This is a genomic window from Streptomyces sp. NPDC091377 (assembly GCF_044757045.1).
GTDB lineage: Bacteria > Actinomycetota > Actinomycetes > Streptomycetales > Streptomycetaceae > Streptomyces.
The window spans coordinates 1-57,671 of record NZ_JBIVUE010000013.1 but is presented as its reverse complement, the minus strand read 5'-3'; the positions used below and the strand labels follow the sequence as shown (position 1 = coordinate 57,671).

The window sequence follows — 57,671 nt, the reverse complement described above, 5'->3', positions numbered from 1 at the left end:
GGATCAGCAGTCCGATCGCGCCCGCGAACTCCAGCAGGCCGGTGGCGGTGACCGCGAGGTCGGGCCGGGGCAGGGCCGGGGGCACCATGCCGATGAGTTCGGCCCGGAGCCGGGGCTGAAAGTGGGCGAACGCGGTGAGAAGAAACATCAGCGCGAGACCGACGCGCAGCGACGTCTGCCAGTTGTCGAGTGCGTCCACTCCGGCGAGTCCGGCCAGCCGGGCGGCTCCGAAGCCGACGATCAGGGCGATCAGGGGTTCCATACGACGCTCCGTCGCGGAAGTTGTAGTGGACCCGGACCTGCCTCACGGAGGCCGGGAGCCCACCCCTGCGAGGGCGGGGGCACCCGGAAGGGGATGGCTTCGCGGGCGTTGCCGCACGGTCGCACGGGCTACTGGGGCATCAATGGTTGCCGGGCGAACCGGGCGTGCAGAAACACGGCGGCAGTGGCCGCAGCAACGGCCACGACCAGGATGGTCAGCGCGAGCCCGGTGGCACCGTCCGGGGAAGTGAAGGGCTGCCCGCGATGGGCCTGCCAGGTGAGAATCCCCGTCAGGCCGAGACAGCCGGCCGCTGCGATCCAGATCAGGACGGTCCGGTGCCGGAGCCCCAGCATCCGGGGGCCGAGGGTGAGGAGCAGCCCCAGCAGGGCGAGGAACTGGAGGGAGTGGACGCCGACGAAGTGCGGGATACGCCAGTCGCCGCCGACGGTGCTGAAGTTGGTGACGGGCCACCCGGGCCCGCCGTCGGGCGGTCCCACGGTGTGTGCCCCGATGTCCGGCATCCCGTACCCCCGGTCCGCGGCGGCCTCCTGCGCGGGCGTGGACTGGACCATCAGGTGGACGACGACCATGCTGAGGGTGGTCACGGTCATCCCCAGTCGAAGGGACCAGGCCAGCGCGGGCGGCTCGACCCGCCCCCGCAGGACCAGGAACACGGTCACCAGCCCGATCACCAGCAGCACCAGCGAGGCCACCAGCATGGGAACGATCCTGGTGACGCTGACGAGCGTACTGAAGTTGAAGTGACTCGTCGTCCCCTCAGCCGCCGCCCAGGAACCCCCCACCCCCTCCACGGCCACGCACACCACCACCGTCCAGGACATCACCGTCACCAGACGGCCGTGCCCCCGGACGAAAGACATCAACCAGATGAGCGTGACGCCGAACAGCCCGAAAGAGAAAGCGAACCGGGCGGGCTTCGCCCACGCGGGCTGCCCGGTGATCACCCGCGGATCGACCAACAACCCCACCAGAGCACCCATCAGGAACAGCCCCGCGACCACCACCGTCGCGCTCATCGGCCCATTGACCACCCACACACTGCGTTGCGGGTTCCGCGCCCCTGAATCCTCCATCGCAGTTCCCATCCCTCTCGGCACCGAGACCGCCGCCGATGCTCCTGGCAGCACCACGCCACAGCACACCCACTCGGCCGATCGATCACCCGACCGTCCGCGAACCTCCACCCACCCGGCCCACCGACCAGACGGGTGGAGGCCGCGGCTGGAAGGGCGGTCGCGCTGTCGTCCTCCCGGAGGCGAATCGGACAAGGAGAACGGCTTCTCCGGTGAACCCGGAGGGGACGGGGCACGGTCCAGAGCCCGGGACCGCCATCCCCCCCGGGGCAGATTCAGGGCTGACAGGAACAGGGCGCGGCCCGCCGCGTTCGGCCCGCTCACCTCACCGTTGGCCGAGAGACCCGAGGAAATCACCCTGCCCCCGCCAGGTCGGCTACGCCCATGCCAGCCGCGGCCCCGCCTTTCAGTCCACGGCAAGATCCGCCGGGCGATGCAGGGCCGGGGAGCACACGGCGAAGGCCGGCTTGGCGACGGCACCACCACCCACGCCGGCTTCGCGCCCATGACCGCCCTTGACGACTTCCGGCAGGTGGCCGCGTCCCTCACTGGCGACACCAGCGACGCGTATCACTCCGGCCGGCAGATCCGCAGGACAACCAGCGCCCTTCGACTTCTCTCGCACGGCAACGTGAACGACCGACAGACCACTGATCGCGCAATGAGGCTCCAACGACCGTGGTGGCGACCCGGGCTCGTCGCGCTGAGCGACCACGTGGGGCTCCGGAGCCGGAGTTCACAGATCTGGTTGGTGCACAGGCCCGTCTCCGACGTCGGAGACTGAGTCTGCGATGGCCGACCCCGCCCCTCCACGATGCAGGCGGCCAGGGCGGTGGCAGCGCGCACTGATGCGAGTACGCACGTCTCTCCGATGTGTCGGTGGAGCCGACCGCCCCCGGTCGGTCATACACAACACGTCGTCAGCGAGGTCGACCCGGAGAGCCCGGACGCGGCTGCTCGCAGGATCCTGAGGGCCGGGGCCCGGAAGTCCGGCTGCCCGCCTCCTCGTTGGCGGTGCGCGGACCCGCGGCGTAGGTCAGTCGAACCGATGAGCATCGGCGGTAGAGGCTCCCACCGGCCCCCTCTCGCATCCAGAAGCAGATTCTCATCGGTACCGGGTCAGGGTGCGGATGCCGTAGAGGGCGCCCGCGATTGTCTGGATGATGGCTCGGCGAATGCCGGGATGGGCTTCTTCGATCCGTTCCAGCGCCAGGTGCATGAGCTTCTCCTCGTTCCGCAGGACGGCTTCGATGCCGGGTGAAGGGTCTCGGTGCGGGTTCCAGTCCGGGGCCTGAACGATCCTGGCGGCGTTGGTGCAGCGTTTTCCGTCGGAGGTCTGGCGTGACTTCCACGTCAGGATCAGGTCGACGCAGAGCGCGAAGTACTTGACGCAGTGTTCGAGAGCATTCTGGACGGGGTCGCTGTAGAACTGATCGGTGTCGAACTGTGCGTCCTGGCCGAGCAGGTCCAGAAGCACGGTCAGGTCCGCTCCGATCTCGAACCTGCGGATGTCCAGGTAGTCCTCGATCGCGGGTGGGCGGCCCGTGGCCTCGATGTCGATGATCTGCTGCACGCCGTGGACGTACTTCGCGAACTCCTCCGCGAACACGCTCCGCTGCTCAGGGCGGACCATCCGGTCGACGGAGTCCACGAAGGGGGCGAACCGCTCGTCGTCGGAGCCGTTGCCCCGGATCACTTGGAGTAGTTCCGCCAGGATGTACCGCGCCTGTCCGGGGTCGGTGAAGCTGTCCACCAGGTCATCGAGAATCGCCCAATAGACCATGAAGTCCGAGATCCCCGTCGCGTGAGTCGTCGGCACATCGGGAGCCATCGCGGCCCACAGCGCGCCGGCCTCGGCGGTGTAACCGCGTTCGTGGGGGTCGTACACGGGACTGGTCATCGGTTCGGACGTCGCGAACCGTGACAGCCATTCGGACACCGGGAACCGAGACAGCCACGCTTCGGTGTCCGCGATGATCTGTTCGTGGTCGGGGTGGAGGGTGACCGGCCATGGCCAGCCGATGACGGTGCCCGTCGGGCCGTCGAACTGGATGGGGTACCTCTGGGTTTTCACGGATCACCTCGTACTTCGTCCTCGGGCTTGTGCATGGTCCGCAGGGTGGGGTCTTACGGATCACCTCTACCTCTGTCTTCCGATGGCGGTCTGTCGGCGAGGTGGCGCGGGGCATCGGCGGCCAGGGCGGAGGTGTGCTGCGGTGAGAGTCGGAGTGGTCACGACCTGTCCTCCATCGATGCTGCTTCCGTGTGCTGGGGGCGGAACCGGTCGGCCCAGCGGCGGAACGCACCGATGGGGCCGTCGCCTCGTGCGAGACGGGGCGGGGGGTGCGAAACGGCGGTGGTTCCAGACGTCGGCGTCCTGGTGGAGGAACATGAAGAACAGCGATCTCTGGGGACCTGCCGGTCGTACGGCGTGCCGGTGCAGGTCCCGTCGGTGTCGAAGGTGAAGTGGTGCAAGGGGCACCGCAGTTCCTTCCCTCGGACCCTCGGACCCTCCCGCCCCCCAGATGTGCCCCCAGGTGGGGGCAGTAGGGACGGGTCGCGCGCACGGTGCCCTTGCGTGTCCGGTACGGGACGACGTCCTGGCCCGCGAGTTGCCGGGTGATCACCTGTCCGCGGCGGACCTCCTGGCTGAAGGCCGGGCAGAACCAGCCCACGGGGTACGGCAACTGCGGCGGACAGGCGTCAGCGGCGCTGGCCCCCGGGATACCCTGGTACCGAGACGGCCTCTTCGACATCGACAGACCTCCATGGCCCGAAGGTGACACGGCTCCCATGGAGAGAGGTCCCAGTGCGGCAATGGATCCCACCAGCTTGGTACGTCCTCCCAGGCGCCGCGGACCCGCACGGCCCGGCGCGCGGTTCCAGCACCACCGCCGGCCGCCTCTGGCCAGTACACGCCTATGCGGACGGTCCCGGAAGGGGGATGGCCCATTCAATGCGTGCACGCGTTGAACGCTTGACTGATGGTGAACAGCCGCAGGTCCGTACTTGCTCTGATGCTCACCACCTGCTGTGGTGATACAGGTCGTTCCTCCACCCCGCCACATCTTGTGCACGACTTCGCAAGCGTTCAACGCGTGAACGGCTCAGTTCTGGCCACGGGGTTCCGTCCGGCTGCCCGAGGCGGGTAATACGGAAGGGTCCGTCAGTACGTTCGGGTCCGTCAGGCCGCCCGGCCCGATACCACGGTGCCGCGGCTTCTGAGCGCGCTGACACGTAGGCGAGTGCCCTGCCCCCTGTGCGGATTCCTGGGGTGCGGACTGCCCGGCCGCGGTGTGGCCCGGCCGGGCGAAGAACAGCGAGGTGGTGCCATGGCGCCCGATCTTCCTGACCTATCCGATTCCTACTCCCGTCCGAAGCTGCCGAATCCTCAGGCGTCACGTCAGCTGCCGAATCCTCAGGCGTTGAGTCAGCTACCGAATCTTCAGACATTACGTCGTCTACCGGCCGGGGATCTGGTGTCCCTGGCCGAGGACATCCGTGCCTTCCTCGTCGAGCGTGTGTGCGCGGTGGGCGGGCATCTGGGCCCGAACCTCGGGGCGGTGGAACTGACCCTGGCGCTGCACCGGGTGTTCGACTCGCCCCGGGACACGCTCGTGTTCGACATCGGGCATCAGGCGTATGTGCACAAGCTCCTCACGGGCCGAGCCGGTCGTTTCGGGTCGTTGCGCGCAGCGGAGGGCCTGTCCGGGTACCCGTCCCGGTCGGAGTCGCCGCACGATCTGGTGGAGAACTCCCACTCCTCCACCGCTCTCGCCTACGCGGACGGGCTGGCCAAAGCCCGCCGGCTCACGTCCGACTCCGACCGGGCAGTGGTCGCCGTCATCGGGGACGGCGCTCTGACCGGCGGTATGGCCTGGGAGGGGCTCAACAACCTCGGTGCCGCCCCCGAGCGGCCGGTGATCGTCGTCGTCAACGACAACGGCCGCTCCTACGCACCCACCACGGGAGCCCTCGCCGCCCACCTGAGTGAGCTGCGGCGGGCCGGCGCGACACCGCCCCGCCGGAACTTCTTCACCGAGCTGGGGTTCGACTATCTCGGCCCGGTCGACGGCCACGATGTCGGTGCGGTCGAGGAAGCGTTGCGCCGGGCGCGGGCGTTGGGCCGTCCGGCGGTGGTCCACGCCGTGACGGTCAAGGGCAAGGGGTACGGCCTGGCGGAAGCGGACGAGGCGGACCGGCTGCACGCGGTCGGTGCGGTGGACCCGGCCACCGGCCGTCCTGCCGCGCCCACCTCACCAGCCGGGTCACCCGTGACGTCCGGACGTTCGTGGACGAGTGCGTTCGGCGCCGAACTCGCGACGCTGGCCGCCGACCGCGACGACGTCGTCGCCGTCACCGCCTCGATGCTGCGGCCGACCGGCCTGCATCCCATGCGGGAGAAGTTCCCGGAGCGGGTCTTCGACGTCGGGATCGCCGAACAGCACGCCGTCACCTCGGCGGCCGGTCTGGCGATGGGCGGCTTCCACCCTGTCGTGGCCATCTACGCGACCTTCCTGAACCGGGCGTTCGACCAGGTCCTGATGGATGTGGCGCTGCACCGGCTGCCGGTGACGTTCGTCCTGGACCGGGCCGGGATCACCGGGCCGGACGGGCCGAGTCATCACGGCATGTGGGATCTGAGCGTGCTGTCCGCCGTGCCGGGGCTGCGGATCGCCGCACCGCGCGACGCGCATCAGCTGGGTGAGCAGTTGCGCGAGGCCGTGGCCTGCCAGGACGGGCCTACGGTTCTACGGCTGCCCAAAGCCACCGCGGGCCCGGCGATTCCCGAACAGGCGCGGATGGACGGCATCGACATCCTGCACCGCACCCGATCCGGCCCGCTCGATGTCCTGATCGTCCCGGCAGGTCCGCTGGCCACGGCGGCCCTGGACGCCGTCGCCCTCCTGGAGGATCACGGACTGGGCGTCACGGTCGCCGACCCCCGCTGGATCCTGCCCGTGCCCGCGAGCCTGCCCGCCCTCGCGGCCCGCCACCGCCTGGTCGTGACCGCCGAGGACGGGCTGCGTACCGGTGGCATGGGCACCGCCCTGGCCCAGGCGTGCCGGGACACGGCCGTCACCACCCCCGTACTCACCCTCGGCCTGCCCACCGCCTTCGTCCCGCAGGGCCCGCGCGGCGCGCTGCTCGCCCGGTCCGGACTGGACGGACCGGGCATCGCCGCAGCCGTACACGCGGCCATGGCCGGCGCGAAGGACGCGGTGACGGCGGCGACACATCAAGCGACGCACGCATCGGCGAGTCCAGCGACGAACGCAGTGATGTCTTCCGGAGGCCGTGATGGCGATATCTGACCTGGGGCTGCCCGCGGTACCGGCGGCTGCGGCACGCCGCCGTACCCGCCCGCTGCGTGTGGGCACCGTGCCCGTGGGCGGCGGCGCACCGGTCTCCGTACAGACCATGACGACCACCCTCACCGCGGACGTCGACGCCACCCTCCAGCAGATCGCCGAGGTCACCGCCGCGGGCTGCGACATGGTGCGGGTCGCCGTACCGTCACAGGACGACGCCGACGCCCTTCCGGCGATCGTGCGGCGGTCGAAACTGCCGGTGATCGCCGACATCCACTTCCAGCCCCGGTACGTGTTCGCGGCCATCGACGCGGGCTGTGCCGCGGTACGGGTGAACCCCGGCAACATCCGCGCCTTCGACGACCGGGTGGGCGAGATCGCCAAGGCCGCCGCCGCGGCGGGGGTGCCCATCCGGATCGGGGTCAACGCAGGTTCCCTCGACCCGCGGCTCCTGGCCAAGCACGGCCAGGCGACCCCGCACGCACTGGTGGAGTCCGCGCTGTGGGAGTGCTCCCTTTTCGAGGAACACGGCTTCCAGGACCTGAAGATCGCCGTCAAGCACCACGACCCGGGCACGATGATCGCCGCGAACCGGCTCCTCGCCGACGCCTGCGACTATCCCCTCCACCTCGGCGTCACCGAGGCCGGACCCGCCTTCCAGGGCGCCATCAAGTCCGCGGTCGCCTTCGGGATCCTGCTGGGCGAGGGCATCGGGGACACCATCCGGGTCTCCCTGTCCGCGCCGCCTGTCGAACAGGTCAAGGCGGGCTGCCACATCCTGTCCTCCCTCGGCCTGCGCCCCAGGAAGCTGGAGATCGTCTCGTGCCCCGGCTGCGGCCGACTCCAGGTCGACATCCACGCGCTGGCCGCCCGCGTGGAGGCGGCCTTCGACGGCTTCCCGCACCCCCTGCGGATCGCGGTGATGGGCTGCGTCGTCAACGGCCCCGGCGAGGCACGCGAAGCCGACCTCGGCGTCTCCTGCGGCAACGGCAAGGGCCGGATCTTCCGCCGGGGCCAGACCATCCGCACCGTCCCCGAGCACCGGATCGTCGAGGCACTCCTCGACGAAGCCCTCCGCCTCGGCGACCCACCCACACCCCAAGCCCCACCCACACCCCAAGCCCCACCCACACCCCAAGCCCCACCCACACCCCAGGACCTACTCGCACCCCAGAACCTATCCACCCCCCAGGATCTACCCACACCCCAAGACCTATCCACCCCCCAGGACCTACCCGCACCAGCAGGGGAACCCTCATGACCGCAGGCACCACTGCCCCGACCGAACCGCTGTCCTTCGACCGCGACCAGGTCCGCGCCGAGATCGACGGAACACTCGACAGCTTCCTCACCCTCAAGGCCCGCACCGCGGCGGGCCAGCGCATGCCCGCGGAAGTGACCAGGGTCCTGCGGGACTTCCTGACCTCCGGCGGGAAACGGATCCGGCCCCTGCTCTGCCTGACCGGCTGGCACACCGCGGGCGGACAGGGACACCACCCGCGCCCGCTCGTCCAGGCCGCCGCATCACTGGAGATGTTCCACGCCTTCTGCCTGGTCCACGACGACGTCATCGACCAGTCCCACACCCGTCGCGGCCTCCCCACGGTCCACCGCGCCCTCGCCGCGTACCACCACCACGGCCGTGCTCTCTCCGCCGCCGACCGGCTCGGCACCAGCGCCGCGATCCTCGTCGGCGACCTCGCCCTGGCCTGGTCCGACGAACTCCTGCACACCGCGGGCCTGACTGACCGCCAACTCACCGACGTACTGCCCCTGTTCGACGCCATGCGCACCGAGGTCATGTACGGCCAGTACCTCGACGTCATCGCCACCGCGACCGCCACCACACCCGCCACCACACAGTCCACCCTCAACGGCGGCGATTCCGCCCAGAGCGACCCTGTCGGCCGGGCGCTGGCGATCTGCCGCTACAAGACCGCCAAGTACACCGTCGAACGCCCCCTGCACATCGGCGCCGCCCTCGCCGGCGCGGGCCCCTCCACCCTGACCGCCCTGACCGCCTACGCCCTCCCCCTGGGCGAAGCCTTCCAGCTCCGCGACGACCTCCTGGGCGTCTACGGCGATCCCGCGCGCACCGGGAAACCCGCACTGGACGACCTGCGGGAGGGCAAGGCCACCGTCCTGGTCGCCCTCGCGCTGCGCCATGCCTCCCCACCCCAGGCAGAGCAACTCCACACCCTGCTCGGCCGCCGCGACCTGACCGAGGAGCAGGCCGACACCGCCCGCGGCATCATCACCGCGACCGGCGCCGTCCAGCGGGTCGAGGCCATGATCACCGAGCGGTACGAACAGGCCCTGCGGCACCTGGGGGCCGCTCCACTGGAACCCGCGTCCGCCCATCTGCTGCGGGAGTTCGCCGACAGCGCCGTCCGCAGGTCCGCATGAACACCCCGGGCCGGCGCAAACGCGTCCTGCTCGCCGCCCCTCGCGGCTGGTGCGCGGGTGTGCAACGGGCGGTCGACACGGTGGAGCGGGCACTGGAGCGGTACGGCGCCCCCGTCTACGTACGCCACGAGATCGTCCACAACGCCCATGTCGTCCGGGCCCTGGAGAACAAGGGCGCGGTCTTCGTCGAACGGACGGACCAAGTACCCGAGGGCGCCCTCGTCGTCTTCTCCGCGCACGGAGTCGCACCGGCCGTCCACGCGGAGGCCGCGGAACGGAACCTCACCACCATCGACGCGACCTGCCCCCTGGTCACCAAGGTCCACAAGGAGGCCGTCCGCTTCGCGAGCGAGGAGTACGACATCCTCCTCATCGGCCATGAGGGCCACGAGGAGGTCATCGGCACCACCGGCGAGGCCCCCGACCACATCACCGTCGTCGACGGCCCCGACGACGTCGCCACCATCCACGTACGGGACGAGTCCAAGGTCGTATGGCTCTCCCAGACCACACTGTCCGTGGACGAGACGATGAGAACCGTCGACGCCCTCAAAGCCCGCTTCCCCCACCTGCTCTCACCGCCCAGCGACGACATCTGCTACGCCACGCAGAACCGCCAGACAGCGGTCCGCGCCCTCGCCCAACAGGCCGAACTCATCCTGGTCGTCGGTTCCGCGAACTCCTCCAATTCCGCCCGCATGGTCGAGGTCGCCCTTGACGAAGGCGCCCCCGCCGCCCACCTCGTGGACAGCGCCGCCGACATCGACCCGGCCTGGCTGGCGGATGTCTCCACCGTCGGCCTGACCTCCGGCGCCTCCGCGCCCGACACCCTGGTCGACGGCGTGCTCGCTCTGCTCGCCGAACACGGATACCAGCACGTCGAAACCGTCACGACCGCCGAGGAGTCCCTCACCTTCGCCCTCCCCAGAGAACTCCACCACGACCCGCGCGTCAGGCAGTACGGGTGCCTGTGAGGCCGCGGTACACCGAGCCGCCGCCGTGGACACCACCGAGATAAGCCCACCTGACTTCGTCGCCCATGCCCGCGTCCTTCCCTGACCCGAATCGGCCTGGGCGATGCCTGGGCGGTGACGGTGGCCCGGCCAGAGGCCGGGCGGCGAGGGAGCCGCCGAATGCTCCCGGTTTCCTGGAGGAGACGGAGGAGCGGGACCGTATCCCGGCGTACGGCCATCTGCACACAGCGGACTACCGCGAGCACGATCCGGCAGAGGGGCCGAGAGCGTCATCAGACCTTTGCAGCCAGTTGCAAAAGCTTCCCGCACTCCTGCCGCATCGCCAGTATCGAGGCAGCGCGGCGCGGCGCGATACAGGCAACCCCGATGGCTCGCCCGCGCGCGCTGATCCACGAACACCGTGGGCCGTGGCCTCGGAACCTTGTTCCGGACCGATGGGAGCCTCGCTGTCTGCTGCGCCCGCGGTCAGGCTGTCTGGTTCGCCGGCTCGTGCGGCCATCCCGCGTTCTGTCTGGTCGTTGGGGACGGCGGCAACGCAGTCACCCAGGACGGCGACCAAGCCGTCGGGGCACGAACACTCGACTCTGAAGGAAGAGGAACCTTGCGAAACACCTCTCGGGTCCTGCTGACCGCCGTCACGGCGACCATTGCCCTCCTGCTCACCACGGCCATCGCTTCGGCGAGTGAGTACCCTGTCCATGCCGAGGGCCACGAGCGCGGCTTCGGCGGAGCCGACGCCGACGGTCTGCGGGTGTATGCCTGTGACACCTTCGGCGACAACTGGGGCGTACGCACCCACTACACCTACCGGAACAGCACCGGCGGCGTCGCCACCCGCACCGTCAGTGACGCGAACGGCGTGACCGCCGGCTGCGGCGAACAGAACATGGCCGCTTCCGCGCCCGCGCTCAGCTACCAGGTCTGCACCGGCAAGGCCGGCGCCGACACCGTCTGCGGACTCTGGACCCGCCTCTGAGCACTCCACAACCACGCGCCGACGCCGGCCCGTTGGCTGAAAGCGTGTGTCACTACCGTGCTCCCCTGATTCACCACAGCACTCCGGCCGGGAGCGGGCTCCCTTGGCCTCTCCGCGTGATCTGCTGGCTGGGCTGACTGCACAGTGGCGCCGAGAAGGTGGGACTGCCCGGCGGCAGGGGGGCTTGCCTGCCGGTGATCAGAGTCCGTACGAACGGCTCCCGGCCGGGCCGTCGACGGGCCGGATCGTGGGCCGTGCGCGCCATCGAGATCATGGAGCAAGGAGCAAGGAGCAAGGAGCAAGGAGCAAGGAGCAAGGAGCAAGGAGCACGGGGATGCTGCGCTTCCACCTCACGACCGAAGACCTTCTGCGCGTACGCCTGGCGGCCCGGCCACACCCCATATGGGAGATCTCCTTCAGCCTGCAACTGCTCCAGACCCGTGAAGCCGTCCTGCTGTTCGATCCCTGGCGCCGGACAGTCCGCCGTGCTCTCGCCCGTGAGGGACTGACCCAGGCGATCACCGAACTCGCCCGTCTGTATCCGCCCGCGGACTACTGGCCGGACTTCCTCGTTCCCGGAGTCGGCCTCGCGGACGTGGAGTCCGGCCTGGACCTGGTGATGGCCACACCACGCTCCGAACTCAGACGCGAGCTGACGCTGATGGCCCACTACCACGGCGCTCTGCCGCCCTGGACGCGCAGCATGGCGGAAGGGGACATCACCACGCTCAAGCGCCTCGGCGAGCTGCTCCGCCGATACCACCGGATCGCCGTCGCTCCCTACACCGGACAACTCCAGAGCGCGTTCAGGAGCGAACGTGCCCACCGCGCGGACATCGTGCTCAGCCACGGTGCCGAGGAGTTGCTCCCGAGCTACTCCTCACCCTTGATGAACTGGCACGAAGGGGTCCTGAACGTGGTCTCTTCCGTGGACGAGGAGTTCCGCACCGAGGGACGCGCCATGACGCTGCTGCCGTCCTTCTTCTGCCTGAACCACCCCACGGCTCTGGCGGACCACAACCGGCCACTGACTCTGGCCTACCCACTTCCCCACACGGTCGGCTGGCTGTCCCCGCCACACATCGACGCCACCACCCAGCCGTGCGACGCCCGAGCGGCTCTGGCACGGCTGATCGGCCCGGCCCGCGCGGCGACCCTCGACGCGCTGGACCGCGCCATGACCACATCCCAGCTCGCGCTGGCCCTCGGGCTGTCGGTCCCGAGCGCCAGCCGGCACGCGGCCACCCTGCGGGACGTCGGCCTGGTCGGCTCCGAGCGCCGAGGGCAATCCGTCCTGCACACCCGCACACCCATGGGAACGGCACTCCTAGAAGGACATCGCCCCGCGGCGTCGCCACCCAGTGCCCCGGCCGTACCCAGGCGGGCCGCTCATTGGGCGTACGCCCGTGAACGGTGAGCCCGCGCCGCCCCCTTCGACGAGCACGCGCAGCCCCGGTCGGCCCACCGAAGGCTAGCCCGGACGCACTCGCTCTCGGCAGCGGTGTAGGTGACCGTTTCGGACACACGGGTGGGACGACCGTCGCAGATCCCCGTGTACTGCGACTCCCCACCAGGGATGACCACCACGTACGTCTGCCCATGTGCAGCCGAACTGTCCTCGGGAGCAGTGCTCTGCATGCCGCTCCCCGGCTGACTGCCAGAGCAGGTGGGCCCCTGGGAAGGCCCAGAGTTCTGCACCGGAGTTCCGGCTGACGCCGCGGCGGCGATGACTCCGATCGGCAGACCGCCGCCCGGAGTGTGCCGGCCGATGGTGCTGCCGTTCCGGGAGATGCACGGGTCGAACCCCGGCTGTCCCGTCCGGCTCAGCGCGGGGCGGGTGTCACTTCCTGCTCCGGTAGACGGGCCGCCGTGACCCGGTGCAAGTGGATCAGGACGTCATGGGCCGGCAGGAGAGCTGACTCGGCCGGGCCGTCCGGGTATGCGGTGCCGACGAGGCGGATCGGCCTGGCCCGCGCCAACCAGTCACGGGAGGGGCCGCCCACCTCTCGCAGGTCCACCAGATAGTCGCGGTGGCCCACCCGGTCCAGGGTGTACTCGTTGCTGCCGGGAGCAGCCGGGCCCAGTGTCCAGCGATAGATCCGGTCCTCCTGCGGGCCGGTGACGTCGGTGGAGTTGTGGGTGGCGTTGAACGAGCCCTGGCCGAAGGTGACGCCCACGCTCACATAGCCGGAGCCCAGCCGATCCCGGAGGAACGCTCCTTGCACCTTCGGATAGTGGACCGGGTCCGTGGACGTATAGGCCACATGGTCGTCGTGGGCCGCCAGCAGGATCCTGTCGCCGGTGTGCCGCTGCCACCAGTCGACATTGGCCGCCATCGCCTCGTCGCGGTAGCGCATACTCGCGGGAATCCGTTCCGGGTCGTCGAAGTCGAAGGCGTACTGCCGGGCCGTCTGATCGATCACCGTGGCGTTCTGCACGGCCGACCGGGAGGCGCTGTCCTGGCGGCCCGCAAGCCCCTCGCGCAGCAGCCGTAGCGCCTCGCCGGTGCGCTCGGCCATCTCCAGCCGCTCGGCGTGCGGCTTCGCCAGATACTGCTCGATGTACGCGCCGGTGGGCACGGCGGGCCGCAGGCCGCGGTACAACCCGGCCAGACGGTCCGCCAGTTCGGGATGCGCGCCGGTCACATGGCCGGTGACCGCGTCGTACAGCTCGGGACCCGACCAGGCGATGTCGTCGCCCATGAAGCGCACCGGGTCGTCGGGGTGACGGAGATTGTACGAACGCATCCAGTCGATGAGACGCCGGTAGTCCGTGTTGTTCCACCACAGGTAGTCCCGCTGGAACTCCTCGCCCATGATGCGCCGCGGATCACCCTTCCCGTGCAGCACATAGTCGTTGAGCCGCATCCCGGTGCTCCAGGAAGCCTCCAGCGCGAAGGTGCGGAAACCCCGCCGCTCGACCAGATGCCGGAAGGCACGGTCCCGCAACGCGAAGAAGTCGTGTGAACCGTGGGTCGCCTCGCCGATGCCGACGACCCGCGCGTCGCCCACCGCTTGGTCGAGGGCGCGCAGGTCGCGGGTGTCGCCTCCGGGTTCGACCGTGCGCAGCGGGTGGGCGGCGCGCTCCAGGGCGGCGACCACCGCCGGGTCTGCCGCCGGGTCCACCTCCGGGTCCACCGCCGGGTCCTCCGCCCCCAGGTCGGGGGACGTGAGTGCCGGGGACCGGCCCACGGCCGCGACAGTGGTCATGGAAGGGGGGCGCGCGATGCCGGTGACCAGGGACGACAGCGTGACGACAAGGGTCAGGGCCGCCCCTGTGCGCTGCCATTTCGCGTTCATGGCTGCATGCTGCCCAGCATCGCGGAACATGACCTGCGCTCCACGCGGCTTGTCGACAGACCCCCTCGGCCATCCCGAACCGGTTGCATCGGCCACGCCACTCGCGCGTGACGGGGACATCGGGTCGTGAGGGCGAGGTGCATGCGGCTCCTGCCGGTGCGGGGGGAAGCGGCGTCAGTCGAGAGTGGTCTCGACGGTACGGGTCGTGCCGTTGGGCTGGCGGTAGGTGACCGGGACGGTCGCGCCGGAGCGGAGCTTGCCGAGCCGGGCGTCACGCAGTTCGCTCGCGTTGCGCACCGGGGTGTTGTTCAGCGAGGTGATGACGTCTCCCTCGCGGATACCGGCGTTGTCCGCGGCGCCCCCGGGAGTCGTGGCGGCGACGGTCGCGCCGCTCCCGTTCGGCGCGTCCTTGGACTTCAGCCCCAGACCTCCCTGGACGCCCTCTGTGATGACGGCCTTCAACGGCTGCTCCTCACCGTCGACGTTGAAGGTGCCGGAGTACTCGGCGCGTTGGAGGGGAGCGTCGGACTCGGCCTGGAGGTGGACCTGGACCGGGCTGCTGAACGTCCAGCGCCCGGGGCGCATCCGTACGGTGGCGGTGGCGCCGTCGGCCGCGATGACCAGTGAGCAGCGGTTCCGGGAGAGGCACGGGCTGTCGACCTGGGTGATACGGGTGTACGGCGGCGCGGTGACAGTGAATGCTCCCGGGCCGCGGCGGGCGCGGTTGTCCGGTGGGAACGTGACGGCCTTCGGCTCGCCGGGGGCATCGAGCTGGGGCACGTTCTGCTGCGGCAGAATCAGCGGCGCCGTTCGCGTGGCGGCGGTCGGCAGTGCCGGTGCAGGGGCGGCCATGGCCGAACCGGCGGGCAGGGCCGCCGCGATCAGGGCCGCCGTGAGGGCCAGTACGGCGCGCGGGGTACCGGACGATCGCATCGCCTGCGTCCTTTCGAGGGGGGAGCCCAGGCCGAGCCGCCGGGCACGCAAAGTATTCACAGTAAGTTACCGCGTGGCTACCAAAATCCCCTTTGCGAGTGAATCGCTCATATTCCTTGGGTCGGTTGGCCCTCCGACCGGCACCCTCCCGTGAGCGGGTGCGCGGTGGGTTGCGGCGTCGGCTCCACGACATCGCATGCCCGGCGCGCGCAGCGGCCGACCTGATTTCGGGACTTCGCCGATCCACAAGGAGAGACCTCCCATGAACGAGGACGAGGACGAGGACGAGGACTACGGCCAGGGCGACAGTCCGGGGCAGGAGGACGACGGTTGGGGGCAGGAGGACGACGGTGGGGGACAGGCGGACGACGGTCGGGGACAGGCGGACGACGGTCCGGGGCAGGAGCAGGACAACCACGACCCGTACGACGACATCACCCAGTGGTACGACGTACCGGGTCCCGAGGGGAACCGCCCCAGGAGAAGGCGTCGCCGGGACGGGAACGGTTACGAGGCCCAAGGGCCCGACGGTGTCTGGGCTCCGGACCCCCGGCCGTCGCCGGACGATGAGAGCACCGGCTTCGACAGCGCCCCTGACTCCGGCGGCCAGGACTGGGGCGGCGACGCCGAGTCCGACAACGACTACGCCTCGGACGATGACCAAGAGCCCGACCGTGAGCGGGAGCCGGACGACGACCGGGCCCGGGACGACGACCAGGCCCCGGAAGACGACGACCTGGAACTCGACGGTGACCAACTCCCCGACGACGAGGAGCTGGACCATGACCAGGAGCCGGACAACGTCCAGGACCAGGCCCTCGGCGACGTCCAGGACCCCGATGGCGACCAGGATCCGGATGACTACCAGGACCCCGACGGCGACCAGGACCCGGACGACTACGAGGACCCCGAGGACGACCTGGACCCCGATGACGGCCAGAACCCCGACGACGAGCAGGTCTTCGAGGAGAACAGTGACGCCCCCGCCGGCGCTGACGACGGCGGCTCCGGTCCTGACGACGACCGCCTTCCCCCTGACGAAGAAGCAGAGACCACCCCTGACGACCCCGACGAAGAAGCAGCGACCACCCCTGACGACCCCGACGAAGAAGCAGGAACCACCCCCGACGACCCTGACGACCCCGACGACGACCGAGAATCCCCGGCTCCGTCCAGCGGGAACCGCCCCTACGACCCTGATGAGGACTGGGGCGACGACGAGGGCGGTGCCACCGCGGCGTCCACCCCGTCTCATGCCGCTCATCCCTACGACCCGGACGAGGACTGGGATGACGATTCCCCTGGCGACGCACAGCCCGTCTCCTCGGGGGCCCCGGCGCCCGTGAGGGTGGACGAGCAGAAGGAAGCCCCTCACGGGCATGCCGTGTTCAAGCCCATCCGCAAGGTCGAGGAGGCTCCCACCGACCCCGGTGACCGGGACTGGGAGGCAGAGAGGGAGCAGGAGGAGACCCCGGGGCAGCAGTGGGAGGTACCCGAGGGTGTGACGAAGGTGCACATCTACGTCTGGAGTGGGGGAGCTGGCGGCGCCGGCGGAGGCGGCGGAGGTGGTGGTGGCGGGGGTGAAGGATCCGCGTTCTCGTTCGGGGACACGGTCTCCGCCGGTCAGCGCGGTGTGGGTGGTGCCGGCGGCGGATCCGGTGGCGGCGGCGCGGGAGGCGGCGCCGGAGGCTTCGCCCACATCGAGTGGAGCCCGCGCCCAGGTGACGGCCTCTGGCTGAATCCGGGCACCGGAGGCGCCGGTGGGAAGGGCGGCGGAGGCGGTAATGGCGGTGAGCCTGGAAAGAACAGCCTCGGTATCAACGGAAGCCCGGGGGGAGACGGCTGCGTCGGCGAGCCGGGACAGGACGGCACGGGCAGCTCCGTCCTGATGTACTCCGGTCGTCGCGGTCTGCTCGACAACTACGTGACGAGCGGGAAGGCCGGCAGCGTCGGAGGCCCCGGTATGGGTGGCGGAGGCGGTAATGACGGCGGCAGCTCAGGAGGAGAGAAGGGGCGGGGCGCGAGCCGGGCCGGGGCAGGCGGAGGCCGTGGGGAGATGCGGTGGGGGTCCGTGATGTGTGAGGCCGGGGGGTCCGGAGGAACCGGGGGCGATGGTGCGGACGGCCACGGTGTGGAGCGGGCGACACGCGAGGGAGGCGCGATGCCGGGCGGTTGGAGCGGAACGGGCGGAACGGGTGGAACGGCTCACACCCAGAGTGTCTCGCTCCCCGACGGCACGTCCTTCACGCCCCCGTCCGGGACAGGCGCCGGCGGAAAGGGGGGCGACGGCGGCAGGGGGCTTGACTGGCAGCAGGCCGGCCTGGGTGGGGAGGGTGGAAACGGCATGGAACTCTCGCCCCAGAAGGGCCACCCCGGTCCGGCCGGATCCAACGGCGCCACGGGCGGTGACGGCCTGATCTTCGTCGCCTGGTGACCCCCGACGCCTGAACGCACGCCCTTTCAGAGCACCTCCGCCGAGCGGGACACCGTGCCGTCCCGGCATCTCACACCGGGACGGCACTACACCCCAGGGCGCGTTCACCCAGCTTCTTGCAGGCTGCCATGGGCAGCCGTGGCACATCGGACGCCTAACGCGGTTGGCAGCGACCGGACGTCGGGTCCGTGCCACAACGTACCGACCTGCCGCAACGGGCAGCCGTCAGGGACGACACGGTAGCCAGTGGGCCAGTGACCGGCTCACTGGGTCGCCGAGCGGCTCGCCCATGTCTCTCGGTACTACCGCTCGTTGGGGACAGCCCTCGGCGGTTCCTTCCAGAACACCACCGCGACTTGGGGCCGGTGTCTGCCATTTCGGTGGTCTTCAGAGCCTTCTTCGCGGGCCAGGGGCTCACCATCACCCGAGCGTTCAACGCGTGCACGCATTCGGTGGGGTTTCCCCCTTCCGGACCTGGCCCCGTGGGCTTGTACTGACTGCAGACGGGCAGTTGTGAAGCCGGTTGGTGTGCGGGGCGGCTGTCCGAAGGCCAGGGGAGTGGCGTGGCCTGGCCTGGCCTGGCCGGTGTGATCGGCTACTGCGCCAGGTCCTGAGCGCGGCGGTGGAGTCCCCTGTCGGTAGTACCTCGGAGGGCCCCGATCGCCCGGCCGGCGTGCGGCGGTCTTGGAGAAGCCGGAGCCGAACCCGGGAGCCGCGTCACCATCGACCCAGGGGAGATCTGTCGATCTGCCCCCACCTGGGAGCGCATCTGGGCGGCGGGAAGGTCCGGGGGAAGGAATGGCGTGCCCCTTCCACCACTTCACCTTCGACACCGACGGGACCTGCACCGGCACGCCTTACGACCGGCAGGTCCCCAAGCTGTCCGTCGCGATGATGCCCGTACGGGAGCAGGCCGGACTGATCATGGTGTGGTACCACCCGGACGGCGAACCGCCCGACTGGGAGGTGCCGCCCCTTCCCCGCACGGCACCCACCGGCCGGTACTGCGCGCGATGTCGGTCGGCGGATACCCCCAGGACGTCATGGAGAACGCCTTCGACTACGGCCACGGCCCCCACGTCCACAGAATCCATGTGGAACAGGTGGAGGACAAGATGCTCGGCCCGGTCCACGACGTGCGCCTGCTCCTGCGCAGTTCCGTCATCGGACGTCTGCCGCCCCTGCCCATGCACGTGACCCACTACGGACTCGGCCTGTTCCGCACCGAAGTAGACCTGCCGGCGCTCCGCGTCTCCGTCCTCATCTGGATCTGCGCCGTGCCCACCGCCGGCGCCCGTATGACCCTCAGGACGGCCATCACCACCACGATCGGGAATCACGACTCGCCCGTACGCCGTGCCGCCGCACACCTCGTGTCCCTGGCCGCCATGCCGTTGTTCTTCATGGCCCTCAGCCAGGACGCCGGCATCTGGAACCACCATCGGCTCGTCTCCCCGCCGCGCCTCGCGCAGGGCGACGGCCCCATCGGCCCGTTCCGCCGCTGGGCCGAACAGTTCTACCCCACCCAGCCGGAAACGGCACCGGTGGAGGATCGGTCGTGACCACACCGGCAACCACCCCCGTCGAGAAGGACCGTGGCCGCGCCCGTACGATCCCTCCCGCCTCCGCACTGGATCTCGACGGATTCCGCAGCAGCGTCGAAAGGATTCTGGACGACTTCCTCACCGCCAGGGCACAGGCCGCCGACGCCGACGCCGACGCCGACGCCGACGCCGACGTCCGGCCGGTCCGCGCATGGCCGCGATCGCCCTGCGGTCCTGCGTGAACAGCGGCGGCAAAGCGGCTGCGCCCGGTCCTGTGCGCCGTCGGCTGGTGTGCCGCGGACGGCACCGCACCGCCCGGGCGCGAGGGCCCAGCCGGTTGTCCGAAGTCGTCAGCGTCAGATCCCGGATGTCCCGCACGACACATGAGGTGATCCTTGAACACCCCGACATACCCCATCCAGTTCGACGGCCCGACGGGCACCGTCATCGGCTGGCCATGGCCGGTCACCCCCCACCCCGACCACGAACAGATCACCGAGGACACCGAAGCGTGGCTGTCCCGCTTCCCGGTGTCGGCATCACTGTCACGCTTCGCGACATCCGAACCGACGACCAGCCCCGTGCACGACCCCTACGAACGGGGCTACACCGCCGAGGCCGGCGCGCTGTGGGCCGCGATGACACCCGATGCACCGACGAGCTACGCGACGGCGATCTCGGAGTTCATGGTGTACTGGGCGATCATCGACGACCTGGCGGACAGTCACACCGACCCCGCGAAAGCCCGCTACCTCCTGGCGGAACTGCTCGGAGTGATCCGGGGCAACGGCTCCACCGACGAACGGTTCCTCCCCTTCGTGGACGCCTGCGACCGGATGGTCCGCTCCTGGCAGCGGAGCGTGTTCGCGGAGGAGGTCGCGAAGTACGTCCACGGCGTGCAGCAGATCATCGACATCGAGGCAGCGGGCCACACACCCGCCATTGAGGAGTACCTGGACATCCGCAGGTTCGACATCGGCGCCGACCTCGCCGTGCTCCTGGGCCTGCTCGGCCAGGACCCGCACTTCGACAGCGACCAGTTCTACAGCGCCCCGGTCCAGAACGCCCTGGAACACAGCGTCAAGCACTTCGCACTCTGCCTCGACCTGATCCTTACGTGGAAGTCACGCCGCACCTCCGACGGAAAGCGGGTCGCCAATGCCGCCCTCATCGTCCAGGGCCCGGACTGGGATCCCCACCGAGACCCATCACCCGGGATCGAAGCCCGCCGGCGGACCGAAGAAGACCTCATGCACCTCTCACTGAAGCGCATCGAGGAATCCCACCCCGTCATCCGCAAAGGCATCATCCAGACAATCGCCGGCGCCCTCTACGGCATCCGCACCCTGACCCGCTACCGATGAAACCCTCCTGCGGGACCGGAACGAGGCCGATGTGCGGCAGCGGCTGCACAACGTGGGCGCAATGCGCTGCGGGGATCTACGGATCGCACAGTCCCCAACGAGCGGTCGGCAAGTGGGTGGGCCGGGTGGTGGAGGCCGGCGGACCGGCCGGGTGACTGCACCGCCGGTCGTACGGCGGTGCCGTGCTCCTGTCGATCCTGAGGTGGGAGTTCCGGCTGCCAGGGAGGGAGAGGTGTCCAGGCGGTGTCCGTACCGCAGGCTTTGCTGACGAAGGCATGGGCGGTCGACCGGCCTCTGGCCGCGGTCTCGGCCGTCACGGCCCTGGTCACCGTAGCCGCTCTGGCGAGCATGGCGTGGTCTACCTCATGGTGCAGTCCAGGCCCACTGCGGCCAGCCCCTCCCCCCCCCGACACCCACACCACCACCGCCCTCACCGCACTGGGCGTGGCCCTCGTCGCGGCCATCGCCGCCGTCTTCCTGCACGCCCGCCGACAGACAGCGGCACACTCGTGAACGCGGGCGCACTTCCCCTGCTGCCCGATGCCTCATCGACTCGCCCCGACGCCACCGTCCTTCGCCCGTCCCGGCTACTGGAACTCGTCTGAACCCACCTGCGGGGGCCGGGCCGGGAGGGCTGGACTGGACGGGTGCTTTCTCCGCGACTGTGGGTGGACCGACATGCGGCCGGCGATGCGAGGACCGGAGCGCCGCCGATGATGAGGATTATGGAACGCACTCTGGACCTTGGGCGGCCGGCCGCCGTGACCGCAATCGCCCTGTTCCTGGCTCTGCTCCCCACCGGAGCCCGCGCGCAGGAGACCACCGTTCGGATCGACTGCACGCCGGGCAGGACCACGGAGCTGAACCGGGCCATCGAAGCGGCCAACGACGACCCCGGCACCCGGTGGGACATCTCCCTCCAAGGCGGCTGCACCTATCTGGTCACCCGGCCGTTCGGGCAGGTGAACGGCCTGACCGCGGTCACCGGCGAGGTCCGGATCGGCTCCCGGGGGCCGTCCGATGCCGTCATCGCCCGCAGCCAGACCCCTGGGACGGCCGGCTTCCGGGTCCTGGAAGTGGAAGCCGGTGGCCGTCTCACGCTCGACCGGATCACCGTTCGCGGTGGCGGCCGGGTAGGGAGCGGCGGGGGCGTGTTCAACAACTTCGGCACCCTCGTCCTCAACTACAGCACCCTCGCCTCGAACCACGCTCTGGAGTCCGGCGGGGGGCTGTTCACCAACGGGGAGAGCGCGACCACCACGCTGAACCACAGCACCGTCCGGGACGGCTCGGCGGGCTTCGCGGGCGGCGGCCTCTTCAACAACGGAGGAACGGTGATCCTGGAGTCGAGCCGGATCGACTCCAACCGGGTCACCGACGGAGTGGGTGCCGGAGTGCTTAACAACCGCGGCGCCAGCCGTCTGACCCTGTCCGGCAGCACCATCACCGGCAACGAGGCATCCGAGACCGCCGGCGGTGTCTTCAATCTCGCCACCGTCGACAGCACCCGCACCCTCATCACCCACAACCGGCCGAACGACTGCGCGGGCTCACCCGTCCCGGTACCGGACTGCATCACCTGACCCCAGGCCCGGCACGGACCGGGACCCCGCTCCCGGCCACCGCCCCGGCCAACGGGTATCGGCCGGTAGCGGATCGAAGCATGCCCTTCCTTCGTCTTCTGCCTTCTGCCTGGGTATGAAGACCTCAGCCCGAAAGGAGCACTTCCATGGTCATTCGCCCGTTCGTCCAGCAGGACCTGACGCCACTCACCGAACTGACCATCGAGACGTTCCGGCCGTTCTACGAGGATTCCTTCCGCACCTTGGTAGGTGAGGTTGTTTTCGCCAACCAGCACGGCAACTGGCGCGACGACTACCGCGAGCAGGTCGCCGGGCTCCATGCACCCGAGTAGCACGCGTACGTTGCGGTGGCCGAGGCTGAGGAAGGCATCGCGGGCTACGTGGCGTGGAGCGTCGACCCGGCCCGCAGGAACGGCAGTGTCACGATCCTCGCTGTCTCGGCCACACACCGTCGGCACCACGTGGGCACCGCCCTGTGCGAGCACGCCTTCGACAAGATGCGAACCCTCGGAGCCGAGGTGGTCGAGATCAGTACCGGAGGAGACCCCTTCCACGCACCCGCCAGGGCCCTGTACGAGGGGCTCGGGTGCATCCCGCTCCCGGTCACCGTCTACTACCGGCACCTCTGAGGGGCGCGTGAGGGTAACCGCCCGGAGCGGCGTCGGCTCATGTCCTACCAACAGACACCACGACAACTCCCCTCCGATTCCTGGCAGTCAGAACCAGACGGAACTGTTTCGCATATCGCCCTGCCTGTGGCCGGTATCCGCCCCTGCGGACACGGCGTGCGCCACGCGCCAGCAGGGCGCGTGGCTTTACGTATCCGGGCGGAGATCGCGGATCTGGTGCGGGCCGATGAGCTGTCGGCTCCTGGGCCTGCGAGGTGCCGGACTGCGGCGGGCTGCCCAACGCGGGAGGGCTGCATCGTCATGCCCGGGCGTCGCTGCTTCGAGTCGCCGAAGCCGGGGCTGCTCGCGGTGACCCTGCCCGACCAGGTGGCGAAGTACAACTCCTCCTTGGGGGACATGCGTGGGTGGGCGTTCGACAAGGCGTGGATGGACGAGTACGTGGCCTGGTCCCGGCATACCGCCCAGGAGGTGTACGACATGGTGTGGTTCTGCCTCCGGGAGGCGGAGATTACCGCAGGTCGTGATCTCCACGACCCCGAACCCGCTGCCCCACGTGAAGAAGCTGTACGAGCGCGGTCGTGCCCAGGAGAAGCGGGCGCGGAGGGCGGTGACCCGCCCCGGATGGTGCTCACCCGCGGGCACATGCGGGAGAACACCGCCAACCTGTCGCCTGCGGCGCGCGCGGAGCTGGAAGAGGACTACGCGGGTTCCAGGTTGGGGCGGCAGGAGCTGTCAGGTGAGTTGTTGGAGGACGTGGAGGGCGCGCTGTGGAAGGGCTGGATGCTGGAGGAGGAGGACCAGGATTTCCCGCGCTGGGCCCACCTGGCCTGGGAGCTGACGGAGTACGAGGAGGGCGGGTCTGAAGGCCAGGGTCCGGAGGGTGACGTACGAGCTGGGGCCGATCGGTGAGGACGGCGACGGCGGGGCGCGGCACCATCCCCGGTTTCCGGGTGAGCCGTCGCGTACGACGTGCTTCCTCATGGACGCGGAGTGGGCGCTTGAGGACCTGAAGCGCGGGGGAGACCCTGGACCGGCTCCCGATGCACCAGGCCGTCTCCTGGGTGCGGCCGGATGGTACCGAGCTGCACCGGCTGGAGCTGAGGATCGACTTCGTACCGGTGGTCCACATCACCAACACGATCGCGGCTGGGGGGGCTTTCCGGCGCTCGCCCGGGTGCTTCAGGGGCTGGACGAGCTGGCGGCCACCGACTCGGACAGCTCGGCGACAGGTGCGACGACAGGGAAGCCGAGCATCGGCCTTGAGGGTGGCAGGCTACCGGTGGACCGGTGGACCGGGTGACGGGCAGGCCGGAGCGCCTGCGGATGGAGGCTGGCGCGGTCTGGCAGCACGGGGAGTACGGGACGGAAGGACGTGCTGGGCATGTCGGCGCCGCTCGCGGAGCTGCCGTGGCGGGTGGACCATCTGCTGGACCGGATCGCGTCGAACTCGCTGATCACCGCTGCCGGGCGGGGGACGCTGGGGGCCTCGGAGGTGCCCCCGGGGTACGCGCCGCGGTTGGCGCCGGTGCCGCTGGACGGGCTGGTCGCGTAGATGCGGCTGGCGAGGGAGCACAAGTACTGGGGTGCTGTTCAAGTTCGTGCAGCGGCTCTTTCAGCCGGGTCGGCGGGTCGGGCGGAAGGGTGGACGGCGGCCGGGGAGTCGTTCACGGGGCCGTTGGCGTGGGCGCCGCATGCGCCGACGGACCGGGCGGCTGTACTGGATGAGGTGGTGAAGGCGTACGGGGCGGCGGTGAAGATGCTGGTGGAGGCGGGCTACCCGATCGAGGAAGTGTCGCTGGAGGTGGAGCGGATCGCGGCGGAGGCGTACCCGGGACTCGGGGCAATACGTCAACGCGGCGAAGTACAGGAGTTTTGACGGCCAGAAGCTCATCGTCGGGGAGCAGGAGCAGATCCTGCTCGAAGCGTCACACGGCGCAGACCAGGACCGGCGGATCGAGCTGCTGTACGACGATGTGGAGCGGCAGGTCGAGGCGATCCGATCGCGGCTGGAGCTGGCGGCCGGGGACGTGCTCACCGACGGGAAGTTCACTCTCGACCGACCCGGAGTCCGATCCGATCGCGGACGAACTCCGGTGGATTCAGCATCTGGATGACGTGGGGGTGCCGGAGCCGGAGATGGTCCTCACCTCCCGCAAGGCGTACTCGCTGCCGGAGGACCGGTGAATTCTGGTACCGCCGGAGCGCGAGAAGTGGGCGCAGACGATGTTCGGTGTGACGGCCGAGGGCCTGGTGCTGTCCCGTGGCTCGAACCCGGAGATCGTGAAGAAGGACCCGGCGGCCTCCTCGTCCGGGCCACGCAGGTGGGGAAGCCTGCGAGGGACAAGGCGGGGACGGGGCGCAAGACCGTGTCGCGTCGTCCGCGTTCCGCGTCCTCGGACTGACCCTGTGCCCTGAACCGGCCGGCTGCCGAGTTGCCCTGGCAGCCGGCCGACGTAGGTGAAGGGAACCGCGTCGTGGACGAGTTCCAGCGGCCCTGGCTCATGGCGGGCGGCACGTTCACAAGGGCGCGAGCGTTCAACACGTTCACGCATTCAGTAGGCAAGACCCCTTCCCACGTCGGACCGCAGGGGCTTGTACTCGGGGGAGGCAGGCAGCGGGAGAAAGCGGGTGACCTGTGCGACGGGAAGCACACGGTGCTCGTCGCCCTTGCCCTCCAGAGCGCCATGTCCGCCCAACTACCGCTCCTGCGCACTGGTCGGCAACACGGCCTCGACGAAGCCGGCGCCGCCCGGATCCGCACCGTCCTGGACACCACCGGCGCCCGCTCCACAGTCGAGCATGATCGCCGCCCGCCGCAAACAGGCAGGCCGCGCCCCCCGCCCCCGACGCCCCTACACCCCCCTCGCTCACGCCGTCACCGCCGGGACCAACTCTCTCTCCCCCGCAGGACCGGGCGGCCAGCCCCTTCCCCGTCCTTCACGAGCAGGCAACCCGTCAACCGTCCCCGGTCCTCCCGGACCGCCAACCGCCCAGGGAACGGCCTCGATGACCGAGCTCTCCGTCTACGGAACCGGCGAGACCAGCTACGTACTGCCCGACTACGAAAGGATCCTGCCCTGGAAGCTGCACCCCCGCTTCGAGGACATGAAACGCGAGACCCGCGGCTGGATCCGTCAGTTCCCCGAAGTCCACGAATGGATCCCCGAATACCGCAACGGCTCAGAGACCCCCTCCCTGGACCAGTGGCTGGAAGAAGGCGGCGGCGACACGTTCGCCTGCCTGATGGCGCCCACGATCCGCTCCGACCGGATCCTCGCCCTGTGCCAATTCGACGTCTGGTGGACCTTCCTCGACGACAGTGTGTCCGTCGGCAAGGACGGCCGCTTCTACCGCATCGGCCCCGACGTCCGCCGCGCCGCCATGGAGCGGGTCATCGAGATCCTCGAATCCCCCGGCACCCCCTACGATCCCGACGGACCGCCCCCTGATCTGATCGACCGGGTCTGCGGCGCACGGTTGTTGGCCGACGTCTGGTACCGGATCGCCCCGGCTCTCCCAGCACCTCTGCTCACCCGCTTCATCCAGGACACCGCGGCATGCGTGCGCCTCTGGCCTACCGAGCCCGAGTTGAGCGCCGAGGGCACGACCCTGGACTTCGAGCCCTTCATGGCGGTGCGCCGACGAACCGTAGCCGTCATGACCCTCAACCGGCACCTGGAGTTCGGCCTCGGAATCGACCTGACCCACGAGATCGCCACGTATCCCGAGCTGACCCGCCTCCAGGAGCTCCAGGTCGACTACCTGATTCTCCTCAACGACCTCTACTCCTTCCGCAAGGAGTACCTGCGCTCCCGTGACACCGCGAACCTCATCGCGGTCCTGTGCATACGGCACCACCACAGCCTCCAGCAGGCCGTGGACACGATCTGCGCCCGGATGACCGCGACCGAGAAGACCTTCATCGCCGAACGCGATACCTTCCTCTCCGACCACCCCGGCATCCGGCCCGAGGTCCGGGAGTTCCTCGACGGACTGGGCTACGTGATGTCGGGCACCCTGCAATTCCACCGCACCACCTCCCGCTACCACGGCCTGCACCATGACGGCCACGAGATCACCTCCGGCCGGATCACTCTCACCCGGAACGGCACCGTCCTCACCACCGACACCACCCCAGGGCACGACCAGGGCCGCATCGACTTCGCCGAACACTCGCTCTCCGGGGTGAACCAAGGTGACCTTTGATGCTCTGGTGCGTCATGCGGTCGACCTCTCATGCGTATGCGGGCGTGTGCCCGCACAGCTACGGCGGACGAACATGTAGCACTCCGTAATACTTCTCCGCGAAGACACGGGTGACCCCTGCTTCGGCGAGGGAGTCGAGGGACCGCCAGACGGTCGAGGCCCGTGCGGAGCCGGGACGGGTGTGTCCGGTCGGCTGGATGCCGGTGGTCGCCGGGCGTGGCAGTTCGGTCCACAGCGTCCCCGGGGCCTGCGTGCGGCCGGGCTCAGCACCTTCAGTGCCCGCCCTGCGTCGGAGTGCGGTGAGGCCGCCTCCGCGAGCAGCTGCGCGTCGCCCCGCACCACCAGACGTGGGTGGGACGTCCGTGAGGACCTGCCGCGTCTCGCTGCGTACGCTGCGAGCATCGAGGTGTTTCGAGGAAGAGCTACGGATGACTGAGAAGGCGTCTGTTCCCGGACCGCGCCGGGACATGGCGGTGCACAACGACTGGTGGGTGTCGGGCTGGGAGCACATCCCGCCCCGTCAGGGCTTCCCGCTGACCATGCTGATCGGGACGGCGTGCCAGCCCGGTTTCACCGACTACCAGGACGACCTGGTGCACGAGATCTTCGACGGGCACCGGGACATGATCGGCGGCGACCTCGACGGTCCCCTCACCTTCTCCTGGCCGGACGAGGAAGGGGACTACGAGGCCGCGCCGGAGGGCCGCGAGGCATGCGGGGCGGCCCGCTTGGAGCAGTTCAGCGCCATGCTGACGACAGCCGGCTTCCCGCTGCCCACCACCGTGCGGGACCTGTCCGAGCTGTACTTGACGTGGGGCCTGGCCCGCCGCGAGGAGACGCCGGACGGCACCCGCTGGTCGATGCGCGCCGCGCTGCCGCTGCCCGCCGACCTGCTGACCTTGGACCCCGAACTCACGGAGCGTCTCGACGGGATCCGCTGGACGATGCGCACCGGCCCGCTCCTCGACACCCTCATTGACCACCTGGTCGACGATCTGGGTGAACCGACAGAGACCCTCACCTCCCTGGACCTGCTTGCGGCAGTCACAGGCCAGGACGTCGGCGACGTCCGGCTCGCTCTCGCGGAACTCGTGCACTCCAGCGACGCCCGTCTCCAGCGCGGCGAGGAGCCGGCCGACGCAGAGCGCCTGGAGGCGCACCGCCGCTTCCGCCTGGTCATGGACTGGGAGCACTTTCACGAGAACCGCGTCCAGGTCAGCCGCGGTGACTGAGGCCGCGCACGGCACCGCGGGGACCAGCGACACGCGCCTGATCGTGCTCCGAGGCAACAGCGCCTCGGGCAAGTCGTCCGTCGCGGCCGGCCTGCGCGAAAGGTTCGGGCGCAACCTTGCCATTGTCGCCCAGGACAACCTCCGCCGGATCGTGCTGCGCGAACGCGACCGGCCCGGCGGCGCCAACATCGGCCTGATCGACCTCACGGCCCGCTACGCCCTGAACCACGGCTTCCACGTCATCGTCGAAGGCATCCTTTACGCCGACCGCTACGGCACGATGCTCCAGGACCTGGTGCGCGCCCACCAGGGCGTCACACGGTGCTACTACCTCCACGTGCCCTTCGAGGAGACAGTGCTCCGGCACGCCACGAAACCGGACGCCGAGTACCTCGCGCACGTCAACGAGGGCCACCTACGCGACTGGTACCGAGACAAGGACCTGCTCCCCAACGGCCTGGAGACCGTTATCGACGCTTCCAGCACCCTGGACGACACGGTCCAACAGATCCTCTCCGAGAGCGGCTTGGATGGCATTCTCCCGATGGATCGCTGAGGGGCGCCACCGCCCAACTACAGTACCCACGTGCACACCCGGTGTCCCGTTCGAGCGAAGGGCTGAGCTGTGCCCGACCGACCTGAAATCGTCTGCATCTGCGGCTCTACCCGGTTCGCGGACGAGATGCGTGCGGTGAATCGCGATCTGACCCTCGCCGGGATCATTGTTGTCGCGCCAGGCGAAGCAGACGAGTTGATCACCGACAAGCAGAAGAAGGCGCTGGACGCCCTCCACCTGCGCAAGATCGACCTGGCAGACCGGGTTCTGGTCGTCAACCCTGGCGGGTACATCGGCGAGTCCACGAGCAGGGAAATCGACTATGCCCACGCCACCGGCAAGCCGATCTCGTTCACCGATCCCGCCCCCGCCGCAATGTAGTTCGCCGGGGGAGCGGCCTAAGATCCGAGGCTCGTCGCCGTCACGGCGGGACCGACGGCCGCCGGGCCGACCAGGAATCCGCAGTAGCCCAGGGTCGTCACGACCGAGACCGCGGATGCCCGTGAACGGCGGTCGGCGCTTGCGCCGGCCAGGGAAAGGATGGTCGGGGCGCACACGGACGTGCCGAGACCGGCGATCACGACACCTGTCGGCGTGAGCGCGGCGTTCGGCGCGAGTGCGGCCGGCAATGTACCGGTGGCGCCCACGAGTGCCTCGCCCACGAATGCGCCGCCCATGAGTACGTCGCGCTCCGGCTTGCCGGCGAGCATCCGGTGCCCGCATGGCCGTTTCGGAGCACGGCGTTGTCTCCTCGACTGCGGCAGGCGAGGGGGACCCGCGCGAGGGGCCTCGCACAGGCGTGGTCGTGCTGCGCGCATCCGTTTGTGCGGACATGAGGTCTGCGGCGCCACCGAGGTAGGTGGCTTCGGCCGGGGGCGGGTTGCCTGTCGCACGGCCTGCCCGGGAGGCCGTACGGTCTCGATGTGCGTACGAACGTGATGGCCAGTATCCCACCGACGACTCTGGTGGGTACGGCCGAGCTGTGTCGGCGGGTTGAGCACGGTCGCCGGGCGACGGGACGGGACCCTGGGTGGGGAGCGCTCGGAGGGCCGTACGTTCACCGGCCTGCCTGATGTGTATCACCGTCACCTGATGTCCGGGGCCGACGCGTTCCGCGTTCCGGGAGCACGGGTCGGTGTCCCGGATGGCGCGGAACCGGCCTGGGCCGTCACCGGAGGTCGTGGCGGCCCAGGCGCTTCTTGTCCAGCCTGTCAACGCGACTTCACGGCGACAGATCTGATCAAGCCCTCTCAGATTCTGAAGATCCTCCACTTCTGGTTGGGCAGGTCGTCGTACTGGCGTTGTTCGAGTGTGACCCCCTCTGTGGTGGACCCGTTGGGGACCGTGAGCGCGAGCTGGCTGTGCCGGTTGGTGATCACGTAGTGCTCGGTGGAGATCTGGGTCAGCGCCCAGTGCTGGTGGTACTTGCCGGCGTCGGTCCGGACGTCGACGGTTGCGCCGGCGTCGCGGGAGCGGACATCGACCTGGAGCAGCTTGGTGGTGAAGTTGTTGCGGAGCCGGTAGAAGCCGTCCCCGGTGGGCTCGATCGTCCATCTCTGGTGGTGGTCGCGCGTCCAGGGCTGCTGCACAACCGGTGTACCGTCTGCCGAGCCGGCGGCTGAGGCTACCGCGAGGTTGGTGGAGGAGACCGTGATCCCGTGAGGTCGGGGGTTGGCGAAGTACCCCTGCGAGACGAGTGCTGGCTTGGCGGTGCGGCCGCCCACGTGCAGGCCACTGACGTCGGCGTACCCGCCGGCGGCGGCGGTGACCGTCACCCGGACGTACCCCGCGCTGCGTGCGGGCCACTCGACGAACTTCATCTTTTTATTGGCCGCCCAGGACACGGTGGCCACCGGAGTGAAGTTCAGGCCGTCGGTGCTGGTGGAGATCGTGGCGGCGGTGATGGCGCCGTTGGGTGCGGTGGTGCCGTCGAGGTAGAGCTGGCGGGGCAGGTACTCGAGCGCGGAGATGTTGCTCCATACGCCGCCGAGGTCGATCGTGACGCTCTGCGGTAGCGGGGCATGCGTGGCCCAGCGGTACTCGAGGTTGATGCTGTTGCGGGCATCGATCACACTGTAGGGCCGGAATCCACTGTCCTGGGAGGACGCGAGCACGGTCGCCGGCGAGACGGGCCACTCCACGCGTAGCGGTTGCGCGGGAAGCGGTGGGCGATTCAGGTCCGGGCTCCATGCCTTCCCTACCTCGGCAAGCCGGGTAACGATGTTGTTGTCGAGTCGTCCCTGCTGGCTCGGAGGGCAGTTCAGCAGGTACGAGGTGTACTTCGGTTCCAGGTACCGCAGGTCCCTGACGATCTTGGTGACGCTGCGCGGGACGATGTACGGGGTGTTGCTGTCCCAGAACCAGCCGTTGGAGATCTTCTCTCCCTGGAACGAGGCGTAGGTGTTGTCCGCCGGCGACCAAACGCCGAGAGGGGCCTCGAAGTAGATGGCGTCGCCGACCCACGGCTCGGTCAGGGCGGAGTGGTCGACCATGACACAGTTCGGCTGGAGGGACTTCACCAACTCCCGTACGCGCTGGTAGGACACCTCGTGCTGGCCCATCTCCCAGGACCAGCCGTCGGTGACGAATATGTCAATGGTGCCGTAGTTCGTCAGCAGCTCACGGATCTGCCCGAGCACCACGGTCATGTCAGAGACTTCGATGGCCTGGGTGGGATCGACGGCCATCGTGGTCCCGGCCGGATGGTATGCCTCCACCTTGTGGGTGCGGTCCCAGACCGAGTAGTAGAGACCGACCTTCAGGCCCCGTGCCCGGAACGCGTCGGCGTACTGCCGCACGATGTCCTGGCGGTACCCGGAGTGCATGACGTTCTGCGTGCCGAAGGCCGTCGGCCACAGTGAGAAGCCGTCGTGGTGCTTGGTCGTCAGAACGCCGAAGGTCATCTTCGCCGCGGCGGCGGCGTCCGCCCACTGGCCGCAGTCCACGCTCGGCGGCGCGAAGATCATCGGACTCTGGCCGGGACCGGCCCATTCCTGTTCGGTGAACGTGCCGAGGTTGAAGTGGTTGAACATGCCGAACCTCAGATCGGCGATCCGCGCCAGGTCGGACTGGGCGTCGGCGGCCATGGCGGCGGGCGCGAATCCGCCCACGGCCGGGAGAGCGGCCGCCGCCACCGTGAGGCCGGTGGCGGCGAGGAAGTTCCGGCGGGAGAACCCGGATGCCGCCGTCGACGGCTCACTGGCGGCGATCGCCGGATCGCCGGCCGCGGGGTCGGGTCCTTGGGGGGCCGGGGGTCTGTGGGACATGGAGGGCTCCTTGCCAGTCGTAACGGCGCTGACGGTGGTATGTCAGCTGGTGGTGCGGTGCGGGCGGTGAGAGCTACCGGCCCGTCAGGTCCTGGACGGACCCGATCAGGGAGGTGTTCGGTCGCTGGGGCGCCAGTTGTGGCGGCGCGCGGGGGTGGTGGCACGGCGCGTGGCGGGTGGATCTCCAGGGCAGCGGCGTCGTCCGTTGTCGGTCGGTCGCGTTGGAGGAGAGGGCTGGGGCGGTCTTCCCTCCGTCGGCCGTCCCGGCGACTCGCGACGGCCGGGCCCTTGCCGCTGAGCCGATGAAGCGCGATGCGCGACCGGCACGACCGGCCGGGTCTGGGGGCATCGGCGGTGTAGGCATAAAGGTCAGCCATGTGACCCGGGATGTCAACGGGTGTGCGGGGATGAAAGCGCCTCCTGCGTAGCAGAATTGTCGCTTTCGTTGATGCTTGACCTACCTCTTCCTGTTCAGACATGGCATGTCTGCCGAGGCTGGATCAGTCGATTGCTCTCCGACTCACGATGCGATTGGTGGGATGTATCTCCATTGATCGAGATCGTCTGCGGCTCCGTTCGGCCCAAGAGTCGAGTTTTGATCACAGATATCTCAGGGTCTAGACAGTGTGGCCGTCTCGCGCCTATACATACATCCCATCACTTCGGCGCGGCGACACACGGTTGTCATCGCAGCGAAACCTCTCCCGCTTCGGGACCAGCGCGAGGAAGTTCGGATGAGACTCAGAACCGCCCTTTGTTCCACCGCCTCCGCCCTGTCCGCATTGGCGCTTCTCAGTGCCTGCGGCGGCTCCGGTACCTCGGCGTCGTCGAGCGCCACACCGCTGGTCGGCGTCGACTACCCGCGCTCCGACACCGACTTCTGGAACTCCTACATCAAGTACACGCCGGAGTCCGCGAAGGAGCTCGGCCTGTCCCTCAAGACCACCAACTCGCAGAACGACGTCGCCAAGCTCACCGCCAACGCGCAGACGTTCATCAGCCAGAACGTCAAGGGGGTGGCGATGGCCCCGCAGGACACCGCGGCCATCGCTCCGACCCTGGCGCAACTGCAGGCGAAGAAGATCCCGGTCGTCACCGTCGACACCCGCCCGGACAGCGGAGACGTCTTCATGGTGGTGCGGGCCGACAACCGGGCCTACGGCGAGAAGGCGTGCCAGTTCCTCGGCACCAAGCTCGGCGGCAAGGGCAAGGTCGTGATGCTGCAGGGTGGCCTCGACTCCATCAACGGCCGTGACCGCACCGAGGCGTTCAACGACTGCATGAAGAAGAGCTACCCGGACATCAAGGTGTTCGGCGAGGCCACCAACTGGGACGGTGCCGTCGCCGCGCAGAAGCTGCAGGCCGACCTGACGGCCAACCCGGACATCAAGGGCATCTACATGCAGTCGAGCTTCGCGCTGTCCGGCACGCTCCAGGTGCTCAAGCAGAAGGGCCTGCTGGTCGGGCCCGAGGACAAGAAGCACGTCTTCGTCGTCTCCAACGACGGCATCCCCGAGGAGCTGAAGTCCATCGCCGAAGGGAAGATCGACGCCACGGTCTCCCAGCCGGCCGACCTGTACGCCAAGTTCGCCCTGTACTACCTGAAGGCGGCGATCGACGGGAAGACCTTCAAGCCCGGCAAGACCGACCACGACAGCACCATCGTCCAGGTGCGCGAGGGTCTGCTGGAGGACCAGCTCTCCGCCCCGCTCGTGACGGCCGACGGAGCTACCTACGGCGGTGTCCCCAGCCTCAAGAGCGGCGACAAGTCGCTCTGGGGCAACAACATCAACTGACGGTGCGTCATCACATCAGCGGTCCACGAGAACAAGGCGGTTGAGATGAGCGATGGGGAGCGAGTGGTCCCCCCCGCCTCCGCCCCGGCGCACGGCGGGCGGGTCCCGACGGACCCGCCCGTCGTCGAGGCGACGGGCATTGTCAAGCGATTCGGTCCGACGGTGGCCCTGAACGGCGCCGGGATCACCATCAGGCCCGGTGAGACCCACGCCCTGGTCGGTCGCAACGGAGCCGGCAAGTCGACCCTGGTGTCTGTCCTCACCGGACTGCAAGCCCCCGACGAGGGAACGGTCGTGTACCGCGGAAGTCCGGCACCCAGGCTCACCGACCGCGACGCCTGGCGGCGGCGCGTGGCCTGCGTCTACCAGAAGTCGACGATCATCCCGACCCTGACCGTCGCGGAGAACCTCTTCCTGAACCGGCACGACCACGGCCGCGGTCGGCTCATCAGCTGGCAGGGCGTGCGCCGCCGGGCGGGGGAACTGCTGTCGACCTGGTCGGTGGAGGTCAGCCCGCAGACCCTGGCCGGCGATCTCAGCGTGGAACAACGGCAGTTCGTGGAGATCGCCCGTGCCCTGTCCTTCGGCGCCCGGTTCATCATCCTCGACGAACCGACCGCCCAACTGGACGGGGCCGCGATCAACCGGCTGTTCGACCGCATCCGTGACCTGCAGCGGCAGGGCGTGACCTTCCTGTTCATCAGTCACCACCTTCAGGAGGTCTACGAGATCTGCGACATGGTGACGGTGTTCCGGGACGCCCGGCACATCCTGACGGCACCGGTCGCGGACCTCCCCCGCACCGAGCTCGTCGCCGCCATGACCGGCGAGGCCGCCGGGGACCGACAGCAGGAGCGGGCGAGCACGCTCGACTCCACCGCCCCGGCCGCGCTGCGGGTGAAGGCCATCAGCGGCGACACCTACAGCGACGTCACCTTCCAGGTGGGCGCCGGCGAGATCGTCGGCCTGGCGGGGGCGACCGGCAGCGGCCGAACGGAGATCGCCGAGACCGTCATAGGACTGCGCGCGCCCGGAACCGGGGACGTGGAGATCGCCGGGACGCGGCCACGGCGGGGAAGCGTACCCGCCGCACTCGCCGCGGGCGCCGGCTTCGTCCCGCAGGACCGGCACCACCAGGGCTTCGTGCCCGACATGTCCATCGCGGACAACGTCACACTGTCCGTGCCCGGCCGACTCGGGCGCAACGGACTGCTGAGCCGCAGCCGCCGGGACCGGATCGCCGAGGGCATGATCGAGAACTTGGAGATCAAGACCCCCGGCCCGGACCAGCCTGTCTCCGCGCTGTCCGGGGGGAACCAGCAGAAGGTCGTCATGGCCCGCGCCCTCGCCGATGATCCACGCCTGCTGGTGCTGATCAACCCGACCGCGGGCGTGGACGTGCGCTCCAAGGAATTCCTCCTCGGCAAGGTCGAGGAGACCGCGGGTGCCGGGACAGGAGTGCTCATCGCCTCCGACGAACTCGACGACCTGCGCATGTGCGATCGGGTCCTGGTGATGTTCCAGGGCCGAGTGACGACCGAGATCACCCGCGGCTGGCACGACCACGACCTCGTGGCCGCGATGGAAGGAGTGGACCTCAATGCCTGAAACCGTCCTCGCGGCCACGCCCGCCCACCAGGACGACGAGCCGCGGCCGAAGCGAACGGGACTGTTCGGCGGCCGGATACCGCTGGCCCGGCTGCGCGACCTCGCTCTCGTCCCCGCCATCGTCGCCATCGCGATCGTCGGCCAGATCGTCAACCCGGTCTTCCTGCAGCCGGACAACCTGATCAACGTCCTGCAGACCATGTCTGAGATCGCCCTTCTGGTCCTCGCCCAGACGATGGTCCTGATCGTCAAGAAGATGGACCTCTCGCTGGAATCCACCATGGGCCTCGCCCCCGGAGTCGCGGCCTGGCTGGTCGTGCCGACCGGCGCCGGACACGGCCTCGGCCTCCTCCCCGGCGCCTGGGCCATTCCCGTCACGCTCGCCGTCGGCGCCCTCATCGGCGTGGTCAACGCTCTGCTGATCATCCGCTTCGGCCTCAACGGCTTCATCGTCACACTCGGCATGCTGATCGTGCTGCGCGGCGTCCTCACCGGTATCTCCGGCGGCCAGACGTTCTTCCGGCTGCCGGAGTCCATGCTCTACCTGGGCACCGCCCAGTGGTTCGGCGTACCCGCCTCCATCTGGATCTGCCTCATCCTGTTCGCCGTCGCCATAGTCGTCCTCGGCTGGACCAGCTTCGGCCGCTCCTTGTACGCCATCGGTGGCAACGTCGATGCCTCGAAGGCCGCCGGTATCCGCACCGACCGCGTGCTGTGGATCGTCATCGTCTCCGGCAGCGTGCTCGCCGCCCTCGCCGGCCTCCTGCTCTCCGGACGGCTCGCCTCTGTCGCCTCCGCGCAGGGCAACGGCTACATCTTCACCGTCTTCGCCGCCGCCGTCATCGGCGGAATCAGTCTCAACGGCGGCAAGGGCACCATGTTCGGCGCCTTCAGCGGCATCCTTCTCCTCTTCATGATCCAGAACGTGCTGACCCTGGCCGGCGTGCCCGCCCAGTGGATCGGAGCCCTCAACGGCCTGATCATCCTGCTTGCCCTGACCCTCTCGCGCATCACGGGCGGCAAGGTCCAGGAGTGAACCGGACGGCCGCCGCACGGCTCACGACCGGCCTCGTGGCCGCCGGACTCCTCCCGCCTTTCCTCTCTCGCTGCGGGGCTCCCGTCCCCCCGCCCCAAAGGAGTTGCCATGTCCCACGCCTCGTCCCATCCCCGGGCATCCGCCCGCATCACCGCCCTGGACGTCCTCGACGTACGCTTCCCCACGTCCGAGGACCTGGACGGGTCCGACGCGATGAACCCCGAACCGGACTACTCCGCCGCCTACGTCGTCCTGCACACCGACGCCGACGACGGACTGGAGGGCCACGCACTGGCCTTCACCACCGGTCGCGGCAACGACGTGCAGGCCGCCGCCATCGCCGCCCTCGCCCCCCACGTCGTCGGCCTGTCCGTCGACGAAGTCTGCGGCGACCTGGGTGCCTTCTCCCGCACCCTGGTCCACGACCCCCAACTGCGCTGGCTGGGACCGGAGAAGGGCGCCATCCACATGGCCACCGGAGCCGTCGTCAACGCCGCCTGGGACATCGCCGCCAAGCGCGCCGCGAAGCCCGTCTGGCAATTCCTCAGTGAGATGTCGCCCGAACAACTCGTCGCCCAGGTCGACTTCCGCTGGCTCAGCGACGCCCTCACCCCCGAAGACGCCCTGGACATCCTGCGCCGCGCCGAAGCAGGCCGCGCACAGCGCGTCGCCCATCTGCTGGAGCACGGCTACCCCGCCTACACCACCACCCCCGGCTGGCTCGGCTACTCCGACGAGAAACTGGCCCGCCTGGCCAGGGAGGCTGTTGCCGACGGCTTCACCCAGATCAAGCTGAAGGTCGGCGCCTCCCTTGAGGACGACGTACGGCGTATGCGCACCGCCCGCGACGCGGTCGGAGACGGGATACGCATCGCGGTCGACGCCAACCAGCGGTGGGACGTCCGGCCCGCCATCGACTGGATGCGCGCACTCGCCCCCTACCAGCCGTACTGGATCGAGGAGCCCACCTCCCCGGATGACATCCTCGGCCACGCGGCGGTCCGCAAGGCCCTCGGCACCATCAAGGTCGCCACCGGCGAACACGTCGCCAACCGGGTGGTCTTCAAGCAACTCCTCCAGGCGGGAGCGGTCGACATCGTACAGATCGACTCGGCACGGGTCGGCGGCGTCAACGAGAACCTCGCCATCCTGCTGCTCGCCGCCAAGTTCGGCGTCCCGGTCTGCCCCCACGCCGGAGGCGTGGGCCTGTGCGAAATGGTGCAGCACCTGTCGATGTTCGACTACGTCGCCGTCTCCGGCACGATCGAGGACCGGGTCATCGAGTACGTCGACCATCTGCACGAGCACTTCGTCGACCCCGTCCGCATCGCCGACGGCCATTACCTCGCCCCCACCCTCCCCGGGCTGAGCGCGCAGATGCACCCGGAGTCCCTCAAGGAGTACACGTACCCCGACGGCCCCGTCTGGTCCGCCCGTGTCTGACCCGCCCCTGATCGACGCCCACCACCACGTGTGGAACCTCGACCGCCGCCCCCAGCCCTGGCTCGACGCGCCCGGACACGAAACCATCCGGCGCACCTTCGCCCCCGACGACCTGCGCGCCACCGCGACCCGGACGATCGCCGGACGGCGGCTGACCGCCACCGTGGTCGTCCAGTGCGTGGCGTCCGTGCCGGAGACGCGCGAACTCCTCACCCTGGCCGACGAGGATCCGCTCATCGACGCCGTCGTCGGCTGGGCGGACCTGAGCTCCCCGGCGCTCGGTGACGTGCTCGACGAACTACGGACGGGGACCGGTGGCCGGTACCTGCGGGCCCTGCGGCACCTCGTCCAAGGCGAACCCGACCCCGAATGGCTGCAACAGCCCTCCGTGGAGCGGGGGTTGAGGGCCGTGGGCGAGCGGGGACTCGGCTACGACATCCTGATCCGCAGCCACCAGTTCTCCCAGGCCGTCCGCCTCGCTGAGCGTCTTCCCCAGCTGCCGCTGGTCCTCGACCACGCCGGCAAGCCGCCCCTCGCCGAGCGTGAGCTGGACGGCTGGGCACGGGACATACGGCGGTTGGCCGCGCACCCCCACGTGTCCTGCAAGGTGTCGGGGCTGGTCACCGAGGCCGATCACGAGAATTGGACGATCGAGGACATCCGGCCGGCGTGGGACGTCCTGCTGACCGCCTTCGGGCCCGACCGGCTGATGTTCGGCTCCGACTGGCCTGTCTGCCGGCTCGCGGGCGGCTGGAACCGCTGGGCCGCCACCGTCGAGGAACTGCTCGGCGACTGTTCCGCCGCCGAGGTCACGTCGATCCTCGCCGGTACCGCCACCGCCTTCTATCGCCTGGAGTCCGCAGAGAGGAAGGAGACGCCACCGTGCACCTGACCCCTGCGCACCGGGTCCCCGACTCCCCTGTGACCGGCCACGGAGCACGACCTCGGCCGGCGGACGGCGACCACCCCGCGCGCGGCACAGGACGGTCCACCGCGACCCGGCCCCTGTCCGGCCCGGTGCCGACCCCAGCGTGCGCCGCCCGTGGAGGCAGCGCCGTGACGGTGCCGTCCGACGACGAATCCGAGCGACTGCCGATGCCGACCCCACTCAGAGCCGGCGTTCGCACCCGACACGGCACTCGACCGGGCCCGCCTCGCGTTCCACGACGCCGCCCGTACGAGCCGGCACAGGCGAACGTCACCCCCGACATCCGTACGTACCTGCGCGGACCGGCTGCCGACCGTCGGCGTCCGCGCTGAAAGGACCCCACGATGACACTCGCAGTCCGATACACCGCCGCCCGCACGCTGGAGACAGCGCTTGTCGAACCCTCCGCCCCCGGCCCGGGCGAGGTGGAGGTGGCCCCCGCCTATGTCGGTATCTGCGGCACCGACCTGCACATCTTCCACGGCGACATGGACACCCGGGTGGATGCGCCCGCCGTCCTCGGCCACGAGATGTCCGGGCGCGTCGTCCGGGTCGGGCCGGGCGTGGAGGGCTGGGCACCCGGAGACGCGGTGACCGTGATGCCCCTACGCTGGGACGGAGCCTGTCCCGCGTGCCGGGCCGGCCACCAGCACGTCTGCCAGCATCTCGACTTCATCGGCATCGACTCCCCGGGCGCGATGCAACAGCGCTGGACCGTGCCCGCCGCCACCCTCGTCCGCCTGCCGCCGTCCCTTTCCCTGGACCGGGCAGCGCTCGTCGAACCCACGGCGGTCGCCGTCCACGATGTCGGCCGGGCCGGTGTCCGCGACGGCGAGAAGGTCGTCGTGGTCGGCGGGGGCCCCGTCGGAGTGCTCATCGCGCTGGTCGCGCGGGCCGCGGGGGCCGACGTCCGGGTGGTGGAGCTCAGCGCTCACCGGCGCCTGATCGCCGCGAAGCTGGGTCTGGTCGGCTGGGACCCGGCCGCCGTCCATGTCCCTGACCTGCTCCGGGAGTGGACCGGCGACGCCGGCGCGGACGTCGCGTTCGAGGTCTCCGGCGCGGCGGGCGGGGTGGACACCGCGGTCGAAGTGCTGGGCGTACGGGGCCGCCTGTGTCTTGTGGCCATCCACCCCCGGCCACGTGAGGTCGACCTCCACCGCTTCTTCTGGCGCGAACTCACCCTCGTCGGAGCCCGGTTGTACGACCGCTCCGACTTCGAGAAGGCGGCGGAACTGGTGGCCGACGGCACCGTCCCCGCCGACCGGCTGATCAGCAAGGTCGTGCCGCTCGCCGAGGCGCCGTCGGCGTTCGCGGCTCTGGAGAGCGGCACAGACGTGATGAAGATCCTCGTCGACTGCACGGACGACACACAGGGAGCAGCCGCATGAACGCGTTCGATCTCACCGGCAGACTCGCTGTCGTCACCGGCGCCCGGCGCGGTATCGGCCGGGCCATGGCCCGCGCGCTCGCCGAGGCCGGCGCGGACGTCATCGGCGTCAGCGCCACGCTGGAGGCATCCGGGAGCGGCGTGGAGAGGGATGTGGTGGCCGCAGGCCGCGCCTTCGAGGCGATCCGAGCCGATTTCGCCGATCCCGGGGCCGTACGGGCTCTGGGCGCGGATCTCGCCGGACGCGAACGGCCGGTGGACATCCTGGTGAACAACGCGGGCACCATCCGCCGCGCTCCGGCAGCCGAACATCCGGACGCGGACTGGGAGCTGGTGCTCCAGGTCAACCTCAGTGCGCAGTTCGCGCTCAGCCGGGCGGTCGGCGCGGCCATGGTGGCCCGCGGTCGCGGCAAGATCATCTTCACGGCGTCGCTTCTCAGCCACCAGGGTGGCATCACCGTCCCCGGTTACACCGCCGCCAAGCACGGTGTCGCCGGGCTGACCAAGGCCCTCGCCAACGAATGGGCACCGCGCGGCGTCAATGTCAACGCCATCGCTCCGGGCTACATCGCCACCGACAACACCCAGGCCCTGCGGGACGACGCGGCGCGCAGCAAGGCGATCCTCGATCGTATCCCGGCCGGACGGTGGGGCGGCGCCGACGATCTGGCGGGCGCCACCGTCTTTCTCGCCTCGGACGCCGCCGCCTACGTCCACGGCACCGTCCTGCCCGTCGACGGCGGATGGCTGGGCCGATGACCGTCGACTCGGCCGCCTTCCTGTCCGGCGCCCGGATCATGCCGGTACTGACCGTCCCGTCCGCGGCGAACGCCGGTCCGCTCACCGAAGCGCTCGTGGCGGGCGGCGCCCGGTGTGCCGAGGTCACGCTCCGCACCGCCGACGCCGAGCACGCCCTCAAGGCGATGGCGGCGCACGGCGGACTCACGCTCGGCGCCGGTACGGTCCTCACCCCTGAACAGGCGGAACGTGCCGTGGCGGCGGGAGCCCGCTTCATCGTCTCGCCCGGCTACGCCGCGGACGTCGTCGCGGCATGCCGGAAGCTGGACGTGCCCTGCGTGCCGGGCGTCGCCACCGCCACCGAGCTGATGCGCGCCCTGCGGGCAGGTCTCGACACGGTCAAACTGTTCCCCGCCGAGCCGCTCGGCGGTATCCGCGCCCTACGGGCGCTCGCGGCCCCCTTCCCGCACGTGCGATTCGTTCCGACCGGAGGCATCGGCGCCGACCTCCTCACCGACTACCTCACCGAACCCGCGGTCCTCGCCGTCGGCGGCAGTTGGATGGCCACCGCCGCCCATCAGGAGCGCGGAGCTTACCGCGAGATCCGGCGGCTGACCGCCGCAGCCGTGGAACGGAGCATGCGATGACCCTCCGAGGGATCGACGTGATGGCGCTGGGCGAGGTGATGCTCCGCTTCGACCCGGGCGAAGGGCGCATCCGCACCGCACGCTCCTTCCAGGTGTGGGAGGGCGGCGGTGAGTACAACGTCGTACGCGCCCTGCGCCGCTGCTTCGGTCTGCCTGCTTCCGTCGTGACCGCGCTGGTCGACAACCAGGTGGGCCGGCTCGTCGAGGACCTGATCCTGCAAGGCGGCGTCGACACCTCACTTGTCCGCTGGGCGCCCGGTGACGGCATCGGCCACACCGCCCGCAACGGGCTGAACTTCGTCGAGCGCGGCTTCGGCATCCGCAGCGCCCTGGGGGTCAGCGACCGAGCGCATACGGCCGTATCCCAGCTACGCGCAGGTGACATCGACTGGGACGCGGCCTTCGCGGCGGGCCCACGCTGGTTCCACACGGGCGGCATCTTCGCCGGACTGTCCGAGACAACAGCCGACGTAGCGGAAGAGGCGATGACGGCCGCACGACGGCACGGTGTCACCGTCTCCTACGACCCCAACTACCGCCCCAGCCTCTGGGACGCACGAGGCGGCCCCGGCCGAGCCCGCGAGACCGACCTGCGGCTGGCCCGGCACGCCGATGTCGTGGTGGGCGCCTTGGGCCTGGCCGGACCGCGCCCGGGTGATCTGCGCGTCTGTGCCGAGTCGGCGGCGGACGCACTCGCGGAAGTGTCAAGCAAGGTCCCGGCGGCCAGGGTGCTGGCGACGACCCTGCGCCACGTGCACTCGGCGGGTGTGAACGACTGGTCGTCGGCCGCCTGGTCCGCAGAAACGGGCTTCGTCGCCGGCCCGGAGATGCCCGGTCTGAACATCCTGGACCGCATCGGTTCCGGCGACGGCTTCGCCGCCGGTCTGATCTACGGCCTGCTGACCGCAGACGACGCATGGCCCGGCCCACTGACAGCCACGCACCTCGAACGATCACTGGCCTACGGCACGGCGCACGGCGCTCTCGCCATGACCACACCCGGTGATGTCTCCATGGCCTCGCTCGCCGAGGTCGAGGCCCTCATGGCCGGCGCCCCGGCCGCAGTCAGACGCTGAACGGCCGCGCCACCCGCACCCCTCGGAGGAGCACAGGTGAGACACCTACCCATCGGACGTCGAACGATCACGAACACCCCTGTCGAGCTGACCGCACTCGGCTTCGGCGCCTCCGCCATCGGCAACCTGCACCGGGTCACCCCCGCCCACGACGCGACAGCCGCAGTCGAGGCGGCCTGGGAGGCCGGTGTCCGCTACTTCGACACAGCACCTCACTACGGGCTCGGCCTCTCCGAGCTGCGCCTGGGCAAAGCCCTGCGAGGCCGACCACGGGACGACTACGTCGTCTCCTCCAAAGTGGGTCGCCTGCTCGTGCCCAATGAGCAACCACGCGGCACGGACGACGAGGGGTTCGTCGTGCGGGACGACCTGCGCAGGCAGTGGGATTTCAGCCGCGGGGGAGTACTCCGCTCGATCGAGGAGACCCTGGAGCGCACGGGCCTCGACCGACTGGACATCGTCTACCTGCACGACCCGGACGACCACTTCGACCAGGCCGCCGAGGAGGCCATGCCCGCCCTGGCCGAACTGCGCGCCCAAGGTGTCATCGGTGCCATCGGCGCCGGCATGAACCAATCGGCCATGCTCGCCCGCTTCCTGCGCGAGACCGCCGCCGACGTGGTGATGCTGGCCGGCCGCTACACCCTCCTCGACCAGTTCGCCCTCGACGACGTCCTCCCCACCGCGCAGGGACTCGGCAAGAGCGTAGTGGCGGTCGGCGTGTTCAACTCGGGACTGCTCTCACACGACCGGCCCGCCCAGGGCATGACCTACGACTACGAGGAGGCTCCGCCGGCCCTGGTCGACCGGGCTCGGACGATTGCCCACGTCTGCGCCGCGCACGGAACGACCCTCCCGGCTGCGGCGATCGCCTTCCCGCACACCCACCCTAGTATCATCAATGTCACCCTCGGTATGCGGAACCCGGAACAGGTCAGACGGAACGTGGAACTCCACCATCAACCCATTCCCACCGGTCTCTGGGACGATCTCCGAGACCAAGGGCTCATCAGGCCGGATGTGCCCCACGCGAGTGCTCACGAGAGGAGTGCACCGTGTCACTGACGGACAAGGCCATCGAGCAGATCCGGAACCTCATCCGCACCGGCGCGCTGCCTCCCGGATCGAAGCTCCCACCGGAACCCGAACTGGCCGCACAACTGGGCCTGTCGCGCAACCTCGCCCGCGAAGCGGTCAAGGCCCTGGCGGTGGCCCGCATCCTGGAGGTCCGGCGCGGCGACGGCACGTACGTCACCAGTCTGCAGCCGAGCCTTCTCCTCGAAGGACTCGGCGGGGCCATGGAACTCCTGCAAGGAGACTCAGCCGCCCTGCAGGACCTGATGGAGGCACGTCGACTCCTCGAACCCGCCGCCACCGCCCTGGCCGCCACCCGGATCTCCAGCAAGCAACTGGCCGAGGTCAAAAGGCACCTCGACGCCATGCGCGAGGCACGTGAAGACGTCGAACTGCTCAACGTCCACGATGCCGCATTCCACCGTGCCGTCAGCTCGGCCACCGGCAACGAGTCGCTCCTGACCCTGCTGGAGGCCATCTCCGGCCGCACGCTGCGCGCCCGGATCTGGCGCGGACTGGTCGACGACCAGGCCGCGGGCCGGACCCTGGTCGAGCACGAGGCGATCTTCAACGCTCTGTCGAGCCGGGACGCCTTTCTCAGTCACGCCGCCGCGCTGATCCACGTGAGCAACACCGAGCAGTGGTTGAGGGAGCATCTGCGCTCCACCGAATCCGGCTCGCAGAGCGCGACGCCGGGGAAGTGACAAGCGCTGCTGGAGCGATCTCCCCCCGCAGTTCGGGCCTGTCCGAACTCCTCCACAGCAACGGCCCTCAGCACCTCGGACGAGCAGGTGACCGCCTGGTCGGCCCCGCTGTCGGTGGTAGCGCTCGGGAGACTTCCCCCGTTGACCGGCCTCGGTGACGGCTGTGACGGCTGTGACGGAGGTCGCGGCGACATGAGCGCCGACGGTAGGCGGCAGGCACCGCCTCGCCACGCGGCCCGGACCACTCCCTGTTCCGGCAACGACCGGCCCGTGATGACGCTCGACACCGACCCCCGCCACTGACTCGCTGGTGCGTGGCGACACCCATCCCGTCCACCCCTCATGAGGCCGCGCCGACCTCGGGCCCACTTGCCCGCCTATGGCGACCCCGCCGAACCGCGAGGAGAGATTCCCATGAAGCGCATCGCTCAGACGATCCGCCTGCGCCCCGAACACCGCGACGAGTACCTGCGTCTGCACGCCGCCGTCTGGCCGACCGTCGAGGACGCCCTGCGCGCCGCGAACATCCGCAACTACAGCATTCATCTGCTGGGAGACACCCTGTTCGGCTACTACGAGTACCACGGCACCGACCACGCGGCCGACCTCGCCACCATCGCCGCCGACCCGCAGACCCAGGCATGGTGGGCCCTCACCGCCCCCTGCCAGGAACGCCTGCCCGGCACCCCTGAAGAACGCCAGTGGACCGACCTCCAAGAGGTATGGCACCTGGACTGATCCGATCCCGGCGCTGTCCGCGCCACCCCACCCGCCCTGCTCACCGCACTGCCCCTCAACAGGCTGCGCAGCCTCACCCCTGAGAAGAAGGCGAGATACCTGGCAGCGCAGGACCCCGGGCGGGACCGGCCGCAGCGGCCTGGTCCCCGGCCATCCCGCCGCCGGTACCTCCCTGTTCCGCCCGGGGGCCGTACGCAGAGGATTAACCATCCCCCGAAATACGTGCGGCAATCCAATTCGTGCGGTCCGGTTTTTCCGGGGGGAAATTCCTTCGGTGGATTTCGGCCATTCCGTCCGTTGGTTCATTCAGGGTGTCGTCGCGCGATTCCGGTCACCTGCCTGATCCTCGCGACGCGCCGGTCGCCTCCCGCGCGGGGATTCCTGCCGGATAGGGGAGCGGTCTTCGGTAGGGGCAGTGGCCCGGTGGCCGAATTTCGATGCCGACGGAATCGGCTGTTCCATGCGCCGTGAAGGAGAAATAGAGATCTTGTTCGGTATTCGGCCAGTGCGGTGGTGTGTTCGACTGCACCCGGCCCCCTTCACTCACACTCACTTCTTGTCCGCCGCTGTGCGGGCCGGCCGCGGACTGCCGAGGACGGATGCTTGATGACAACGGATCAGAGTCTGGTGCGGATCTACAGTGACCGGACGTACACCTTCACCACGATGGTGCGCCACCAGGGCACGGTGATCGCCTTCGCGCTCGACAGCAACCGGCGCATCGTCTACAGCGTGCTCGACCTCTCCACACACGACGAGGCGCGCGGCGTACTGGACACCGCGTACTGGACCGAGACCCCCACCGAGGTGCCGTTCCCGAACGAGATGACCCAGGCCGGGTACGCGATCGTCGGGGCGACCGCGATGCCCAGGGTCAAGCGGGGCGGCCGTGTCGAAGCCGAGGGGGACGAGGACCTGGCCGACGAGGAGACCGACCCCTTCCTCTCCACGACGGCTCGGCTGACCGCGCCCGGCGTCCCCTTCCAGGTCCTCTCGGACGGCACGTCCGTGGTGATCCTGCGCCAGGCGATCGACCGCGGCCACGCCGACGCCCTCTTCCTGCTGAACGACGGCGGCTGCTCCGGCGACACCTCCCGTACGGACCTGGTGGCGGACTCCACCGGAGTGAAGGTGCCGGTGGTGGACGGCACCCTGCTCTGCGACCGGTTCCTGCTGGTCGGCGGGACGCTGAAGCCGACTGCGGAAGTCCGGTTCCGGCGCAGCCGCCACAAGAGCGAGCCCGAGTCGGCGAAGGACAGCCTGGGCGCGACCGACATGGACGGAACCCCCTTCCACGAGCCGACCCAGGAACTGCCGTTCATCCGCAAGCTGACCGGCGGACGCTTCGCCGCGGTCCTCGTCCCCACAGCGGTACAGGGGCAGCAGCGGTGGCAGTTCTTCGCCCACAACGACGTCACCGGCCGGATCGACATGTTCAACGTCGAGCAGGCGGCCGACGGCCTCTTCAACATCCAGGGCAGCCGCTACTGGACCAGCCCGGACCCGAAGTACCGCGACTCCGTTTTTGAACGCGAGCCGGGCACCTGCCCCTTCACCGGCCTCACCCTCGTACCGCTGAGCCCCGAAGGCGCGATGGCGGAAAGCGCCCTGCGGTTCGACGGCCAAAGCGTCACCGTGGACCTGGGAGCAGCCGACAAGCTCAAGTTCGCCGGCAAGGCCTATGCGCTGGAAGCCTGGGTCAAGCGCAGAGCGGCCGGCGGCCCGGTGCTGACCCGCTGGTCCGGGGCCGGCCAGGGCGGGTTACGGCTGCGCATCACCAACACCGGGCAACTCGTACTGGACCACGGCACCGGCTCCGTGACCTCCTCCCAGAATGTTCCCCAGGACGTCTGGACCCACATCGCCGCCTCCTTCGACGGCACCGTCGCCACGCTCTACATCAACGGCGCCTTCTGCGGCAGTGCCACCCTCCCCTACGCCTCCGACGGCACGGCCACCTTCCGGATCGGAGGCTCCGCCGCCGCAGGCGGCTTCTTCCACGGAATCATCGACGAGGTACGGATCTGGAACCGGGCCCGCGGACAGGGAGAACTGGCCGACGAACGCAGCCACCGGCTCATCGGCAACGACCCCGGCCTCGGCGCCTACTTCCGCTTCGACGAGGCCAGCGGCTGGACCCTGTACGACCAGACCGACACGAACCTGCGGGGCACGCTCGACGGATTCCCGGTCTGGGTGACATCCGAGGCCCCGGTGAGCGACCACCCCGGGGTACGCCGCGACAGCTTCACCCTCTCCGGGCGAACGGTCGTCTCCGGCCTCTCGGCCTGCCTCTACTACCAGCAGGAAGAGCTGATCACCGGCCATCAGGAGGTGGCCCGGCCCGCCAAACGACAGGCCCGGGTACTGCTGGCCTGTGCGACCCGCCCGGCCGGGAACGCCTCGGCGGACGCACACACCGCCACGGTCGACTTCGGCGTCGGGGCGGACGGGCGGCTGGCGTCGACACCGGATGTGGTCACCCTCCAGGAGATCTCCGTCCCGCCGGAGCAGCCCGCCGCCGTCACCACTCAGGAGACCAGGGTCAACCAGCTTGCCCAGGGCGTCGAAACACTGCGCACGGAGACCGCGAACCTGACGGCTGAGCAAGCCCGGCTGGAGACCGAGGCGGCCCGGTTCCAGCTGACCGCCGACCCGCTGACCTGGGTCGTGACGCTCAAGGACCCCGCCGGCGGATCGTTCTACGCCATGAACTCCACCTATCTCTTGGCCAACAACCAGACAGTCACCCACAACGGGACCGCGTTCGGCCCCTCCTCGGGTTCCTACTGGCGCCTGGCGGCAGTACCGGGAGCGGCGGGCCGATACGGGAACCCGGTCGTCACCATCACCTCCGGTATGGAGCGCTCGGACCGGATGCTGGGGCTGACCCCCGCGAACAGTCACATCCCCGGCCGCCCCGGACTGCTCACCGTCTCCTCGGGCAGCGCCCCGGCCTCGACCTCCTGGTACGTCAAGGGCGACCTGCGCGGCACCTTCACCCTCCAGAACGCCGAAACCGCACAGTGGCTGGCCCGCGTCGCCTACGACGAGGGCACGGGGAGCGCACAGTTCTGGTCCGCCATCGGCGTGATGCGCGCAGAGCAGTGGGCCTGCCCTTTCACCCTGGAGAGGTTCCAGAACGCCTTCACCCAGGAGAAGATGGCCAGGCTGACCCAGCTCCCCGCGCTCGTCGACCAGAAGTCCCAGGATCTGGCCGTCAAGGAGACCGAGCTGACGATCGCCCAGGACGAGCTCACCAGGCTGAGCCTCGGACGCCTCGGCAACGGGGATGTCCTGCTGCCGGTTCCCCACCTGAGTATCGACCCCGGTGGCCTGAGCACTGCGGGCGGGCTGCTCACCTTCGCCCGTACGGATACGACGCCCTATCTCGTCGACAGCGCGACGGGGCGGGTGGCACTCTACTTCCGCGGCACCAACGGGCAGTTCTTCGCGGCCTACCTCGACACCACGGCGGTACGCAGCGCACAGCGGCTGACCGGCGGCGGGGCGACCGTGCTGTTCACAGCCCGTGATCCCGGTATCGATCTGAGCGGCACTCAGATCCAGGTCTTCGACTGGGAGGCGTCCTCCTGCACCCTGGCGATCACCCGGGGCGCGGACAGCGAGGTCTTCAACAAGCTGCCACGTCAGATCAAGGACATGGCCGCGATTGTCAACGGCACCCAGGATGAGCCCGTCCAGGTCGGTACGGTGGCCAGCGTGTCGGGGGGCACGGTGACGCTCACCCAGCCGAGCCAGCGCGCCGTCGTCTCCGGCGCCACCCTGAGGATCGGGGACACCACCCACCAGACGGTCGCGGACGCGGTCGTCGGGACGACAACGCTGCGCGTGAATCCCGCCCCCGCCGCCGGGCTTCCCGCCGGGTCCGCGATCTCCCTGGTTCTCTACAGCCCGGACAACATCGCGGCCTCCCGGGCAGGGTTCAGCGCCACCAGGGGATCGCAGTGGATCACCGTCAGCGCGGACAAGGCGAACGGCATACTGCCGGGGGGCACCGCGACCCGGCAGGTGACCGGGCACGCCGCCCGTTGGCGGGGGGACGCACCCGGCCGGGCCTTTCAGTTCGACGGCGCCGCCCACCGCCTCTCCCTGCCCGGCACCCGGCTCGACCAGGTCGTCGCCCCCGCCGGTGACCTGACCGCCGAGGCGTGGGTGAAACCCCAGGCCGTACCCGGAACCCGGGCCCGTCTCCTGCACGTCAAACGCCAGGACACCAAGGCGGTGCTCGCCCTCACCCCGGCACCCACCAGCGGCGGCATGCTCCTCGATGGCTCCAACGACGCCATGCAGATCAACAACGCGGATCCCACCCAGACCGATTTCACCATCGAGTGCTGGCTCAAGCGCGCCGCGAACCGCACCACGGCGGACACCATCGTCTCCTGCGGCACCAACGGGCTCGTCATGGGGTTCACCTCGGACGGAAAGTTCACCTTCGGCTTCGGCTCCGGCTCCACCGCGCAGACCCTCACCACCGCCACGGCCTGGACCGACACCGAGTGGCACCACTGGGCGGTGACCTTCAACCGGACCAGCAAGATCCAGATCATCCACCGGGACGGGGTGGAAGTGGCGCGACGCACCGCCACCACAACCCCGACCGCCAGCACCTACCTCATCGTGGGACGCTCGGACAGCGGCACGACCACCCTCTTCTCCGGCCGGCTCGCCGAACTGCGCACCTGGAGCACCGCCCGGTCCGCCGCCGACATCGACACCGACCGCCACCGCCGGGTCGCCCCGAACGAGCCCGGGCTGACCGGCGCCTGGATCTACGACAAGTCCCGGCTGGGCACCGCTTACACCGACGGGCAGCTGCTGTTCGCCGACCTGGGACCGCTGGCACGCCACGGCGGCGTGTGGGGCGACCCCGCGACCTGCGACTCCGCCCTCGGGGGCCACCGGGTCATCGCCGCGGTCGGGGACAAAGTGCGGCAGAGCCGCGACACCTATCCCGGCGGGGAATGGTCCCATCTCGCCTCCGTGTACGAGCAGTCCTGGGCACTGCGGTTCGACGGCAGCGCCTGGGCGGAAGCCCCCGACGCCGACGCCCTCGACGCCACCGGAGACCTGACCATCGAGGTCTTCGCCACCATCGACGCCATCGGCACCCGGCAGGGCCTCATCTCCAAGGGCCGCCTCGGGGACGGCTCCGGCGGCAGCGTCCCGTACCAGCTCTCCGTCCTCGCCAACGGGAAACTGGAGTTCGCCTTCGAGGAGCCCGGCCCGGTCGTCAAACGCTTCACCTCCTCCACCGCACTGACGGCCGGATTCCACCGGATCGCCGTCGTCCGCAGAGCCGGGCGGACCAGCCAGGAGGTGAAGGGCACCCGGGCCTTCCCGGTCACCGACGCCTCCGGCGCCACCACGACACGCAGCGTCGACGTGGTGGAACGGGTCGACGTCGAGGAGTGGCGGGACATCACCTTCACCGTCGACGGAGCCCACCACGGCACCACCCGCTACACCGGCCCCGGCCCCCGGGGCAACAACGCCTCCCTGGACGTCGGCCGCGGCGGCGACGGCACCGCCGACCACCCGTTCAAGGGAACCATCGGCGAGATCCGCCTCTGGGGCAAGGCCCGGGAAACCGCTCAGCTCGGCACCGTGCTCCAGCCCCGGGACGAGAACTCGATCGCCCGGTGGACCTTCGAGGAGAACGACGGCAACACCACCGCCGACCTCGCCGGCGGCCACCATCTCACGCTGCGCAGGGCCCGCTGGGCCGCCGACCCCGACCCGAGGGCGAGCACCTTCACCCTCTACCGCAACGGACGCCCCATCGCCTGCGACACTCCCACCACCAACCCGCTCAGCGAATGGGGCGACGACCAGCTCACCCTCGGCGCGTACGCCCAGACCGGCACCTTCTCCGAATTCTTCCGCGGCACCCTGGAAGAAGTACGCCTCTGGCGCACCGCCCGCACCCACGAGCAACTCCTCGACAACCTCTTCACCCGGCTCAAGGGCGACAAACAGGACCTCCTCGGCTACTGGCCGTTCGACGCCGCCTCCACGACCGGCACCGCCCAAGCCGTCCTCGACCACTCCCTGCGCGGCAGCCACCTCGAACCCCGCACCGACAACAGCCGCCCCGAGATCGTGCTCTCCACCGCCCCGATCTCCGCCGACACCGCAGCCGTCCGCTCCGCCATCGCCGGCGTCCGAACCCCGTTCCACCAGCAGATCTCCGCACCACCCGCCGCCGCCGAATACGCCGACCTCCAATACGCGCCCACCGGGGAACCGCACGGCGTTCTCAAACGCTGCTACGCCCATCTCACCGACGGCTCCTGGCACCTCACCACCGGCTACAAGGTGGGCGACCTGGTCAGCGAATGGGTGAGCCAGGCCCAGTTCGACCCGCAGCTCGTCGGCTACATCGAGGGCGCGCCACCGGTCCCCTCCGAGAACCTCACCGGCACGACCGACCCCGCCGGCTGCTCGGAGGTCACCTTCGCCCAGGCGAGCGACATCACCTCCACCCTCTCCTCGGCCCGGGAACGCAGTGTGGACACCAGCTGGAGCATGACCGCGGCCACCGAGGTGGACCAGCAGTCGCTGCTGATCCTCGCGCCGCTCGGCTTCGGCACCGCCAGTCCGCTCTTCGAGGCCGACTTCACCGGCAGCATCGGCGGCAGCCTCGAATTCTCCAACGCCTGGACCGACGAAACCTCCGTCTCCCAGGGCACCAGCACCGAGCGCGACCTGACCGCCACCCTCACCGGCGCCTGGGAGGCCGGCGCCCCGCTGAACGACGCCATCGGCCCACGTTACATACCCGCCAACACCGGCTACGCGCTCGTCCAGTCCGAGACCGCCGACATCTACGCCCTGCGCCTGGCACACACCGGGGACCTGGTCGCGTACCGGATCCTGCCGAACCCGGACATCCCCAAGGACTGGAACATCATTTCCTTCCCCATCAACCCGCATTACACCAAGCAGGGCACCCTGGACGGGGCCGTCGGCTTCAACGACCGGGGCAAGGTGCTGGACCCCGCCTATCCGAACGCCGTCCAGCGCGGGGAGTGCAGCTACTTCAAACCCCGGGAGGCATACGCCATCAAGCGCCGGATCATGCGCGAGCACCAGCAACTGGAGGCGTACTACTCCACGGTGTCCACCGACACGCACACCCCGGACCCGACCGAAGGGCGCGCGGCGAAGGTGCTGGAGTCCTTCGTCGGAGCCTCTGGCAAGGGCGGGGAGAAGAAGCAGCCCACGGCCGCGATGGGATCCTTCACCAACCGGAACATCGCCAACACCTACGTCTGGACCGCTGACGGTGGGCTCTTCGCCGAGACCACCGGCACCACCGACGTCGTCACACAGACGACGGGCGGCTCCTACAGCCTCTCCGGCTCGGTGACGGGAACCCTGGAGACCGGGTTCGAGGTCTTCGGCGTCGGCTTCGGCCTCCACTTCGAGGCCACCTTCGGCGGGGGAATGACCGTCACCCGCACCCGCAGCCGGGAGGCCACCCGTTCCCACAGCCTGGAAGTGACCTGCAACCCCACCCGCGATCTGCGCAGGTACACCGACAGCAAGCCGGTCTCCGACGCCTCCGGCAAACCCGTCCTCGTCCCCGGCAAGGTCGACGCCTACCGCTTCATGACCTTCCACCTCGGCGAGGACACCATCCACTTCGACGACTTCTACCACAAGGTCGCCGACCCCGTCTGGCTCGCCAGCAGCAACGAACCCAACGCCGCCGCGCTGCGACAGGCCCGGCACAGTGCGCAGAAGCCGCCGTGCTGGCGCGTCCTGCACCGGGTCACCTACATCTCCCGCATCCTCCCGGCCGTCCCGCCCGCCGACGCGCCCCCGCTGGAGAAGGCCCTCCACGACGTGGACGTCGCCAGCAACTACGAGCTCATCCGCGCCCTCGACCCGTACGTCCGCACCGCCGCCACCTCCCGCGCGGCACTCGCCCACGCGACCCGCTCGGCCCTGAGCGCGTACCTCCCCCGGCTCCTGCCGCACGAGGCGGACATCGCACAGTTCCTCGCCGACTACTACGGCCTCACCGACTGAACCGGCCGACCGGCCCCGTATGACCTGAGCTGTCTGTCGCTGGTGGGGGAGATCATCGGGTCCGGGGGCCCGGTCCTCTCCGCGGCCGGGCGCCGACGCCCGGCCGCGGACGACGGGAGGGCGAGCCTGATGGCGATCGTGACGACCACACTGGATCAGCTGCGGGAACACGGCCCGGCCGGGCCCGTCCTCTGGCGGCACGGAGCACGACGACCCTCACCCCGGCCCGCTCCCACACCGGACCTACGCCGAACTGGTCGGCGGGCCGCCGGACGGCCTGCTGCTGGACATCCACGGATGGCGGACCGAGGAAGTCGCAGCGGCGCGCCCTGCGGAGCCTCTTCGCAGTCCGCCGACGGTCGCTCCAGACTCGCACCCTTGGCGATCAGCCGACTGACCGGGAGACCTGTTAAGAGGTGGCGTCCGCCCACAGCTCGGTGCTGTGTGTCCCGATGAGAGAGCTGATGTGGGTGAGTACGTCGCTGACCGGCTGTGGGCCGAGTCGGCGTCCGTCACGCAAGCGCAGTGCGACGAGATCGTCAGCGGCCTCCTTGGCACCGATGACTGCTTGGTAGGGAACCAGGCGGGCCTCTCGGATACGGGCGCCCAGGCTGCCGCGTTCCGGTCCCGCGACCTGGGCACGCAGTCCGAGACGGGTGCATCGCTCGGCGAGTGTCACGGCGTTCGGCGATTCGGTGTCGGAGATCGGGAGAATCACCAGCTGAGTAGGGGCGAGCCAGGCGGGGAAGGAACCGCCGTGCTGTTCGATGAGATGGGCGACGGCACGTTCCACACTGCCGATGATGCTGCGGTGGACCATGACCGGGCGGTGCTTGGCGCCGTCCGCGCCGATGTACTGCAGGTCGAACCGCTCGGGCTGGTGGAAGTCGACCTGGACGGTGGACAGGGTGGACTCCCGGCCGGCGCCGTCGGCGACCTGGACGTCGATCTTGGGGCCGTAGAACGCGGCTTCTCCCTCGGCTGCCTCGTAGGGCAGGCCGGAGCGGTCGAGGACGTCGGTCAGCAGTGCGGTGGACCGCTGCCACTTCTCGGGGGCGGCGACGTACTTGCCCCCGGGGCCCGGGAGGGAGAGCCGGTAACGGGTCGGGGAGATGCCGAGTGCCTTGTACGCCCGGCGGATCATCTCCAGCGCCGCCTGTGCTTCCTCGGCGACCTGGTCCAGGGTGCAGAAGATGTGAGCGTCGTTGAGCTGGATCGCCCGCACCCGGGTCAGCCCGCCGAGCACGCCGGAGAGCTCGGAGCGGTACATGCCTCCCAGTTCGGCCATGCGCAGGGGCAGTTCGCGGTAGCTGTGGGGGCGGGAGCGGTAGATCACCGCGTGATGAGGGCACAGGCTCGGCCGCAGGACGACCTGCTCACCGCCGAGATCCATCGGGGGGAACATGTCGTCGCTGTAGTGTGCCCAGTGGCCCGAGATTTCATAGAGTTCCCGCTTGCCGAGGACCGGTGAGTACACGTGCTGGTAGCCCGCTCGCCGCTCGGCGCTACGGATGTACTCCTCCAGGGTGTGCCTCACGGTCGCGCCGTCGGGCAGCCAGTACGGCAGACCGGCGCCGATGAGCGGGTCGGTGTCGAACAGGCCCAGTTCCCGGCCGAGCTTGCGGTGGTCGTGCACGGTGGCCATCGTGGTCTCCTTGCTGGTTGCGGAGCAAGTGACCGGGCCTACGACGAAGCCCCGGGGCACTTGCCCCGGGGCTTCGGATCAGGTCGTCTGTCAGCGCGCCGGGACACTCTCCGGCGTCGTCGTGATGGCAGCGCGCTTCATGTCGCAGACGCTAGCAGGATGCATCGATGTTCACACGGTCATTCCCCGTCATGTCCGGGCGGCGAGGTAGTAGGTCCAGCTGTCGCTGGCGCACCCGGCCCACGTCTCCGCGGTGGCGGGGCCCGGCCGAACAGGTCGGTGACGACGATGGGCGGGAGCGTGGTGACGGCCTCGATCACGGCTGTGTTCCTGGCGCGGAGGACCGTCAGGCCGTGCTGTCCGAGCAGGTTGTCCGCCACCGAACACGGCCGCCCTGCCGACGCTCTGCTTCGCAAGCGGGACACGCTGCTCCCCGGACTCTCCGGGACCACTGTCCCAACGTCATCCCGAGTCGACTGCGAGACCTCGCACGGTTGCAGTGCCGGATCGAACCACCCAGATGCCGCTGTGTGGAGGGGTTTCCTCTGAACGGCTCTTGAGTTCTTTGACATCCACTGCAGGACCCCACTGGGTTCCAGTCTCCGACCATCGCACTCCAGCGAGGTTGACACCGTCGAGGTCGACTGCCCGAAGGTCGGCCATGGTGAAGTCATTGATGAACGCGTGCACGGAGTCCCGCTCCAGCGCGGGTGCTTCCTGGCCCAGCACCATACCGATGGCTCGTGAAACCTCATTGACTCTGATGGCGACGATGGTGGAGGTGAGAACACGTTCGGGGGAGCCGACGCGCTCCAGGGCCAGTTCGAGATCGCGGGTGCGAGAGTGAGCGCGGTCAAGCAGGAGCCGGAGAGAAGAGCTCAGGCTGCGACCTGGGACACGGACGCGGTCGAGGACGCGGAGCATGGCGCGGACACGGTCGAGATCGCGGGCGATTGTGTGAGGGTGGTTGCGGTCGGTCCCGCGTTCGAGGTCGAGGGTGAGGGCCCGGTTGAGGGCGCACGCGCGCTCCAGGCCACGCACGATGTCGCCGTGACGATCGCCCCCCGTGATATGAGGGCACCGCGTTCTTCCGCGATGCCCCGTCACCTAGTGAGAGCCTGGGAAGGGCATGATCGTGAACTCTTGCTTCGAACTGATCGGCACGCAGCCGTGCGCGGTCGAGCTGGCGGCGATTCTGACGTACATCTACGGCGATCAGGACATATCCGTGGAATGCGCTCGGCTATCTCCGCGAGGGAAATACCGTCGTCGTCCCGTCCGTGGACCGGCTTGGCCGCTCGATCCAGGACCTCTTACGGTTTGTGGGCCACCCAGAGCAGTTCCGCCGGCCAGCGGTGTGCCCAGTCGGGTGGGTCGGTTTCGTTGTAGCCGTTGGGTGTTCCGAGTTCAGGCCGCGGCTCGATGAGGTCGTCGATGATGAGACCCGCGCCGCGCAGGACCTTGACCCAGTCGCCGTAGGTGAGCTGATAGCTGGTCGCGCCGGCGTCTTCGGCGATGGTGTTCAGCCCGAAGTAGTCCTGCTGCAGCGTCGTGGTCACGCGGCTGGCGGCTTCGTCGTAGCAGGCTTCGAACCATGGGCTGGCGACGTTGAACACCAGGCGCCCGCCTCGGCCCAAAACGCGTGCGGCGTGCGGGACGGCCAGGTGCGGGGGCGCCCAGCTGAGCCCGCCGAAGTCGCAGAACACCAGGTCGAAGCTGTCGGCGGCGAAGGGGAGTTGTTCGGCGGCGCCTTGCACCAGCGGGTAGCGGGTCGCTCCCATCGCGCGGGCCGCTGCGGTGAGTTGGGCCTCGGACAGGTCGAGCCCGACCACGGTGGCGCCCTCGGCGGCGAGTGCCCTGGACCACTGGCCGGCGCCGCAGCCGAGTTCGAGGACACGCTTGCCGGTGACATCGCCCAGGGCGTGCAGGTGCGCGTCGGGGATGGAGTACATGCCCCACAGCCGGGGGGTGGCGCCGATTTGCGGGTCGTGCTCGTGCTGGTAGGCGCTGCTGATCTTGTTCCAGAGCCGCCGGTTGGCGGGGATGCTGTCCACGCGCCGACTCCAGCACTGACTGCCGGGGGCGGTCAACACGATTAGGGCACAGGCCGGTCCCCGCATCGGTCCGGCCCTGGCTCGGCCCGTGATCCGCCGGGCGAGCCCTGAGCCGCGTGCTGGTAGTTCGGAGTAGGCGCGGATCACAACGCCCCCGGCCCCCGCCCGGGACAGACCTGGGCACGCCCAGTGCGACCCCGGTTCTTTACTGCCCGGCCCCTCGGCCAGCGCGCAGCCGTCGGCGGGGCGCCCCAGCATGCCTGGCGACGGAAGCGACGGATTCCAGCGCGATGTGATCGGCACCGTAGAGTCGGTAGCAGACGATGGTCGATGCTGCGCCGGTGGTCACGTACGGCGTGGAGGTCGGGGCGGGGAGAACCTCAACACCCACCTGGCCACCGGGGTGAAACGGTATGAAGCGGAGCGCGACTGGCTCACCACCGTCCGTCTCCCGCCTACGCACCGGACCTGAACCCCGAAGCCGTCTGGAAGCTCCTATAGATCGTCAAGCGGTCTGTAGGAGTTGGTTCTGTGGGATGTTCATGCTGGTCAGGTACTTGTAGACCTCACGCGCGATGAAGCGTTTGAGGCAGCGGAAGATGTCCTTCTTTGACATGCCTTCGGCTGTGCGCCGGGCGACGTAGAGCCGCGTGCGGGGGTCGTAGC

At 69.5% G+C, this 57,671-nt stretch carries 45 protein-coding genes and 2 pseudogenes (1 of these 47 running past the window's edge); 34 read left to right on the top strand and 13 right to left on the bottom strand.

Annotated elements, in window-relative coordinates:
- The 5 genes and pseudogenes from ACIQNG_RS26210 to ACIQNG_RS26190 form a co-directional block, all read right to left on the bottom strand.
- Window positions 1-262, bottom strand: the 5' portion of a protein-coding gene (locus ACIQNG_RS26210) for a DoxX family protein (RefSeq protein WP_401488317.1). It extends 167 nt beyond the left edge of the window; the window shows 262 of its 429 coding nt (coding positions 1-262); its start codon is at window positions 260-262; its stop codon lies beyond the left edge, outside the window.
- Window positions 263-390: 128 nt separating this feature from the next.
- Window positions 391-1,299 (bottom strand): hypothetical protein, encoded by a 909-nt coding sequence (locus ACIQNG_RS26205; RefSeq protein WP_401488315.1) that lies wholly within the window; start codon window positions 1,297-1,299, stop codon window positions 391-393.
- Window positions 1,300-2,461: 1,162 nt separating this feature from the next.
- The gene (locus ACIQNG_RS26200) at window positions 2,462-3,430 is read right to left on the bottom strand and encodes a terpene synthase family protein (RefSeq protein WP_401488313.1); all 969 of its coding nucleotides are present in this window, start codon (window positions 3,428-3,430) and stop codon (window positions 2,462-2,464) included.
- 158 nt (window positions 3,431-3,588) lie between these two features.
- Complete coding sequence (locus ACIQNG_RS26195) at window positions 3,589-3,831, bottom strand: hypothetical protein (RefSeq protein ID WP_401488311.1); 243 nt, start codon at window positions 3,829-3,831, stop codon at window positions 3,589-3,591.
- A 95-nt stretch (window positions 3,832-3,926) separates the two neighbouring features.
- Window positions 3,927-4,112, bottom strand: a pseudogene (locus ACIQNG_RS26190) (hypothetical protein); the annotation flags it as partial.
- Window positions 4,113-4,781: 669 nt separating this feature from the next.
- On the opposite strand from ACIQNG_RS26190, the gene ACIQNG_RS26185 reads away from it, so the two are divergent.
- The 6 genes from ACIQNG_RS26185 to ACIQNG_RS26160 all read left to right on the top strand — a co-directional run bounded on the left by ACIQNG_RS26185 (window position 4,782) and on the right by ACIQNG_RS26160 (window position 12,441).
- The gene (locus tag ACIQNG_RS26185) at window positions 4,782-6,671 is read left to right on the top strand and encodes a 1-deoxy-D-xylulose-5-phosphate synthase (RefSeq protein WP_401488544.1); all 1,890 of its coding nucleotides are present in this window, start codon (window positions 4,782-4,784) and stop codon (window positions 6,669-6,671) included.
- On the top strand, window positions 6,658-7,929 hold the full coding sequence (gene ispG / locus ACIQNG_RS26180; protein ID WP_401488309.1) for a flavodoxin-dependent (E)-4-hydroxy-3-methylbut-2-enyl-diphosphate synthase: 1,272 nt from the start codon (window positions 6,658-6,660) through the stop codon (window positions 7,927-7,929). The genes ACIQNG_RS26185 and ispG overlap by 14 nt, the downstream gene beginning before the upstream one ends.
- Window positions 7,926-9,074, top strand: a complete 1,149-nt coding sequence (locus tag ACIQNG_RS26175; RefSeq protein WP_401488307.1) for a polyprenyl synthetase family protein — start codon at window positions 7,926-7,928, stop codon at window positions 9,072-9,074. Before ispG ends, ACIQNG_RS26175 begins: the two co-directional genes overlap by 4 nt.
- Window positions 9,071-10,048 carry a 4-hydroxy-3-methylbut-2-enyl diphosphate reductase gene (locus ACIQNG_RS26170; protein WP_401488306.1) on the top strand — a complete coding sequence of 326 codons (978 nt, stop codon included), beginning with the start codon at window positions 9,071-9,073 and terminating at the stop codon, window positions 10,046-10,048. Before ACIQNG_RS26175 ends, ACIQNG_RS26170 begins: the two co-directional genes overlap by 4 nt.
- Window positions 10,049-10,649: 601 nt before the next feature.
- Entirely contained in the window at window positions 10,650-11,024 is a 375-nt protein-coding gene (locus ACIQNG_RS26165) for a hypothetical protein (protein ID WP_401488304.1), read from the top strand.
- Between the two features lie 334 nt (window positions 11,025-11,358).
- A complete protein-coding gene (locus ACIQNG_RS26160) occupies window positions 11,359-12,441 on the top strand; it encodes an ArsR/SmtB family transcription factor (protein WP_401488302.1) in 1,083 nt (360 codons plus the stop codon).
- A 406-nt stretch (window positions 12,442-12,847) separates the two neighbouring features.
- Here ACIQNG_RS26160 and ACIQNG_RS26155 read toward each other — a convergent pair whose 3' ends face one another.
- Both ACIQNG_RS26155 and ACIQNG_RS26150 read right to left on the bottom strand, forming a co-directional pair.
- Window positions 12,848-14,323: an erythromycin esterase family protein gene (locus ACIQNG_RS26155; RefSeq protein WP_401488300.1), complete on the bottom strand. Its 1,476-nt coding sequence runs from the start codon at window positions 14,321-14,323 to the stop codon at window positions 12,848-12,850.
- Between the two features lie 174 nt (window positions 14,324-14,497).
- Complete coding sequence (locus ACIQNG_RS26150; RefSeq protein ID WP_401440657.1) at window positions 14,498-15,256, bottom strand: PDZ domain-containing protein; 759 nt, start codon at window positions 15,254-15,256, stop codon at window positions 14,498-14,500.
- A 262-nt stretch (window positions 15,257-15,518) separates the two neighbouring features.
- Between ACIQNG_RS26150 and ACIQNG_RS26145 the strand changes: the two genes are divergently transcribed.
- From ACIQNG_RS26145 to ACIQNG_RS26080, 14 genes are all read left to right on the top strand, one after another.
- Window positions 15,519-17,690, top strand: coding sequence for a hypothetical protein (locus ACIQNG_RS26145; protein WP_401488298.1), 2,172 nt, complete (start codon window positions 15,519-15,521; stop codon window positions 17,688-17,690).
- A 1,013-nt stretch (window positions 17,691-18,703) separates the two neighbouring features.
- On the top strand, window positions 18,704-19,252 hold the full coding sequence (locus tag ACIQNG_RS26140) for a hypothetical protein (RefSeq protein WP_401488296.1): 549 nt from the start codon (window positions 18,704-18,706) through the stop codon (window positions 19,250-19,252).
- Complete coding sequence (locus ACIQNG_RS26135) at window positions 19,249-19,476, top strand: hypothetical protein (RefSeq protein WP_401488294.1); 228 nt, start codon at window positions 19,249-19,251, stop codon at window positions 19,474-19,476. The genes ACIQNG_RS26140 and ACIQNG_RS26135 overlap by 4 nt, the downstream gene beginning before the upstream one ends.
- Before the next feature lie 153 nt (window positions 19,477-19,629).
- Window positions 19,630-20,598: a terpene synthase family protein gene (locus ACIQNG_RS26130; protein ID WP_401488292.1), complete on the top strand. Its 969-nt coding sequence runs from the start codon at window positions 19,630-19,632 to the stop codon at window positions 20,596-20,598.
- Window positions 20,599-21,323: 725 nt separating this feature from the next.
- Window positions 21,324-22,181 carry a hypothetical protein gene (locus ACIQNG_RS26125; protein WP_401488290.1) on the top strand — a complete coding sequence of 286 codons (858 nt, stop codon included), beginning with the start codon at window positions 21,324-21,326 and terminating at the stop codon, window positions 22,179-22,181.
- A gap of 146 nt (window positions 22,182-22,327) precedes the next feature.
- Entirely contained in the window at window positions 22,328-22,513 is a 186-nt protein-coding gene (locus ACIQNG_RS26120; RefSeq protein WP_401488288.1) for a hypothetical protein, read from the top strand.
- Window positions 22,514-22,528: 15 nt separating this feature from the next.
- Complete coding sequence (locus ACIQNG_RS26115; RefSeq protein WP_401488286.1) at window positions 22,529-22,810, top strand: GNAT family N-acetyltransferase; 282 nt, start codon at window positions 22,529-22,531, stop codon at window positions 22,808-22,810.
- 300 nt (window positions 22,811-23,110) lie between these two features.
- The gene (locus ACIQNG_RS26110; protein ID WP_401488285.1) at window positions 23,111-23,719 is read left to right on the top strand and encodes a hypothetical protein; all 609 of its coding nucleotides are present in this window, start codon (window positions 23,111-23,113) and stop codon (window positions 23,717-23,719) included.
- 472 nt (window positions 23,720-24,191) lie between these two features.
- Entirely contained in the window at window positions 24,192-24,362 is a 171-nt protein-coding gene (locus ACIQNG_RS26105) for a hypothetical protein (protein WP_401488283.1), read from the top strand.
- Entirely contained in the window at window positions 24,363-24,686 is a 324-nt protein-coding gene (locus tag ACIQNG_RS26100) for a hypothetical protein (protein WP_401488281.1), read from the top strand.
- Window positions 24,687-25,816: 1,130 nt separating this feature from the next.
- Complete coding sequence (locus tag ACIQNG_RS26095; RefSeq protein WP_401488279.1) at window positions 25,817-27,016, top strand: terpene synthase family protein; 1,200 nt, start codon at window positions 25,817-25,819, stop codon at window positions 27,014-27,016.
- Window positions 27,017-27,444: 428 nt separating this feature from the next.
- Window positions 27,445-28,248: a DUF6042 family protein gene (locus tag ACIQNG_RS26090; RefSeq protein ID WP_401488277.1), complete on the top strand. Its 804-nt coding sequence runs from the start codon at window positions 27,445-27,447 to the stop codon at window positions 28,246-28,248.
- Window positions 28,241-28,804, top strand: coding sequence for an AAA family ATPase (locus tag ACIQNG_RS26085; RefSeq protein ID WP_401488275.1), 564 nt, complete (start codon window positions 28,241-28,243; stop codon window positions 28,802-28,804). Before ACIQNG_RS26090 ends, ACIQNG_RS26085 begins: the two co-directional genes overlap by 8 nt.
- Window positions 28,805-28,873: 69 nt before the next feature.
- Window positions 28,874-29,185: a hypothetical protein gene (locus ACIQNG_RS26080; RefSeq protein ID WP_401440637.1), complete on the top strand. Its 312-nt coding sequence runs from the start codon at window positions 28,874-28,876 to the stop codon at window positions 29,183-29,185.
- Between the two features lie 17 nt (window positions 29,186-29,202).
- On the opposite strand, the gene ACIQNG_RS26075 is transcribed toward ACIQNG_RS26080, so the two are convergent.
- Window positions 29,203-29,514, bottom strand: coding sequence for a hypothetical protein (locus ACIQNG_RS26075; RefSeq protein ID WP_401488273.1), 312 nt, complete (start codon window positions 29,512-29,514; stop codon window positions 29,203-29,205).
- Window positions 29,515-30,054: 540 nt separating this feature from the next.
- Window positions 30,055-32,070: an alpha-L-fucosidase gene (locus ACIQNG_RS26070; RefSeq protein WP_401488271.1), complete on the bottom strand. Its 2,016-nt coding sequence runs from the start codon at window positions 32,068-32,070 to the stop codon at window positions 30,055-30,057.
- A gap of 734 nt (window positions 32,071-32,804) precedes the next feature.
- On the opposite strand from ACIQNG_RS26070, the gene ACIQNG_RS26065 reads away from it, so the two are divergent.
- The 14 genes from ACIQNG_RS26065 (at window position 32,805) to ACIQNG_RS26000 (ending at window position 53,703) form a co-directional block, all read left to right on the top strand.
- Complete coding sequence (locus tag ACIQNG_RS26065) at window positions 32,805-33,866, top strand: sugar ABC transporter substrate-binding protein (protein WP_401488269.1); 1,062 nt, start codon at window positions 32,805-32,807, stop codon at window positions 33,864-33,866.
- Between the two features lie 45 nt (window positions 33,867-33,911).
- On the top strand, window positions 33,912-35,474 hold the full coding sequence (locus tag ACIQNG_RS26060; RefSeq protein WP_401488268.1) for a sugar ABC transporter ATP-binding protein: 1,563 nt from the start codon (window positions 33,912-33,914) through the stop codon (window positions 35,472-35,474).
- The gene (locus ACIQNG_RS26055) at window positions 35,467-36,510 is read left to right on the top strand and encodes an ABC transporter permease (protein WP_401440627.1); all 1,044 of its coding nucleotides are present in this window, start codon (window positions 35,467-35,469) and stop codon (window positions 36,508-36,510) included. The genes ACIQNG_RS26060 and ACIQNG_RS26055 overlap by 8 nt, the downstream gene beginning before the upstream one ends.
- 108 nt (window positions 36,511-36,618) lie before the next feature.
- Entirely contained in the window at window positions 36,619-37,953 is a 1,335-nt protein-coding gene (locus tag ACIQNG_RS26050) for an enolase C-terminal domain-like protein (RefSeq protein WP_401488266.1), read from the top strand.
- Complete coding sequence (locus tag ACIQNG_RS26045; RefSeq protein WP_401488264.1) at window positions 37,946-38,845, top strand: amidohydrolase family protein; 900 nt, start codon at window positions 37,946-37,948, stop codon at window positions 38,843-38,845. Before ACIQNG_RS26050 ends, ACIQNG_RS26045 begins: the two co-directional genes overlap by 8 nt.
- 380 nt (window positions 38,846-39,225) lie before the next feature.
- Complete coding sequence (locus tag ACIQNG_RS26040; RefSeq protein ID WP_401488262.1) at window positions 39,226-40,269, top strand: zinc-binding dehydrogenase; 1,044 nt, start codon at window positions 39,226-39,228, stop codon at window positions 40,267-40,269.
- Window positions 40,266-41,027, top strand: a complete 762-nt coding sequence (locus tag ACIQNG_RS26035; protein ID WP_401488260.1) for an SDR family oxidoreductase — start codon at window positions 40,266-40,268, stop codon at window positions 41,025-41,027. Before ACIQNG_RS26040 ends, ACIQNG_RS26035 begins: the two co-directional genes overlap by 4 nt.
- Window positions 41,024-41,653 carry a bifunctional 4-hydroxy-2-oxoglutarate aldolase/2-dehydro-3-deoxy-phosphogluconate aldolase gene (locus ACIQNG_RS26030; protein ID WP_401488258.1) on the top strand — a complete coding sequence of 210 codons (630 nt, stop codon included), beginning with the start codon at window positions 41,024-41,026 and terminating at the stop codon, window positions 41,651-41,653. The genes ACIQNG_RS26035 and ACIQNG_RS26030 overlap by 4 nt, the downstream gene beginning before the upstream one ends.
- A complete protein-coding gene (locus ACIQNG_RS26025) occupies window positions 41,650-42,729 on the top strand; it encodes a PfkB family carbohydrate kinase (RefSeq protein ID WP_401488256.1) in 1,080 nt (359 codons plus the stop codon). Before ACIQNG_RS26030 ends, ACIQNG_RS26025 begins: the two co-directional genes overlap by 4 nt.
- A gap of 36 nt (window positions 42,730-42,765) precedes the next feature.
- Window positions 42,766-43,794 carry an aldo/keto reductase gene (locus ACIQNG_RS26020; RefSeq protein ID WP_401488254.1) on the top strand — a complete coding sequence of 343 codons (1,029 nt, stop codon included), beginning with the start codon at window positions 42,766-42,768 and terminating at the stop codon, window positions 43,792-43,794.
- Complete coding sequence (locus ACIQNG_RS26015) at window positions 43,785-44,507, top strand: FadR/GntR family transcriptional regulator (protein ID WP_401488252.1); 723 nt, start codon at window positions 43,785-43,787, stop codon at window positions 44,505-44,507. The genes ACIQNG_RS26020 and ACIQNG_RS26015 overlap by 10 nt, the downstream gene beginning before the upstream one ends.
- Before the next feature lie 414 nt (window positions 44,508-44,921).
- Window positions 44,922-45,245: an L-rhamnose mutarotase gene (locus ACIQNG_RS26010; RefSeq protein WP_401488250.1), complete on the top strand. Its 324-nt coding sequence runs from the start codon at window positions 44,922-44,924 to the stop codon at window positions 45,243-45,245.
- A 606-nt stretch (window positions 45,246-45,851) separates the two neighbouring features.
- On the top strand, window positions 45,852-53,306 hold the full coding sequence (locus ACIQNG_RS26005; protein ID WP_401488248.1) for a LamG-like jellyroll fold domain-containing protein: 7,455 nt from the start codon (window positions 45,852-45,854) through the stop codon (window positions 53,304-53,306).
- A 154-nt stretch (window positions 53,307-53,460) separates the two neighbouring features.
- Entirely contained in the window at window positions 53,461-53,703 is a 243-nt protein-coding gene (locus ACIQNG_RS26000; protein WP_401488542.1) for a hypothetical protein, read from the top strand.
- Window positions 53,704-53,715: 12 nt separating this feature from the next.
- Here the strand turns inward: ACIQNG_RS26000 and thrS are convergent, their stop codons facing one another.
- The 4 genes and pseudogenes from thrS to ACIQNG_RS25980 form a co-directional block, all read right to left on the bottom strand.
- Entirely contained in the window at window positions 53,716-54,942 is a 1,227-nt protein-coding gene (gene thrS, locus ACIQNG_RS25995) for a threonine--tRNA ligase (protein ID WP_401488540.1), read from the bottom strand.
- Window positions 54,943-55,413: 471 nt separating this feature from the next.
- On the bottom strand, window positions 55,414-55,992 hold the full coding sequence (locus ACIQNG_RS25990) for a hypothetical protein (RefSeq protein ID WP_401488246.1): 579 nt from the start codon (window positions 55,990-55,992) through the stop codon (window positions 55,414-55,416).
- Between the two features lie 272 nt (window positions 55,993-56,264).
- Window positions 56,265-57,005 carry a class I SAM-dependent methyltransferase gene (locus tag ACIQNG_RS25985; protein WP_401488244.1) on the bottom strand — a complete coding sequence of 247 codons (741 nt, stop codon included), beginning with the start codon at window positions 57,003-57,005 and terminating at the stop codon, window positions 56,265-56,267.
- Window positions 57,006-57,510: 505 nt separating this feature from the next.
- A pseudogene (locus ACIQNG_RS25980) lies at window positions 57,511-57,671 on the bottom strand (IS110 family transposase); the annotation flags it as partial.

Excerpts from the sequence above, each read along its gene's own strand:
- ACIQNG_RS26205 (WP_401488315.1), bottom strand. The coding sequence starts at position 1,299 with ATGAGCGCGACGGTGGTGGTCGCGGGGCTGTTCCTGATGGGTGCTCTG.
- ispG (WP_401488309.1), top strand. The coding sequence starts at position 6,658 with ATGGCGATATCTGACCTGGGGCTGCCCGCGGTACCGGCGGCTGCGGCA.
- ACIQNG_RS26175 (WP_401488307.1), top strand. The coding sequence starts at position 7,926 with ATGACCGCAGGCACCACTGCCCCGACCGAACCGCTGTCCTTCGACCGC.
- ACIQNG_RS26170 (WP_401488306.1), top strand. The coding sequence starts at position 9,071 with ATGAACACCCCGGGCCGGCGCAAACGCGTCCTGCTCGCCGCCCCTCGC.
- ACIQNG_RS26160 (WP_401488302.1), top strand. The coding sequence starts at position 11,359 with ATGCTGCGCTTCCACCTCACGACCGAAGACCTTCTGCGCGTACGCCTG.
- ACIQNG_RS26155 (WP_401488300.1), bottom strand. The coding sequence starts at position 14,323 with ATGAACGCGAAATGGCAGCGCACAGGGGCGGCCCTGACCCTTGTCGTC.
- ACIQNG_RS26150 (WP_401440657.1), bottom strand. The coding sequence starts at position 15,256 with ATGCGATCGTCCGGTACCCCGCGCGCCGTACTGGCCCTCACGGCGGCC.
- ACIQNG_RS26145 (WP_401488298.1), top strand. The coding sequence starts at position 15,519 with ATGAACGAGGACGAGGACGAGGACGAGGACTACGGCCAGGGCGACAGT.
- ACIQNG_RS26140 (WP_401488296.1), top strand. The coding sequence starts at position 18,704 with ATGTCGGTCGGCGGATACCCCCAGGACGTCATGGAGAACGCCTTCGAC.
- ACIQNG_RS26125 (WP_401488290.1), top strand. The coding sequence starts at position 21,324 with ATGGAACGCACTCTGGACCTTGGGCGGCCGGCCGCCGTGACCGCAATC.
- ACIQNG_RS26120 (WP_401488288.1), top strand. The coding sequence starts at position 22,328 with ATGGTCATTCGCCCGTTCGTCCAGCAGGACCTGACGCCACTCACCGAA.
- ACIQNG_RS26110 (WP_401488285.1), top strand. The coding sequence starts at position 23,111 with ATGCCCGGGCGTCGCTGCTTCGAGTCGCCGAAGCCGGGGCTGCTCGCG.
- ACIQNG_RS26105 (WP_401488283.1), top strand. The coding sequence starts at position 24,192 with ATGTCGGCGCCGCTCGCGGAGCTGCCGTGGCGGGTGGACCATCTGCTG.
- ACIQNG_RS26100 (WP_401488281.1), top strand. The coding sequence starts at position 24,363 with ATGCGGCTGGCGAGGGAGCACAAGTACTGGGGTGCTGTTCAAGTTCGT.
- ACIQNG_RS26095 (WP_401488279.1), top strand. The coding sequence starts at position 25,817 with ATGACCGAGCTCTCCGTCTACGGAACCGGCGAGACCAGCTACGTACTG.
- ACIQNG_RS26090 (WP_401488277.1), top strand. The coding sequence starts at position 27,445 with ATGACTGAGAAGGCGTCTGTTCCCGGACCGCGCCGGGACATGGCGGTG.
- ACIQNG_RS26075 (WP_401488273.1), bottom strand. The coding sequence starts at position 29,514 with ATGCTCGCCGGCAAGCCGGAGCGCGACGTACTCATGGGCGGCGCATTC.
- ACIQNG_RS26070 (WP_401488271.1), bottom strand. The coding sequence starts at position 32,070 with ATGTCCCACAGACCCCCGGCCCCCCAAGGACCCGACCCCGCGGCCGGC.
- ACIQNG_RS26065 (WP_401488269.1), top strand. The coding sequence starts at position 32,805 with ATGAGACTCAGAACCGCCCTTTGTTCCACCGCCTCCGCCCTGTCCGCA.
- ACIQNG_RS26060 (WP_401488268.1), top strand. The coding sequence starts at position 33,912 with ATGAGCGATGGGGAGCGAGTGGTCCCCCCCGCCTCCGCCCCGGCGCAC.
- ACIQNG_RS26055 (WP_401440627.1), top strand. The coding sequence starts at position 35,467 with ATGCCTGAAACCGTCCTCGCGGCCACGCCCGCCCACCAGGACGACGAG.
- ACIQNG_RS26050 (WP_401488266.1), top strand. The coding sequence starts at position 36,619 with ATGTCCCACGCCTCGTCCCATCCCCGGGCATCCGCCCGCATCACCGCC.
- ACIQNG_RS26040 (WP_401488262.1), top strand. The coding sequence starts at position 39,226 with ATGACACTCGCAGTCCGATACACCGCCGCCCGCACGCTGGAGACAGCG.
- ACIQNG_RS26035 (WP_401488260.1), top strand. The coding sequence starts at position 40,266 with ATGAACGCGTTCGATCTCACCGGCAGACTCGCTGTCGTCACCGGCGCC.
- ACIQNG_RS26030 (WP_401488258.1), top strand. The coding sequence starts at position 41,024 with ATGACCGTCGACTCGGCCGCCTTCCTGTCCGGCGCCCGGATCATGCCG.
- ACIQNG_RS26025 (WP_401488256.1), top strand. The coding sequence starts at position 41,650 with ATGACCCTCCGAGGGATCGACGTGATGGCGCTGGGCGAGGTGATGCTC.
- ACIQNG_RS26010 (WP_401488250.1), top strand. The coding sequence starts at position 44,922 with ATGAAGCGCATCGCTCAGACGATCCGCCTGCGCCCCGAACACCGCGAC.
- ACIQNG_RS26005 (WP_401488248.1), top strand. The coding sequence starts at position 45,852 with ATGACAACGGATCAGAGTCTGGTGCGGATCTACAGTGACCGGACGTAC.